At 71.1% G+C, this 57,428-nt stretch carries 52 protein-coding genes (2 of these 52 cut by a window edge); 26 read left to right on the forward strand and 26 right to left on the reverse strand.

The annotated features are described in order from the left end of the window. The 4 genes in view from NE234_RS18535 to NE234_RS18550 are tightly spaced (at most 50 nt apart) and all read left to right on the forward strand, a layout consistent with a single transcriptional unit that may run on beyond the window. Positions 1-966, forward strand: partial view of a hypothetical protein gene (locus NE234_RS18535; protein ID WP_252781599.1) — the 3' portion only. 87 nt of this gene lie to the left of the window's left edge; 966 of the gene's 1,053 nt are visible here — the last part of the coding sequence; its start codon lies beyond the left edge, outside the window; it ends in the stop codon at positions 964-966. A 50-nt stretch (positions 967-1,016) separates the two neighbouring features. Further along, a complete protein-coding gene (locus NE234_RS18540; protein ID WP_252781601.1) occupies positions 1,017-2,465 on the forward strand; it encodes an aldehyde dehydrogenase family protein in 1,449 nt (482 codons plus the stop codon). Positions 2,466-2,473: 8 nt separating this feature from the next. After that, positions 2,474-3,499: a threonine aldolase family protein gene (locus NE234_RS18545; protein WP_252781602.1), complete on the forward strand. Its 1,026-nt coding sequence runs from the start codon at positions 2,474-2,476 to the stop codon at positions 3,497-3,499. Further along, positions 3,496-4,251 (forward strand): phytanoyl-CoA dioxygenase family protein, encoded by a 756-nt coding sequence (locus tag NE234_RS18550; RefSeq protein ID WP_252781604.1) that lies wholly within the window; start codon positions 3,496-3,498, stop codon positions 4,249-4,251. Before NE234_RS18545 ends, NE234_RS18550 begins: the two co-directional genes overlap by 4 nt. A 37-nt stretch (positions 4,252-4,288) precedes the next feature. Here NE234_RS18550 and NE234_RS18555 read toward each other — a convergent pair whose 3' ends face one another. The 4 genes from NE234_RS18555 to NE234_RS18570 all read right to left on the reverse strand — a co-directional run bounded on the left by NE234_RS18555 (position 4,289) and on the right by NE234_RS18570 (position 7,714). Continuing rightward, complete coding sequence (locus tag NE234_RS18555) at positions 4,289-5,605, reverse strand: MFS transporter (RefSeq protein WP_252781606.1); 1,317 nt, start codon at positions 5,603-5,605, stop codon at positions 4,289-4,291. 114 nt (positions 5,606-5,719) lie between these two features. Then, positions 5,720-6,388, reverse strand: coding sequence for a sulfotransferase family protein (locus tag NE234_RS18560; RefSeq protein ID WP_252781607.1), 669 nt, complete (start codon positions 6,386-6,388; stop codon positions 5,720-5,722). A 31-nt stretch (positions 6,389-6,419) separates the two neighbouring features. Further along, positions 6,420-6,854 carry a carboxymuconolactone decarboxylase family protein gene (locus NE234_RS18565; protein WP_252781608.1) on the reverse strand — a complete coding sequence of 145 codons (435 nt, stop codon included), beginning with the start codon at positions 6,852-6,854 and terminating at the stop codon, positions 6,420-6,422. Between the two features lie 23 nt (positions 6,855-6,877). After that, positions 6,878-7,714, reverse strand: coding sequence for a helix-turn-helix domain-containing protein (locus NE234_RS18570; protein ID WP_252781610.1), 837 nt, complete (start codon positions 7,712-7,714; stop codon positions 6,878-6,880). 172 nt (positions 7,715-7,886) lie between these two features. Here NE234_RS18570 and NE234_RS18575 point away from each other — a divergent pair, with 172 nt between their 5' ends. After that, positions 7,887-9,473, forward strand: coding sequence for an acyl-CoA carboxylase subunit beta (locus NE234_RS18575; RefSeq protein WP_454923398.1), 1,587 nt, complete (start codon positions 7,887-7,889; stop codon positions 9,471-9,473). Positions 9,474-9,523: 50 nt separating this feature from the next. Here the strand turns inward: NE234_RS18575 and NE234_RS18580 are convergent, their stop codons facing one another. The 5 genes from NE234_RS18580 to NE234_RS18600 are packed head-to-tail and all read right to left on the reverse strand — an operon-like array spanning position 9,524 to position 14,450. Further along, positions 9,524-11,275 carry an ABC transporter ATP-binding protein gene (locus tag NE234_RS18580; protein WP_305886701.1) on the reverse strand — a complete coding sequence of 584 codons (1,752 nt, stop codon included), beginning with the start codon at positions 11,273-11,275 and terminating at the stop codon, positions 9,524-9,526. Between the two features lie 48 nt (positions 11,276-11,323). Further along, on the reverse strand, positions 11,324-11,593 hold the full coding sequence (locus NE234_RS18585) for an acyl carrier protein (protein ID WP_252781614.1): 270 nt from the start codon (positions 11,591-11,593) through the stop codon (positions 11,324-11,326). A gap of 24 nt (positions 11,594-11,617) precedes the next feature. Continuing rightward, on the reverse strand, positions 11,618-12,835 hold the full coding sequence (locus NE234_RS18590; protein ID WP_252781615.1) for a ketosynthase chain-length factor: 1,218 nt from the start codon (positions 12,833-12,835) through the stop codon (positions 11,618-11,620). Next, positions 12,832-14,103, reverse strand: a complete 1,272-nt coding sequence (locus NE234_RS18595; protein WP_252781617.1) for a beta-ketoacyl-[acyl-carrier-protein] synthase family protein — start codon at positions 14,101-14,103, stop codon at positions 12,832-12,834. The genes NE234_RS18590 and NE234_RS18595 overlap by 4 nt, the downstream gene beginning before the upstream one ends. Further along, complete coding sequence (locus NE234_RS18600) at positions 14,100-14,450, reverse strand: TcmI family type II polyketide cyclase (protein ID WP_308206903.1); 351 nt, start codon at positions 14,448-14,450, stop codon at positions 14,100-14,102. The genes NE234_RS18595 and NE234_RS18600 overlap by 4 nt, the downstream gene beginning before the upstream one ends. Positions 14,451-14,854: 404 nt before the next feature. On the opposite strand from NE234_RS18600, the gene NE234_RS18605 reads away from it, so the two are divergent. After that, positions 14,855-15,304, forward strand: coding sequence for a helix-turn-helix transcriptional regulator (locus NE234_RS18605; protein ID WP_252781620.1), 450 nt, complete (start codon positions 14,855-14,857; stop codon positions 15,302-15,304). A gap of 46 nt (positions 15,305-15,350) precedes the next feature. On the opposite strand, the gene NE234_RS18610 is transcribed toward NE234_RS18605, so the two are convergent. After that, on the reverse strand, positions 15,351-16,127 hold the full coding sequence (locus NE234_RS18610) for an alpha/beta fold hydrolase (RefSeq protein WP_252781622.1): 777 nt from the start codon (positions 16,125-16,127) through the stop codon (positions 15,351-15,353). A 586-nt stretch (positions 16,128-16,713) separates the two neighbouring features. Between NE234_RS18610 and NE234_RS18615 the strand changes: the two genes are divergently transcribed. Next, positions 16,714-17,511, forward strand: coding sequence for an AfsR/SARP family transcriptional regulator (locus tag NE234_RS18615; RefSeq protein WP_252781623.1), 798 nt, complete (start codon positions 16,714-16,716; stop codon positions 17,509-17,511). A gap of 271 nt (positions 17,512-17,782) precedes the next feature. On the opposite strand, the gene NE234_RS18620 is transcribed toward NE234_RS18615, so the two are convergent. Both NE234_RS18620 and purB read right to left on the reverse strand, forming a co-directional pair. Further along, positions 17,783-18,184: a GNAT family N-acetyltransferase gene (locus NE234_RS18620; RefSeq protein ID WP_252781625.1), complete on the reverse strand. Its 402-nt coding sequence runs from the start codon at positions 18,182-18,184 to the stop codon at positions 17,783-17,785. After that, positions 18,168-19,454, reverse strand: a complete 1,287-nt coding sequence (purB, locus tag NE234_RS18625) for an adenylosuccinate lyase (protein WP_252781626.1) — start codon at positions 19,452-19,454, stop codon at positions 18,168-18,170. Before purB ends, NE234_RS18620 begins: the two co-directional genes overlap by 17 nt. 352 nt (positions 19,455-19,806) lie before the next feature. Here purB and NE234_RS18630 point away from each other — a divergent pair, with 352 nt between their 5' ends. The 5 genes from NE234_RS18630 to NE234_RS18650 all read left to right on the forward strand — a co-directional run bounded on the left by NE234_RS18630 (position 19,807) and on the right by NE234_RS18650 (position 25,855). Further along, positions 19,807-21,120 carry an amidase gene (locus NE234_RS18630; RefSeq protein WP_252781627.1) on the forward strand — a complete coding sequence of 438 codons (1,314 nt, stop codon included), beginning with the start codon at positions 19,807-19,809 and terminating at the stop codon, positions 21,118-21,120. A 2-nt stretch (positions 21,121-21,122) separates the two neighbouring features. Then, positions 21,123-22,619: a type I glutamate--ammonia ligase gene (locus tag NE234_RS18635; RefSeq protein ID WP_252781628.1), complete on the forward strand. Its 1,497-nt coding sequence runs from the start codon at positions 21,123-21,125 to the stop codon at positions 22,617-22,619. 43 nt (positions 22,620-22,662) lie between these two features. After that, positions 22,663-23,457, forward strand: a complete 795-nt coding sequence (locus NE234_RS18640) for a DUF3050 domain-containing protein (protein WP_252781629.1) — start codon at positions 22,663-22,665, stop codon at positions 23,455-23,457. An 80-nt stretch (positions 23,458-23,537) separates the two neighbouring features. After that, on the forward strand, positions 23,538-23,876 hold the full coding sequence (locus tag NE234_RS18645) for a 4Fe-4S dicluster-binding protein (protein WP_252781630.1): 339 nt from the start codon (positions 23,538-23,540) through the stop codon (positions 23,874-23,876). Beyond that, on the forward strand, positions 23,873-25,855 hold the full coding sequence (locus NE234_RS18650) for a hypothetical protein (protein ID WP_252781631.1): 1,983 nt from the start codon (positions 23,873-23,875) through the stop codon (positions 25,853-25,855). The genes NE234_RS18645 and NE234_RS18650 overlap by 4 nt, the downstream gene beginning before the upstream one ends. A gap of 152 nt (positions 25,856-26,007) precedes the next feature. On the opposite strand, the gene NE234_RS18655 is transcribed toward NE234_RS18650, so the two are convergent. The 6 genes from NE234_RS18655 to NE234_RS18680 are packed head-to-tail and all read right to left on the reverse strand — an operon-like array spanning position 26,008 to position 33,363. Next, the gene (locus tag NE234_RS18655) at positions 26,008-26,748 is read right to left on the reverse strand and encodes a hypothetical protein (RefSeq protein ID WP_252781633.1); all 741 of its coding nucleotides are present in this window, start codon (positions 26,746-26,748) and stop codon (positions 26,008-26,010) included. 29 nt (positions 26,749-26,777) lie between these two features. Next, positions 26,778-28,304, reverse strand: coding sequence for an FAD-dependent monooxygenase (locus NE234_RS18660; RefSeq protein ID WP_252781634.1), 1,527 nt, complete (start codon positions 28,302-28,304; stop codon positions 26,778-26,780). Continuing rightward, entirely contained in the window at positions 28,291-29,778 is a 1,488-nt protein-coding gene (locus NE234_RS18665) for an FAD-dependent monooxygenase (RefSeq protein ID WP_252781636.1), read from the reverse strand. The genes NE234_RS18660 and NE234_RS18665 overlap by 14 nt, the downstream gene beginning before the upstream one ends. Continuing rightward, positions 29,775-30,734: an aromatase/cyclase gene (locus NE234_RS18670; protein WP_252781637.1), complete on the reverse strand. Its 960-nt coding sequence runs from the start codon at positions 30,732-30,734 to the stop codon at positions 29,775-29,777. Before NE234_RS18670 ends, NE234_RS18665 begins: the two co-directional genes overlap by 4 nt. Before the next feature lie 29 nt (positions 30,735-30,763). Continuing rightward, positions 30,764-32,278, reverse strand: coding sequence for an FAD-dependent monooxygenase (locus NE234_RS18675; RefSeq protein ID WP_252781638.1), 1,515 nt, complete (start codon positions 32,276-32,278; stop codon positions 30,764-30,766). A gap of 56 nt (positions 32,279-32,334) precedes the next feature. Beyond that, a complete protein-coding gene (locus NE234_RS18680) occupies positions 32,335-33,363 on the reverse strand; it encodes an acetylserotonin O-methyltransferase (protein WP_252781639.1) in 1,029 nt (342 codons plus the stop codon). Positions 33,364-33,572: 209 nt separating this feature from the next. Between NE234_RS18680 and fabG the strand changes: the two genes are divergently transcribed. Continuing rightward, on the forward strand, positions 33,573-34,358 hold the full coding sequence (gene fabG, locus NE234_RS18685; protein WP_252781640.1) for a 3-oxoacyl-ACP reductase FabG: 786 nt from the start codon (positions 33,573-33,575) through the stop codon (positions 34,356-34,358). 214 nt (positions 34,359-34,572) lie between these two features. Here the strand turns inward: fabG and NE234_RS18690 are convergent, their stop codons facing one another. Together NE234_RS18690 and NE234_RS18695 are read right to left on the reverse strand one after the other, a co-directional pair. Continuing rightward, a complete protein-coding gene (locus tag NE234_RS18690) occupies positions 34,573-35,451 on the reverse strand; it encodes an NmrA/HSCARG family protein (protein WP_252781642.1) in 879 nt (292 codons plus the stop codon). Positions 35,452-35,498: 47 nt separating this feature from the next. Then, complete coding sequence (locus tag NE234_RS18695; RefSeq protein WP_252781644.1) at positions 35,499-36,227, reverse strand: SDR family oxidoreductase; 729 nt, start codon at positions 36,225-36,227, stop codon at positions 35,499-35,501. Positions 36,228-36,727: 500 nt separating this feature from the next. Here NE234_RS18695 and NE234_RS18700 point away from each other — a divergent pair, with 500 nt between their 5' ends. From NE234_RS18700 to hemG, 4 genes are all read left to right on the forward strand, one after another. Further along, on the forward strand, positions 36,728-38,233 hold the full coding sequence (locus NE234_RS18700; protein ID WP_252781645.1) for an FAD-dependent monooxygenase: 1,506 nt from the start codon (positions 36,728-36,730) through the stop codon (positions 38,231-38,233). A 31-nt stretch (positions 38,234-38,264) separates the two neighbouring features. Beyond that, positions 38,265-39,743 (forward strand): FAD-dependent monooxygenase, encoded by a 1,479-nt coding sequence (locus NE234_RS18705; RefSeq protein WP_252781647.1) that lies wholly within the window; start codon positions 38,265-38,267, stop codon positions 39,741-39,743. A gap of 80 nt (positions 39,744-39,823) precedes the next feature. Further along, positions 39,824-40,927 (forward strand): ParB/RepB/Spo0J family partition protein, encoded by a 1,104-nt coding sequence (locus tag NE234_RS18710; RefSeq protein ID WP_252781648.1) that lies wholly within the window; start codon positions 39,824-39,826, stop codon positions 40,925-40,927. A 183-nt stretch (positions 40,928-41,110) separates the two neighbouring features. Further along, complete coding sequence (gene hemG, locus NE234_RS18715; protein WP_252781650.1) at positions 41,111-42,580, forward strand: protoporphyrinogen oxidase; 1,470 nt, start codon at positions 41,111-41,113, stop codon at positions 42,578-42,580. Positions 42,581-42,843: 263 nt separating this feature from the next. Here hemG and NE234_RS18720 read toward each other — a convergent pair whose 3' ends face one another. Further along, entirely contained in the window at positions 42,844-44,631 is a 1,788-nt protein-coding gene (locus NE234_RS18720) for an FAD-dependent monooxygenase (RefSeq protein ID WP_252781651.1), read from the reverse strand. Positions 44,632-44,846: 215 nt separating this feature from the next. Further along, complete coding sequence (locus NE234_RS18725) at positions 44,847-45,236, reverse strand: VOC family protein (RefSeq protein WP_252781653.1); 390 nt, start codon at positions 45,234-45,236, stop codon at positions 44,847-44,849. Between the two features lie 152 nt (positions 45,237-45,388). Here NE234_RS18725 and NE234_RS18730 point away from each other — a divergent pair, with 152 nt between their 5' ends. Next, on the forward strand, positions 45,389-46,294 hold the full coding sequence (locus NE234_RS18730) for a sigma-70 family RNA polymerase sigma factor (protein ID WP_252781654.1): 906 nt from the start codon (positions 45,389-45,391) through the stop codon (positions 46,292-46,294). 126 nt (positions 46,295-46,420) lie between these two features. On the opposite strand, the gene NE234_RS18735 is transcribed toward NE234_RS18730, so the two are convergent. After that, positions 46,421-46,624, reverse strand: a complete 204-nt coding sequence (locus NE234_RS18735) for a hypothetical protein (RefSeq protein WP_252781656.1) — start codon at positions 46,622-46,624, stop codon at positions 46,421-46,423. 66 nt (positions 46,625-46,690) lie between these two features. On the opposite strand from NE234_RS18735, the gene rfbB reads away from it, so the two are divergent. Next, positions 46,691-47,680 (forward strand): dTDP-glucose 4,6-dehydratase, encoded by a 990-nt coding sequence (gene rfbB / locus NE234_RS18740; protein ID WP_252781658.1) that lies wholly within the window; start codon positions 46,691-46,693, stop codon positions 47,678-47,680. A 127-nt stretch (positions 47,681-47,807) separates the two neighbouring features. On the opposite strand, the gene NE234_RS45955 is transcribed toward rfbB, so the two are convergent. Then, complete coding sequence (locus NE234_RS45955; protein WP_406567022.1) at positions 47,808-48,020, reverse strand: zinc ribbon domain-containing protein; 213 nt, start codon at positions 48,018-48,020, stop codon at positions 47,808-47,810. A gap of 12 nt (positions 48,021-48,032) precedes the next feature. On the opposite strand from NE234_RS45955, the gene NE234_RS18745 reads away from it, so the two are divergent. The 7 genes from NE234_RS18745 (at position 48,033) to NE234_RS18775 (ending at position 55,542) form a co-directional block, all read left to right on the forward strand. Beyond that, positions 48,033-48,848 carry a gamma-glutamyl-gamma-aminobutyrate hydrolase family protein gene (locus NE234_RS18745; RefSeq protein WP_305886702.1) on the forward strand — a complete coding sequence of 272 codons (816 nt, stop codon included), beginning with the start codon at positions 48,033-48,035 and terminating at the stop codon, positions 48,846-48,848. Between the two features lie 177 nt (positions 48,849-49,025). Next, positions 49,026-49,895, forward strand: coding sequence for a glucose-1-phosphate thymidylyltransferase RfbA (gene rfbA / locus NE234_RS18750; protein WP_252781724.1), 870 nt, complete (start codon positions 49,026-49,028; stop codon positions 49,893-49,895). A 47-nt stretch (positions 49,896-49,942) separates the two neighbouring features. Then, complete coding sequence (locus NE234_RS18755; protein ID WP_252781661.1) at positions 49,943-51,097, forward strand: nucleotide disphospho-sugar-binding domain-containing protein; 1,155 nt, start codon at positions 49,943-49,945, stop codon at positions 51,095-51,097. 88 nt (positions 51,098-51,185) lie between these two features. Further along, complete coding sequence (locus NE234_RS18760; RefSeq protein ID WP_252781662.1) at positions 51,186-52,103, forward strand: putative sugar O-methyltransferase; 918 nt, start codon at positions 51,186-51,188, stop codon at positions 52,101-52,103. A 15-nt stretch (positions 52,104-52,118) separates the two neighbouring features. Further along, on the forward strand, positions 52,119-53,105 hold the full coding sequence (locus NE234_RS18765; protein WP_252781664.1) for a methyltransferase: 987 nt from the start codon (positions 52,119-52,121) through the stop codon (positions 53,103-53,105). 143 nt (positions 53,106-53,248) lie between these two features. Further along, positions 53,249-54,463 (forward strand): dTDP-4-dehydro-6-deoxyglucose aminotransferase, encoded by a 1,215-nt coding sequence (locus tag NE234_RS18770; protein WP_252781665.1) that lies wholly within the window; start codon positions 53,249-53,251, stop codon positions 54,461-54,463. 26 nt (positions 54,464-54,489) lie between these two features. After that, positions 54,490-55,542 (forward strand): nucleotide disphospho-sugar-binding domain-containing protein, encoded by a 1,053-nt coding sequence (locus NE234_RS18775; protein ID WP_252781667.1) that lies wholly within the window; start codon positions 54,490-54,492, stop codon positions 55,540-55,542. A 77-nt stretch (positions 55,543-55,619) separates the two neighbouring features. Here NE234_RS18775 and NE234_RS18780 read toward each other — a convergent pair whose 3' ends face one another. Together NE234_RS18780 and NE234_RS18785 are read right to left on the reverse strand one after the other, a co-directional pair. Continuing rightward, positions 55,620-56,600: a Gfo/Idh/MocA family protein gene (locus tag NE234_RS18780; protein WP_252781669.1), complete on the reverse strand. Its 981-nt coding sequence runs from the start codon at positions 56,598-56,600 to the stop codon at positions 55,620-55,622. 13 nt (positions 56,601-56,613) lie between these two features. Further along, positions 56,614-57,428 carry the 3' portion of an NDP-hexose 2,3-dehydratase family protein gene (locus NE234_RS18785; protein ID WP_252781670.1) on the reverse strand. Its footprint extends 592 nt past the window's final position, so 815 of the gene's 1,407 nt are visible here — the last part of the coding sequence; the start codon falls outside the window, past its right edge; it ends in the stop codon at positions 56,614-56,616.

Raw genomic sequence — 57,428 nt, forward strand, 5'->3', positions numbered from 1 at the left:
AACTTCGTCGTGTGGACCCCCGAACGCCTGCCGGCCGGGTGCGAGCTGCTGACGGGCACCCTCCGCAGGGAGGCTCCGCCGGGCCGGCTCGAGGAGCACCTCTCGGGTCACACTCCGTGGAGCGACAACAACCCCGCCGCCTACCGGTTCGAGATCGCCGGGGACGGCCGGCGGCTGCGGGTCAAGGAGTTCCTGTACGACTGGGCCTTCCCCGCCCTCGACCACCCCTGCCTCTGGGAGAGCCGTACCCACGCGGCCCCGGTCGACGATCGCCACGTGGTGTGGTTCGGCACGGACTACATGAAGAACGCCGCCGCCTCGGCCCGGCTCGACCGTACGACGGTGGAGCTGTCCGTACTGTCGGGGACGTTCGCCGAGGAGGAGATCCTCGACCTCTACCGGGCGATGCGGCCGGCCGACCCCGCGGTCGCCGACGCGTTCGCCGCGACACCGTTCGCCGCGCTGAGCTACTGGGCGCGCCGCGCGGACGCCGCCGCCGTCAACGTCCCGGTGGGGCTGTGGACCTTCCGCCGCCGGCGCTCGCACGAGAGCCGGTGGTCGACCGGCGCGGAGGCCGAACGCCTCGTCGCGGAGCTGGGCCTGCCGCCCGCGCTGGGCGGGCTGGACCTGGACAGCGCCGCCCGGTTCGTCGACGACCAGGGCCGCGAGGACGTCGAGGCCGTCTACTCGGGCCGCCCGGAGCGGGGCCGTGAGCTGCGCGTGATCGCCCAGAAGCGCGGCCGGGGCAGCCTGCGGGTCCCGGCCGAGCCCGAGGACCAGCCCGGTGAGCGGAGCACCGTCCGCGTCGGCGGCGTCGACGTCCAGCTCGGCTGGATCGACGAGCGGTACGGCCCCTTCCAGGCCGTGTACGCCCGCGGCGACGTCGAGGCGACCCTCCTCAGCAGCACCGGGGTCGGCCTGGACCGCGCCTGGTTCCTCGACGCGCTCGCCGCGGCGATGCCCTGACGTCCCCGAGGCGAGAAGTCCCGATCCGCTCTACCCGGAGGTGAGACAGGATGACCCCGCGTCCCGGCCTGCTGGACCGGATCGGCGGTGTGGCCGTACGCGGCCGGATCGAGAAGGCGCGGGGACCGTCCCGGGTGCTGTACGACCCGTCGTACGGCACGCCGATCGCCGAGTTCGCCGAGGCGTCCGCCGATGAGGTCGCCGCGGCCGTCGCCGAGGCGGTGCGGGCGTTCCCGGCCTGGGCCGGATGCCATCCGCGGGACCGGCAGGACGTGCTGCTCGCGCTCGCGGACCAGGTCGACCGGGCCACGGACGAGCTCACCGAGCTGGAGGCGCTGAACTCCGGCAAGCCGCTCGCCCAGGCCCGCGGCGAGATGACCTTCGCCGTCCGCACCCTGCGGTATTTCGCCGGCACCCCGATGCGGCCCACCGGCGAGCTCAACCCGTCGGCCGGGGGCACGCTCGCCTACACCGACCGCACCCCGCTCGGAGTCTGCGCGGCGATCGCGCCGTCGAACTACCCGCTGCTCCTGTCGGTCTGGAAGCTCGCCGCCGCGCTGGCGTACGGCAACGCCGTCATCCTGAAACCGGCGGAGGAGACGCCGCTGTCGGCGCTGCGCTTCGCGGAGCTCGCGCACGACGCCGGCCTGCCGCCGGGCGTCCTGGCCGTCGTGACGGGCGGCCCGGAGACGGGGCGGCTGCTGTGCCGGCACCCCGACGTGGCGGCGGTCTCCTTCACCGGGTCCACCGCCGCGGGCCGCGACGTCGCGGCCCTGTGCGCCGAGGGCATCAAACCCGTCTCGCTGGAGCTCGGCGGGGTGAGCCCGTTCGTGGTGCTCGCCGACGCGGACCTGGACGCGGCCGCGGCGGCGCTGGTCGAGGGGTTCACCGGCAACACGGGCCAGATGTGCGTGGCCGCCGGGCGGCTCATCGTCGAGAGCCCGGTGCGCGAGGCGTTCGTCGAGCGGGTGGCCCGGGCCGCGGCGGCCAGGCGGATCGGCCCGGCCTTCGACCCCGGCACCGAGCTGGGGCCGCTGGTCAGCGCGGAGGCACGGGACCACTGGACGCGGCAGGTCGACCGGGCGCTGACGGCCGGCGCGCGCGTCGTCGAACCACGCGGCGCCGAGCCGTCCGGCGGCGGCTACTACGTCGCTCCCGTCGTCCTGGACGGGGTGCGCCCGGACATGCCGATCGCCCGGGAGGAGGTCTTCGGGCCGGTGCTCCCGGTCATCGACGCCCCCTCGGCGGACGAGGCGCTCCGGCTCGCCGCCGACACCCGGTTCGGTCTCGCCGCGTCCCTGTGGACCCGCGACCTCCACCAGGCGCACCGCGCCGCCGGAGCCCTCCGCGCCGGGATGGTGTGGATCAACACCTACGGTGACACCGAGGAGCACATCAGCGTGGGCGGCATCGGCCTGTCCGGCTACGGCAGAGAGCTCGGCGAGCACGCGCGGGAGCAGTACACCGCCACCCGGGCCGTCTTCATGGCGCACGGCTAGGCGGCGGCGTGCACGTCATCGACCTGCGCAGTGACACGAGGACGAGGCCGGACTCCCGGATGCGCGCCGCGATGGCGCGGGCGGAGGTCGGCGACGACAGCTTCGGCGACGATCCGACCGTCACGGAGCTGGAGGAACGCGTCGCCGACCTGCTCGGCGCCAAGGCGGCGCTGTTCACCGCCGGAGGGACCATGAGCAACCTGCTCGCGGTCCTCACCGGCGCCGGCGCCGGCGGAGGGTCGGTCGTGGCCGGAGCGCAGTCGCACCTGCTCCACCACGAGAACGACGGCGCGCGCGTGCTCGCCCGCGCGCGGATTCATACCGTGCCGGACCCGCACGGCGAGCTCGACGAGGACGCCGTGACCGCCGCGCTGGCCGAGGGGGCCCGCCCGTCCCTCCTCTGGCTCGAGAACACCAGCAACCGGTACGGCGGGAACGCCCTCGACGAGGCGTCCCTGCGCCGGCAGGCCGCTCCGGCCCGGAACGCCGGAGCCGCGGTGCACCTCGACGGCGCCCGCCTGGCCAACGCCGCGGTCGCCCTCGGCCGCAGCCCCGCGGAGCTGGCCGCCGTCGCCGACACCGTGTCGTTCTCGCTGTGCAAGGGGCTCGGCGCGCCGGCCGGATCCCTGCTGTGCGGCCCGGCCGAGCTGATCCAGGAGGCGCGTTACTTCCGCCGGATGATCGGCGGAACGCTCCATCAGGCCGGGGTGCTGGCGGCCGCCGGCCTGGTCGCGCTGGATCGTCTCCCCGACCTGGCCGAGGACCACCGCCGGGCCGCCGCGCTGCGGGCGGCGCTGGCCGGCATCGCGGGCGTCGAGCCGTCCGCCATCCCCCGGCCGACGAACATGGCGTTGTTCCGGGTCCCCGGCGTCCCCGCCGAGAAGGCGCTCGAACGGCTGGCCGGCGCCGGGGTCCTGGGGCTGCCCATCACCGCCGACCTCGTACGGCTGGTGGTGCACCGCGAGCACTCCGACACCGACATCGAGCGGGCCGCCGAGCGGATCGCCGCGGTCTTTCCCGGAGGGAAGAGATGAACCCGATCGACGAACTGCGGACCGAAGGCTACGTCGTCCTGGAGGGGCTGGCGGACGCGGCCGGCCTCGACCGGTTGCGGGCCGTCGTCGCCAGCCTGGAGGCGGCGGCCGCCGAGATGACGCGATCCACCGACGACTTCGTGCTGGAGGCCGAGGGGGTCGGCGGCTGGGTGGCGTGGCAGCAGGGGACCGCCGCGGTGCCCGGCACCCTGCGGTCGGTCAGCCGGGTCCACGTCCACCGGCCCGAGCTCGTCCGGATCGCCACGGACCTGGGCCTGCCGGGCAAGCACGTGGAACCCGCGGTGGGAACGCCGGTGGAGCTCATCAACACCTTCCTCTGGGCGAAACCGGCGCGGGTGGGCTCGGAGAAGCCGTGGCACCAGGACATGGCCTTCGCCCCCGACGGGTTCACCGAGCGGCACGGCAACGTCGTCACCGTGTGGGTGGCGATCGACCCCGCGACACGGGAGAACGGCTGCCTGGAGTTCTACCCCGGCTCGCACCGCGGCGGGCTCCTCCCCCACGTCGGCGACGAGGAGCGCACCGGCGACGGGCCGCGCCTGGAACGCCCGGTCGAGCCGCACATCGACGCGGCCGCGCTACCGGGCTCCACGCCCGTGCGGGTGCCGCTGGCCCCGGGCTCGGCGGTGATGTTCGACGGCCGGATCGTGCACCGGTCGGCCCCCAACAGCGCGGGGACCCCCCGGCGGGCCATCAGCTTCGTCTACGCGCTCCCGCGCGACGGCGACTGAATCCCGCAGGACGGGAGCCGGGCAGCACTCCCGGCGGTCACTCCGGGGTGACGGCGGTGACGTGCCCGTCGTAGGGGGCCGGGTCGTCCTGAAGCCCGCCGCTCCGGGCGCGGCCGCCGAGCCGCGCCAGCAGGACGCAGGCCGCGCCCAGGACGGCGAGCCCGACCGTCGAGAGGCCGGAGAGCAGCAGGGTGCCCCCCGAACCCAGGTCGGCCACCAGCCGCCCGCCCAGCGCCGCGCCGAGCGGGGTCGCCGAGACCAGGATGGCGCTGCGGAACGCGCTCAGGCTCACCAGCTCGTCCGGGGGCGCCTCCCGCTGCAACAGGGTGACCGACAGCGGGCCGTACGGGGCGTAGATCAGCCCGCCGAGGGCGAAGCCCGCGATCCCCGCCGCGAGGGTGCCGAACGTCGCCAGCGGGAGCATCGCCAGGCCCCAGCCGGCGACGATGGCTAGTGTCGCCGGCCACAGCGGCAGGCGGCGCAGCGCTCCGGTGATCACCGCGCCGGTCACCGCTCCGGCCCCGAACGCGCCCCAGATCCAGCCGAGCATCGTCGGGTCCCCGCCCAGATGGTCGGCGACGAACACCGGGACCGCCACCTCGACCGGCCCGTAGAGCAGGTAGAACAGGTAGCTGAGCGCCAGCAGGCCCACCAGCGCGGGACGGTGGGCGAAGGTCCGTACGGTCCGGCGCAGCGGGATCGGCGGCCGCCGGCCCACCGTGCCCCGCACCCGCACGCGTACGACCGTCAGGGTCATGAAGGCGTAGCTGATCGCGTCGCACAGCAGCACGGCGGCGGGGCCGAGCACCGACGCCACGGCGCCCGCGAGGGGCGGGCCCGCGATGTAGGAGAACTGCTCCTGGCCGGCGATCATCGAGTTGCCCGCCAGGCGGCTCTCCGGCGGCAGGCACTCGGCGACGAAGGTCTGCCGCCCGGCGATGCCCCAGGCGTGCAGCAGCGAGGACGACGCGAGCAGGACGATGTAGGTGGTGGCGTCCAGCAGCCCCGCCCAGTGCAGCACCGGGATCAGTGTGAAGACGACCCCGCGCAGCACCGAGTCCAAGAGGATGAGGCTGCGGGCGTCGCGCGAGCTCAGCCGGCGTCCCAGCGCGATCGACCCGATCGCCCCCGGCAGCGAGTAGGCCGCGACGGCGAGCCCGGTCACCGTGGCCCGGTCGGCGGGCGCGGCGAGCCGGATGGCCAGCCAGGCGACGCCCAGCAGGCTCATCCCGTCGCCGATGAAGGAGACCAGGAAGCCGGGCTGCATCCGGCGGAAGTCGCGGTCGGCCAGGCAGCGGGCGTAGCCCTCGGGCACCAGCCGGCGGAGGCGCCCGCCACGCCCGCTCAACGTCATCGGCTGGTGGCCTCCGCCTCGCTCACCGCGCAGCGGAACCCGATCTCCGGGCTCCTGATCACCAGGAGCCTACCGGCTCGGCCGACGGCGGTCGGCGGCGTCGGGTGGAACGAATCAGCGTCCGGCCGCCGCGGGGCCCGCCACGCCGAAACCCTGACGGAGGAAGTTCCGCATGGAAGCGGAGTCGTTGGCATGCGGGAATTCCTCGGAGGGCACATCGACCCCCAGATAGGCGCACAGCGGCTCCCAGCCCTGCTTCACGTCGTACACCAGGAGATTGTCCGCGCCGACACTGCGAATCACCTCCTGGTTGTGCCGGTGGAATACCTCGATCGCGTGCTCCTTGTCGGAGAACCGTCCGTCGAAGAGGCCGCTCCAGGTCATGGTGTTGGTCACGCGGTACGTCCGCGCCTGCCGGGAACCGGCCGGCGGGGGGTTCTCCTCGCTCTTCAGAGCGAATTGGAAGAGCGTGTCGTAGGTGCTCCGATACCAGCGCTCGGCGTCGCGGACCGTGAGGATCATCTTGGCCTCGGGGAACGCCTCCATGAGCTGCCGGTAGTAGATGGCGCTGGGCCCGTCCACCGCGGAGGTGTAGCCGTCGAAGACGGCTTTCCAATCGGGAAGCCGCCCGTCGCAGACGATCTTCTCCCACTGCCCGAGACGCTCTTCGCTGCCCACGATGTCGAACATGTGGTAACACGGCCCGTATCCGAGCCGTTCCAGCGCCACCTTCAGCGAGGTCGTACCCGTCCTGCCCAGCCCCGCGTTGATGAGCTTCAACAAGGCGATGCCCCTTTCTCCGTCCCGTCTTCCCTCAACTCAGGTCGCCCGGCACCTCGCGGGTGGCGACGTTGATGCGGTTCCAGAGATTCACCAGGCCGATCTGTATGACCACCGCGCCGAGTTCCTGCTCGGTGTAGTGGCGGGCGGCCTCCAGCCAGACCTCGTCCGGCACGGGGTCCTCCGCCCGGTCGCTGATGCGGGTGAGCACCTCCGACAGCGCCAGCGCGGCGCGCTCGGCGTCGCCGAAGCAGGAGGCCTCCCGCCACTCGGCCGCCTTGAGCAGGCGTTCGTCCGCCTCCCCTTCCGCGAGACGGATGGGACGGCCGTTGATCTGGCTCACGCGCAGGCGGATGAGGTCGAGCGTTCGCTGCGGCAGGCCGACCTTGCCGATGACCTTGGTGAGTTCGAGAAGGGGCGGCAAGGCGTCGGGCACGACCAGCGACGGGTTGGTCATCCGTGGTGACATGGGCTTCCTCCCGGAAGACGTGTTCAACTGACGGAATGGCGCAGATGAAATCCGGCGGCCCGGTGGTGGCCGGCCGAGACCGGGCGTGGGGTGATGGCGGGGCACCCGGCGACCGCCGCGAGGGGAGGCGGAGGCTCGAGGTCGGGCAGCGCGAGCAGGACGGGCGGGTCGGCGGGCCGGCCGCGGCGCAGCCGCACCGCGGCGCTCGTGACGCTGTCCGCGGTCACCGTCACCGCGTCGCGACCGCCGACGAGCGTGGTCCGGTCGTCCCACGGGTCGGGGCCGACGCCGTCGGCGACTCCGACCGCGTGCACGAACCAGGTGCCTTCGGGCACGTCCGGCAGGTGGTAGCAGGACGGACGGCCGCTGGGTACGTCGACGATGACGGCGGCGGCCGACGGATGCTGGACGATCGGCGTCCGGAAGGCTCCCACGTACACGCGCGCGTTCCCGTGGCCCTCCGGCAGGCTGATCGTCCCCGCGACCGCGCCGACGCCGGTGCGCGGATCCGGCTGCGGGCCGGGCAGTTCGAATCCCCCGCCCCGCGACAGACGGCGGAACCGGCCGGGAGAGACGCCGACACTGGCGGTGAAATAGTTCGTGAACGAACCCAGGCTGTTGTATCCGACCGCCGAGGATATGTCAGTTATGCTCATTGAGGTGTTCAGCAACAGCCGCTTGGCCTGGTGGATGCGGATGGCCGCGAGGAACCGGCAGGGAGTGATTCCGATCGTGTCCCTGAAAAGGCGGGCGAAGTAGAAGCGGCTGAGCAGAGCGCTCTCCGCGATCTCCGTGAGTGACAGCGGCTCACTGTAGCGCTCCCAAATACACTCGATCGCCCTTTCGATTGCGCTGTCCATATTCACCTCACTGCATTCCGTACCGGCCATCAGAATGGCCCGCGTGCGTCGCGGTCAGGTCGAGCAGCGCTCGCGTCGTGCCCGGAAGGCAAGCTACGAGATGGATGCGTCGGGCGATCGGCGCACGCTAAGAGATCGCCGAATCCCCGCCGTAGGAGAAGAACGCATGACCATGAGCGAACAGCCTTCCGATCCGGTGCCGGAATCCGCGCGGCACGCGGCGACGACCAGGGACCACGTCCGCCGCCTGCTGGAGATCCGCGAGCGGGCGATCAAAGGGGATGAGCTGGCCACCGAGCGCCAGCACGCAAAAGGGAAACTGACCGCGAGACAACGGCTCGAGCACCTGCTCGACAGCGGTTCCTTCACCGAACTCGACCTGTTCCGGCGGCGGACGGCCGGCGCGGGACCCGCGGGACCGTTCACCGACGGGGTCGTCGCCGGCGCCGGCACCGTACACGGCCGCCGGGTCTTCGCCTACGCCCAGGACTTCCGCGTCTTCGGCGGCTCACTCGGCGAGGAGCACGCCGCGAAGATCCACAAGGTCATGGATCTGGCCATCGCCGCCGGAGCCCCGCTCATCGCGCTGAACGACAGCGGCGGCGCGCGCATCCAGGAGGGCGTCACCGCGCTGGCCGGTTACGGCGGGATCTTCCGCCGCAACGTCCGCGCCTCCGGCGTGATCCCTCAGATCAGCATCGTGCTGGGACCGTGCGCCGGCGGCGCGGCGTACTCACCGGCGCTCACCGACTTCACCTTCATGGTCCGCGAGACCTCGCACATGTTCATCACCGGACCGGACGTCATCAAGACCGTGACGGGCGAGTCGGTCACCCACGAGGAACTGGGCGGCGCACAGGTGCACGCGGCCACCTCCGGCGTCGCGACCTTCGTCTACGACGACGAGGCGGCCTGCCTGGACGACGTCCGCTACCTCCTGTCGCTGCTGCCGTCCAACAGCCACGACCTCTCCCCCCTCTGCGAGACCGGCGACCCGCCGGACCGGCGATGCCCCCGGCTCGCCGACATCGTGCCGGCGAACCCGAAGATCCCCTACGACATCCGCGAGGTGATCACGGAGATCGCGGACGACGGCGAGTTCATGGAGGTCCACGAGCACTGGGCCCAGAACCTCGTCTGCGCGCTGGCGCGCCTCGGCGGCCGGACGGTCGGCATCCTGGCCAACCAGCCGGTCGTCCGCGCGGGGGTCCTCGACATCGACGCCTCCCAGAAGGGCGCCCGGTTCGTGCAGATGTGCGACGCGTTCAGCATCCCGCTGGTCACGCTCGTCGACGTGCCCGGCTTCCTGCCCGGCGTGGACCAGGAGCATCAGGGGATCATCAGGCACGGGGCCAAGCTGCTGTACGCGTACTGCAACGCCACCGTCCCGCGGGTGCAGGTGATCCTCCGCAAGGCCTACGGCGGTGCGTACATCGTGATGGACTCGCGGTCCATCGGAGCGGACCTGTCCTTCGCCTGGCCGATCAACGAGATCGCCGTGATGGGCGCCGAAGCCGCCGTCGGAGTGATCTACCGCAAGGAGCTGGCCGCCGCCGACGACCCCGAGGTGCTCAGGTCGCAGCTCATCACCGAGTACACCGAAGAACTCATGCACCCGTACTACTCGCCGGAGAGAGGCCTGGTCGACGACGTGATCGACCCCGCGGACACGCGGGTCATGGTCATCCGGGCGCTCGACCTGCTCAGCGAGAAGCGGCCGGACCTGATGCCGCGCAAGCACGGGAATCCCCCCGCGTGACGCGCTCCCCGGCCTGGAGGCCGGGGAGCCGGTCCACGTCGTGTCAGGGGTCAGGCCGTCCGCCGGGCGGCTTCGACCAGGTCGGCGTCGCGGTTGACCAGCGCCGCGTACCGGCCGCCGAGGGCGAGCAGCTCGTCATGGGTGCCGCGTTCGGCGATCTCGCCGCGCTCCAGCACGATGATCTCGTCGGCGTGCCGGATCGTGGACAGCCGGTGCGCGATCGTGATCGTGGTACGGCCGGCGCTCGCCGCGTCGATCGCCTCCTGCACGGCCCGCTCGGTCTGCGTGTCGAGGGCGCTGGTCGCCTCGTCCAGCACGAGGATGGGCGGGTCGCGCAGGACCGCGCGAGCGATCGCCAGGCGCTGCTTCTCCCCGCCGGAGAACCGGTAGCCGCGCTCCCCGACGACCGTGTCGTAGCCGTCGGGCAGGGACATCAGGTGGTCGTGGATCTGGGCGACCTTCGCGGCCGCGAACAGCTCCTCATCGGTCGCGTCGGGCTTGGCGAACCGCAGGTTCTCGGCCACCGAGGCGTGGAACAGGTAGGTCTCCTGGGAGACCAGGCCGATCGCGGCGGCGAGCGCGCCGAAGGACATGTCCCGTACGTCCGTGCCGTCGATCGTCACGTGGCCGGACGACACGTCGTACAGCCGTGGGATGAGGTAGCTGAGGGTGGTCTTGCCGGACCCGGTCTCGCCGACGATGGCGAGGCTGTGCCCGGCGGGGACGGTTACGTCGATGCCGCTCAGCGCGGGCCGTTCCGCGCCGGCGTAGACGAACCGGACGTCCTGCAGGCGCACGTCCCCGCGCAGGGGGACGGGATCCCTGGGGTGGTCCGGCTCGGCGATGTCGACGGGCAGGTCGAGGTACTCGAAGATGCGGCCGAACAGCTCGAGCGAGCTCTGGATCTCCACCCCGACGCTCAGGAGCTGGACCGCCGGCCGGAACAGCTGCTGCTGCAGGGTGGTGAACGCGACCAGCGTGCCGAGGGAGATCGCCATGTCGTCGCCGCGGCCGGTCAGCCCGGTCACCCAGTAGATCACCGCGGGCATCGAGGCCAGCACGATGTTGATCATCGACTGGCTCCAGCGGCCCGCCATGCTGGAGCGGACCTCCAGATCGGCGACCTTGCCGGACTCGTCGGCGAAGGTGCCGGTCAGCGATCGGGACCGGCCCATGCTGTGGCCGAGCAGGATGCCGCTCACCGACAGCGACTCCTGCACGATCGAGGCGATCGTGGCGAGTTGCCGCTGCCGGTCACGGGTGATGCGACGGCGTTCGGCGCCGATGCGGCGGCTGATCCAAAGGAAGATCGGCATGATCACCATCGACGCGATCGTGAGGCGCCAGTCGAGGACGACCATGGCGATGAGCGTGGCGACCGCGGTGGTCAGGTTGGACACCAGCGTCGTCGCGGTGGTCGTGACCGTGGCCTGCATGCCGCCGATGTCGTTCGCGATGCGCGACTGCACCTCGCCGGTGCGGGTCCGGGTGAAGAAGGCCAGCGACATGCGCTGCAGGTGCGAGTAGACCGCGGTGCGCAGGTCGTGCATGACCAGCTGGCCGACCTTGGTGGACACGTAGGTCTGCCAGACGCTGAATGCGCTGTTGGCGACCGCGACGACGATCATGCCGAGCGCGAGCAGGGTCAGCAGGCCCGTCCGCCCCCGGGGCAGGGCCACGTCCATGATCTCGCGGATCATGAACGGGTTGACGAGGGAGACGAGCGATGAGGCGCCGACGAAGATGGCGACGGACAGCAGGCTCCACCGGTACGGGCGGAACAGCCGGAAGATGCGCCGCATCGGCACACGGGGGTCGGCGGTAGTCGATTCGGCGGTAGTCACAGGACCCTACGAGGCTTCCTGTACGGTGAGCTGCGCGTTGACGGCCTCGATCAGGGCTCGCGGGGTGGGCGCGTCGAACAGCGTCGAGTCGTCCAGCGTGATGCCGAACTCCCGCTCGATCCGGCTACCGGTCTCGAGCAGCGCCAGGGACTCATAGCCGAGCTCGATGAACTCGGTGTCCATGGTGCCGGCGTCGACGTCGGCACCGTCGCTCTCGCCGGCGGCCTCGTGGAGGATGCGCTTGAGGTCCTGAACGGTGAATTCACCGGATGCCATGCTCGTTCCCTTCGTTCGGTCCGTTCAGTCGGTGGATCGCAGGACGACGGCCGAGTTGAAGCCGCCGTGCCCTCGCGCCAGGACGACGGCCGCGTTCACGGACGCCCGCCGCGGCAACGTCGTCACCAGGTCGAGGTCGTACTCCGGAGAGAGGGTGACGTTCGTCGTCGGCGGGATCACTCCCGTCCGCATGGCCAGGAAGGCGGCGGCGACGTCCAGCGGAGCGGCGCCCGATCCGAGTCGTCCCGTCATGGTCTTCGGCGCCGTGACCGGGACCCCGCGGCGGCCGAAGACCTCGGTGATCGCCGTGGCCTCGACGCGATCGAGCTCCGGGACGGCGGCCGCGTCGGCGAAGACGACGTCGATCTCCCCAGGCGACAGGCCCGCGTCGTCGAGCGCGATCTCGATCGCCTTCCGCAGCGCCGGCTCCCGCCCGCTGCCCGGCCTCGGGTCGAACGTGGACCCGTAGCCGCGGATCTCGCCGTAGACGCGGGTCACGCCGCGCCGGCGCGCGGCCTCGGCGTCCTCGATGATCAAGAGCGCGCCGCCCTCGCCCGGCACGTGCCCGGCCGCGTCGGCGTCGAAGGGGAGGTAGGCCCGGTCCGGCTGCTCGCTGGTGCTCAGCCTTCCGCCGGCGAGCTGCGCCACCCATCCCCACGGGCAGATCGACGCGTCGACACCGCCGGAGAGGATCAGGTCGCTGCCCTTGCGGATCAGCCGGCGCGCCTGCGCGATGGCGTCCAGCCCGCCCGCCTGGTCGCTGACGAGCACGCCGCTGGGGCCGCGCATGCCGTTCCGGATCGAGATCTGGCCGGTGTTGACGGCGTAGAACCAGGCGAAGGACTGGTACGCGCTGACGTACTGGCCGCCCTTGCTCCAGAGGTTCTGCAGCTCTCCCTGGCCGAACTCGAAGCCGCCACAGGAGCTGGCGGTCACCACGCCCATCCCGAACTCGGGCAGGTCCCCCGTGCTCACCCCGGCGTCGGCGAGCGCGTGATCCGCGCCCACCAGGGCGAGCTGGGTCATCCGGTCCGTCTGCGGGATGAGCCTGCTCGGGAGGTGCTCCTCCGCGCTGAACCCGGACACCTCGCCGGCGAGTCGCGCCGGATATCGCTGGGGGTCGAAGCGTGTGATGCGGCCGATGCCGCTCTTACCGCCGCAGGTGGCGGTCCAGTAGTCCTCCGCGCCGAATCCGTTGGGAGAGACGACGCCGATCCCGGTCACGACGGCCCGCGAGGTCATGCCAGGTTCCTCTCGGGACGGGTCAGGACCATCGCGCTCTGGAAACCCCCGAAACCGCTGCCCACGGTCAGGACCGTGTCGGTTCGCCAGTCGCGCGCGGTCAGCGGCACGTAGTCCAGGTCGCACTCGGGGTCAGGCACGTGCAGATTGGCTGTAGGGGGCACCACGTTGTTCTCCATGGCCAGGACCGAGGCGGCGATCTCGATCGAGCCGATCGCGCCGAGCGAGTGGCCGACCATCGACTTGATCGAACTGACGGGCGTACGGCGGGCGTGCTCACCGAGGCTGCGCTTGAAGGCGGCCGTCTCGTGCCGGTCGTTCTGCTTGGTGCCCGAGCCGTGCGCGTTGATGTAGTCGACGTCCTCCGGGTTCGTCCGCGCCTCGTCCAGTGCCGCGCGGATCGCCTCTGCCATCTCCCTGCCGTCGGGACGCAACCCGGTCATGTGGAAGGCGTTGCACCGGGAGGCGTATCCGGCGATCTCGGCGTACAGGTGGGCGCCACGGCGACGCGCGGACTCCAGCTCCTCCAGGACGAACATCGCGGCGCCCTCACCGAGCACGAAGCCGTTGCGGGTGCGGTCGAAGGGCCGCGAGGCGTGCTCGGGATCGTCGTTGCGCGGCGTGGTCGCCTTGATCGCGTCGAAGCACGCCACGGTGATCGGTGAGATCGGCGCGTCCGTGGCACCGGCGATCATCACGTCGGCCGAGCCGTCGCGGATCAGCTCGACGGCGTAGCCGACCGAGTCCAGCCCCGAGGTGCAGCCGGTGGAGACCACGGTGGCCGGCCCCTCGGTACCGGCCGACCAGGCGACCTCGGCCGCGAAGGAGCTCGGCACGAAGTAGTCGTACAAGTGCGGGACGGCGTACTCATGGTCGACGAGGTCGAGCCGGCCGCCGTCGCTGACCACGCGGTACTCCCGGTCCAGGCCCATGGTGGCGCCCACGGCGCTGCCGACGGTCACGCCGGCGCGATGAGGCGCGACGTCGTTCAGGTCCAGGCCGCTGTCGGCCATGGCCTCCCTCGCCGCGACGACGGCGAACTGCGCCGCCCGGTCCATGCGGCGTATCTCCTGCGGTCCGAGACCGTGCTCCCAGGGGTCGAAGTCCGCCTCGGCGGCGACCTGGGAACGGAACGGCGAGGGATCGAAGAAGGTGATCCCCCTGGTCGACGTCCGGCCTTCGCTGAGGAGGCTCCAGAAGTTCTTGACCCCGATGCCTCCCGGCGCCAGTACCCCGATTCCGGTGATGACCACTCGCCTGCCGGTCACGCGGACTCCCAGCTGTAGAACCTCTTCGCCATGGCGTCCGCCGGCGATCGCCAGGTCGCCGGGTCGTAGGGGTCGATGAAGGGCTTGAGGTCCGCGCTGATCCGAATGAAGCGCGGATCGGTCTTCGCCTCCTCGATGAGCTCCCCGCCGTTCTCGCCGTCGAAGTCCTGGAGGTGGAAGTACAGGCCGTGGAACGAGAAGAGCTGACGTCGCCGTGTGCCCATGCGATGGGGCATGTCGGTCTCGTCGAAAGCTCGGAAGAGCTCGGCCACCTCGGCGCTCGAACGAGGGTCCATCCTGGCCACGATCAAATTGCTGTGCATTGTAGTGCCACCTCGGTCATTCATGGCAGCAACGTGCGCGTACGCCGGGGAAGAGCGCTCCCATTCCGGATGTCAGGGTCAGACCCCTTGTCGCAGGGTTCGCGCGCCCCCGGCACACTCCGCCGTCACCTGTCCTAGGACGGGGAACCAGCCATCGCCACTTTGCGCCGCGGCTCTCAAGAGAGAGCCGAGAAAGCGTCGAAGCTCGCTGGAGACCCGGTTCTCGGCGAGCCTCGGCACAGCGGTGGACGATCACCGGCAGGAAGAATGGCACCGGGCGTTCCGGGGAAGATTTGAGAAATGCCCGGATTAGGGGCTCGCCGGCCGTAGGCGAGCGGCCCGGGATGATGCCGAGCGAACCCGCCCAAGCCGACACGAGACCTCAGCGGTGCTGGGAAACGTCGGTGGCCCGTGGGACGATTTCACGTGTGACCAGCAGACCCGACTACGCGCAGCACCTGCGCGACCTCGCACGCCTGCGCCGTGTCCGCGACCGGATCGACCGGGAGTACGCACAGCCGCTGGACGTCGAGGCCCTCGCCCGCGGTGTGAACATGTCGGCCGGGCACCTCAGCCGCCAGTTCCGCGCCGCCTACGGCGAGTCGCCGTACTCCTACCTGATGACCCGGCGCATCGAGCGTGCGATGGCGCTGCTGCGCCGGGGGGACCTGAGCGTCACCGAGGTCTGCTTCGCGGTCGGCTGCTCGTCACTGGGCACGTTCAGCACCCGTTTCACCGAGCTGGTCGGCATGCCGCCCAGCACCTACCGGCGGCAGGCGACGGGCGCGACGGCCGGCATCCCGGCGTGCGTGGCGCAGCAGGTGACCAGGCCGATCAGAAACCGGGAGGCGCGGGTCACCGAGCCGCAACCGGCGTGACCAGCGGGGCCGCACGTGGTGTCGCGGCCCGTGGACCGGCTCCGTCTCAGGTGGTGGCGAACCCCACCAGGACCCGGGCGAGCATCTCCGTCTCGATCCGGTGCCACGAACCGGGCAGTTCCAGCCCCCAGCCGTTGGGCAACGCGGCCGCGGTCGCCCGCGCCGCCGCACGCAGCCAGTCGCCCGTGCCGTCGCTGTTGAGGACCAGCGCCGGCGTCCGGAGAGCGGCGAGACGCTCGGCCGGCACCTGGAAGTCGCCGCAGATCTCCGTGTCGTAGGGGAGGGTGTGGGCGTTCGCCTCGTTCGTCGCCCACAGCGGGCCCTGCCGCCAGTCGGCGATCATCTCGGGCGGGAGCCCCAGGAGTTCGGCGAGGAAGTACTCCGCGGCCTCGCCGCGCTCTCCGCCCGCCAGCAGGCCCCGAAGGCGCTCCATGAAGTCGGCCGGGGGCTTCGGATAACCCTCGACCCGGTAATACGGCTCGTGCAGCGCCAGTTTGGTGATCGGTATGCCGGCCATCGCCGCTTCGAGCGCGAGGTTCGCCCCAATGGATCCGGCGAACACCACCGCCTGGCCGCCGGCCTCATCGATGACGGCTTCGAGGTCCTCGATCTCCCGGTCGACGGCGTAGGCGGGGGAATCACCGCTCTCCCCCCGGCCGCGGCGGTCGTAGACGTACGTCGTGCAGTGCGGCGCCAGCTCCGGAACCAGGGAATCGAAGATCGTGTGATCGCGGAAAGCGCCGTTGAGAAGCACGATCGGCGGGCCGTCGCCGGCCTTCTCATAAGCGATCGTCGTGCCGTCGCGCGAAACGACCTTGTTCATGACGCTCCCCTCACACCGAATGGATGCATTGGCGTCGTCAATTTCGAGCATGCCGGTTGACGGCCGGTCGAGAATCGGTAACAACCATCGGAGGTTTGGCGAGCGTGTTGACTTCTGCGCAGCGAGTAGTCGCGGCACTAAAAGCCCAACGAACCGAGACATTATCAGCCGAGCCGACTCGACAGCAAGACGCGGAAGTCGCCCCCAAGGCCACCCTTGATCATTAACGCGCGGGCCGTTGCGGCAGAGCGTTCCCGCAGGTGGGGGCACTCATATGCACAGGTGAGGCCACTCGACGGGCACGGCGAAACCATCCGGTAAGTGCTCTTGATCACGGCCGGCTCCGCCCCAAGAGCCCGTACACAACCCAAACACGGAAATCAACACGCGACCCAGGTGACAAAACTATGACTTTGCCCGGCAGAGTCCCCGGATTAGTCTCTTATGCCCCACCTGAAGTCCTGGATGCGTCGTTAAGCCACCCCTTTTCGCTATGTGACATTCTCACTGGAAATTTGAGCCGCCCTAGAGGCATGCTCAGCGGGACAGAGATCCGCCTGTTACACGAGGGGTATGAGGAGACGGCATGAACCGGGATCCCAGGCCGCTGAGCATCGGACTGCTCGGCCCCCTGTCCCTGCGCCTGAACCAGACGCCGGTGAGGACCAGCGCGCCCAAGCAACGCCAGGTCCTGGCGGTGCTCGCGCTGAATGTGGGCCGGGTCGTCACAGTACCGACGCTCATCGAGGAACTCTGGGCAGACTCCCCGCCGCGTAGTTACGCAACGACGTTGCAGACTTACATCTTGCAACTGCGCAACGCGCTCGCCGCCGCGAATTCCGGCAACCCGGACGCACGGCAGATGCTCAGCACCCGCCACAACGGTTATCTGCTTGAGGAAGACGCATGTCGAACGGACGTCGAAGTGTTCGACCGGCATGTACGTGCCGGTCGCGTGGCCGCCGAGGAGGGTGATCATCGCCTCGCGTCCGAGGAGTTCAATCGCGCACTGCAGCTGTGGCGGGGCCCTGCTCTGGTGGACGTGCGCATGGGTCGTGTCCTGGAGATCGAGGCGGCGTCGCTGGAGGAGTGCCGGCTCGGCGCGCTCGAGCGGCGCATCGAAGCCGATCTGGCCCTGGGCCGGCACGCCGACCTGCTCGGCGAGCTGACGCTCGTCACGGCCAGGAACCCGATGAACGAGAACCTCTGCGCGTTCTTGATGACCGCTCTGTACCGCGCGGGGCACGTGGGGCGCTCACTGCAGGCCTTCCACCGCCTCCGCTCCGTCCTGAACCGCGAGCTGGGCGTCGAGCCCTGCGCGAGACTGCAGCGCCTGCAGGCGGCCATCCTGTCGGGGGATCCCGCGCTGGTGCTCCAGGGCTGATGTGATCAGGGCCGGGCGCCGAGCCCGGCCGGACGGGCCCACGGACCTCCCGTCGCCACGGCGTCGACCGAGATCGGCGAACGGCGGGAACTCCGTGGGCCTTCTGCCGTCCGCGGTCCGAACGCGCTCTGAGCCGGGCCGTCCGAGCGCCGGCGTGTCACCGGCGAACGCGCGAGCGGCGCGCGGCGCCACCTGGGCCGGATCGAACCGGCGGGCCAGGCGGCACCGCGCGCCGCTGCGCATTCGAGCACCCGGGCGGAGCCGTACGCCGCTAAGGGTTCAGCACCCACGCGGAGTGGTGCTGGGTGAAGCCGATGTGCGGGTAGTAGTCCGTCGCCGCGGGCGCCGACAGCAGCACGATCTTGGCCTGCGGCGCCTCTTTACGGGTCGCGTCGATGAGGGCTCTTCCGATGCCGGACCGCTGGTGCTCACGGGCGACCGCTATGTCGGAGAGATAGGTCACATAGGAGAAGTCCGAGACGCTCCGCGCGATGCCCACGAGCTCGCCGTCGACGCGGCAGGTCACGACCAGGTTGGCGGTCCGCACCATCGCCGCCATGCGTTCGGTGTCCGCGATCGGCCGGCGTTCGCCCAGCCCCGATGACCGGTAGACCTCGAGCACGTCGTTCAGGTCCAGATCGGCGCCGTTCTCGCGCTTAATGTCCCAGGTCACGCAGGGCTTCCAATCGCTCGAAGATGACGTCGTGGTGCGTGAGGAAACGCTCCGGCCGCAGCGGGCCGACGTCGATTCCCTCGGCCTCGAGAAGAGTACCGAGATCCCCGTCGCCGGAGATCGCGCCGTTCGCGGCGGCCTGGATCGCCCGGTAGGCGCGTTCCCGCTCCGTGCCGCCCTCCAGGAGGTCGGCCAGCACCGCCGAGCTGTACGCCAGGCCGTTGGTCTGGTCGATCGCGGCGCGCATCCGCTCCGGGAAGACCTCGAGACCCGCCACCAGGTCCGCGGCCGCGGTCGTCTGGTAGTGCGCGACGATCAGTGCGTCCGCCATGGCGACCCGCTCGACGGACGAGTGGGACAGGTCCCGCTCGTGCCAGAGCGCCACGTTCTCCAGCATCGTTCCCGCGTACCCGCGCAGCAGCCGGGCCAGCCCGCAGAGGCGCTCGCTGGTCGTCGGGTTGCGCTTGTGCGGCATGGCGCTCGACCCCTGGTAGGCGGCCGTCCGGCTCTCCTCCACCTCGCGGATCTCACTGCGCGACAGCAGCCGCACCTCGGTGGCGATCTGCTCGATGCAGGCGCCGAGCGTCGCCACCGCCTGCAGGAGCTGGGCGTGCCGGTCGCGGGCCACGACCTGGCTCGGCGCGGGCTCGACGGCGAGGCCGAGTTCGGCGCACACGTACTTCTCGACGAAGGGGTCGATCAGCGCGTACGTACCGACGGAGCCGGAGATCGTGCCCACCGCGACCTCCGCGCGGGCGGCCTCCAGCCGGCGTACGGATCGGTCGATCGCGAAGGCGAACCCGGCGAGTTTGTGGCCGAACGTCGTGGGCTCCGCGTGCATCCCGTGCGTACGCCCGATGCAGACCGTGTCCCAGTGCTTCACGGCCTTGTCCACCAGCACGCCGCGAAGCCGGGCCGCCGTCTGCAGGAGGAGGTCGCACGCGCGGGCGAGGGTGTGCCCCAGCGCCGTGTCCACCAGGTCATAGCTCGTCATGCCGAGGTGCACCCACCGCGCGGAGTCGTCGGGGATGCCCTCGCAGAAGGCGGCCAGGAAGGAGAGGATCTCGTGGTCGCGCTGGCGCTCGTGCTCGGCCACCCGCGCCGCGGACGGCGCCGGGGCGCGCCGGATGTCGGCCAGCGCGCTCTCGGGGACCCGGCCGAGCAGCGCCTGCGCCTGAGACGCCAGGACCTCCACCTTGGTCCAGGTGGCATAGCGGGCCTGGTCGGACCAGAGCTCCGCCATTTCGGGCAGCGAATAACGGGGAATCATGATCGCAGTCCCTTCAAAATCATAACTGCCGAGCGCAGGATACAAATGCGGGCGGCGAGGTGTATAGCAGACCTCCGCCGAAACGCCTCCGATTTCTCCGTGCGTGCTGTCGTTCGACTGCCGATTCTCCCCAGTTGAACGCGCTGAGCCCGACGACTTCCGGATTTACTTATCCGAGCTTGCCGCACCCGGCCCGTTTCTCCGCGTTCGCGACTTGCACCGCATTCCACCGGCGTCATGTAGTTGGGCTGTGTCAGTCTTCACCGCAACGGTAAATAAGCAGCCGATCTGCCGCAGCATTCGCGAAACACGGCAGGCGTTCCTCCAAGGTCGTTCCACGGTCGCCGAGCACGTGCGATCCGTGCTCACCGCCATCCGCGAGACCGACGCGGAACTCGGCGCCTACGTCGCGGTCGCGGACGATCGCGCGCTTCGGGAGGCGGAGGCGGCCGACCGGCTCGTCGCCGGCCTCGGCGCGGACGCCTTCCGCGACCGGCCCCTCCTCGGGGTCACGCTCTCGGTGAAGGACCTCATCCAGACGCGGGACCTCCCCACCAGGAGAGGGTCGCTCCTGCCGAACCGCCGCGCCGCCGCGGACGCGCCCGCCGTGGCCCGTCTCCGGGCGGCGGGCGCGATCGTCGTGGGGAAGACGGCGACGTCGGAGCACGGGTGGAGCGCGAGCACCGTCAGCAGGGTCGCCGGCCCGACCCGTAATCCCTGGGCGCGCGACCGGTCCGCCGGAGGCTCGAGCGGCGGTTCCGCCGCCGCGGTGGCGGCGGGACTGTGCACGGCGTCGCTCGGCACCGACGGAGCGGGGTCGATCCGTATCCCCGCGGCGTTCTGCGGCGTCATCGGGTTCAAGCCGTCCTTCGGCCGGATCCCGTACGTGCCACCCTGCGCGGAGCGGCTCTCGCACGTCGGGCCGCTCGCGCGGAGCGTGGCCGACGTCGCCGAGCTCACGTCCGTGCTGACCGGGCCGGACCCCCGCGACCCGGACTCGCTGACCGGCCCGCCCGCGCCCAGGACACGGCCCGCCCCGCTGCGGATCGGCTGGATCGAGTTCCCGCGGACGTCCGACGAGGTGCGCAGGGTGACCGAGGACGTCCTGCCCGCGCTGACCGGGCTGGGGCACCGCGTCGACCGCATCGACGTCCCGTTCCCCGACCCGTACGCCGCCCTGGTGGACGTCCTCGCCGCGACCGAGGCGAGCGGCACGGCGCCCGAGGACGAAGAGTGGTGCGACGAGGGCAGGCTCGCGGTCGTACGGTACGGGCGCTCCCTCGGCGGCGCCGCCGTCATGCGCGCCGAGGAGACGCGGTTGGCGCTGCGGGCCGGGCTGGCCGCGGTGATGGAGGACTACGACCTCCTGGCGATGGCGACCGTTCCGGCCGAGCCGTTCGCCGCCGGCGCGATCGCCCCGTCCTGGGCCGCCGACCCGGAGGACCTGCTCTGGCTCGCGTGGTCGCCCGCCACCTATCCGTTCAACATCACCGGCCAGCCGGCCCTGTCCCTTCCCGCCGGCCTCACGGCCCACGGGCTCCCGGTCGGGCTGCAGCTCGTCGGCCGGGTCGGCGATGACGACCTGGTCCTCTCGGCCGCCGGACGCATCGAGGCGGAGCTCGCTCTCACGATGGTGCCTCCCGCCGGGCACCCGAAAGGGGAATGAACATGATCTCCAGGCCATGGTCCCGGTACGGCGACGAGAGCGGCGTGGGGCGCCCCTCGTTCGTGGCCGAGTTCGGGCTCTGGGACGACCGGCAGGCCGCCGCGGCCGAGCAGGTCGAGGTGGAGCTGGACGAGGTCGATCTCGTACGGGTCGTGTTCTGCGACCCGCACGGACTGGCCCGGTCCAAGACGGTGCCCGCGAACGTCTTCCGCACGGTGCTGCGCAACGGCATGGACTTCAGTGCCGGGCCGTTCCTCTTCGACACCGGCCACGCCGTCGCCGTCGACTTCCTCGCCGACTCCGGCGTGGGGGTCGGCGAGCTGCTCGGCGCGGGCGACTTCGTCCTCGTCCCGGATCCGCGCACCTTCCAGGTGCTCCCCGGGACCGAGCCGAGGACCGCGTGGGTGCTCGGGGACGAGTACCTGCGCGACGGCTCGCCGCACCCGCTCGCCTCCCGTGACGTCCTGCGCCGTGTCTGCGCCGACTACGCCAAGCGCGACCTGGCCCCGGTCATCGGCCTCGAGGTCGAGTGGTACCTCACGCGCCTGATGGGCGGACCGCCCGGTAACGCGGGGAACGGTTTCGGCCTGCAGGGACCCGCCCCGGTGGTCGAGGCGATGAACCCCGGCTACCAGTTCAACCTCGACGCCTACTACGACTCGGTGGCCGAGGTCGCCGACCCGCTGGCCGGCATGCTCATGGCGCTCGGCCTGCCGTTGCGCACGCTCGAGCACGAGTCCGGTCCCGGGCAGCTCGAGACGACCTTCGGCCCGATGCTGGCCATGGACGCGGCGGACGCGATGCTGCTGTTCCGGACCCAGGTCAAGCGGTTCTGCCGGCGCCGCGGCTTCCACGCGTCGTTCATGACGCTGCCGCGCCTGGACGGTTTCGACCCCAGTGGCTGGCACCTGCACCAGTCCGTCACGAGCACGAAGACGAACGCCAACGTGTTCGCGCCGGGCGGCGGCGCTCAGGACACCATCTCCCCCGAGGGAGAGGCCTACGTCGAGGGCCTGCTGTCCCGCGCGCGGGAGTTCTGCCTGCTGTCCGTTCCGACCGTGAACGGCTACCGGCGGCTGGCTCCGCAGTTCACGTTGTCCCCCACGTCGGTCGACTGGCGCTTCGAGGACCGCAGCGCCATGGTCCGGGTGCTCAGCGGCGACAGCTCCACGCACGTCGAGAACCGGATCGGCGAACCGTGCGCCAACCCCTACCTGACCATCGCCTCCCAGCTCTACGCGGGCCTGGAGGGGCTGACCGCCGGCACGCAGGCGAACCGCGCCGCGTATCCGGCGCTGCCGAACTCGCTGCCCGAGGCGCTGGACGCCTTCCGTGAGAGCGGCCGCGCCGAGGAACTGCTCGGAACACCGCTGAAGACCTGCCTGACGAAGCTGAAGGAGAGCGAGGCGTCGCGGTTCGGCGAATGGTGCGCGGCGCAGCGTCCTCCCGCGGACGAGGTGACCGAGTGGGAGCACCGCGAGTACTTCGGTGTCTTCTGACCGCAGATGAATCCCTGTTACCTGAAGTGAAGGAGAGAAAGTCGTGTCACGGTACGAATGGGGAGAGACGAACCCCGCCATCGAAAGGCTCAAGAACTCCATCGAGCCCGCCCGCCAGAAGGTGATCGGTCATCCGCTGTACCACCAGTTGAACACGATGGACGCGGTGGTCACCTTCATGGAGCACCACGTGTTCGCGGTATGGGACTTCATGTCGCTGCTGAAGTCCCTGCAGCGCGGTCTGACCTGTGTCGAGGTGCCCTGGGTGCCGTCCGGCCCGACCGGCAGCCGCCGGCTCATCAACGACATCGTCCTCGTCGAGGAGAGCGACGAGCTCGGGCAGGGCTTCATCAGCCACTTCGAGCTGTACGTGGAGGGCATGCGGCAGGCGGGCGCCGACACGACCCGCGTCGACGCCTTCCTCCGCCTGCTGCGCGCCGGTCGGCCGGTCCTCTCGGCGATCGGGGAGGCGGACGCGCCGAAGCCGGCCGCCGAGTTCGTGGCCAGGACGTGGGACTTCATCGAGAACGCTCCGGTGCACTGCCAGGCCGCGGCGTTCGCGTTCGGCCGCGAGGACCTCATCCCGGACATGTTCGACCAGGTCGCCGCGCTGAACGCGGAGTTCGGCGCGCTGTCGACATTCGTCGACTACCTCAGGCGGCACATCCAGGTGGACAGCGAAGAGCACACGCCGATGGCGATGCAGATGCTCGCCGACCTGTGCGGCGACGACGACGGCAAATGGGCGCAGTGCGAGGAGACCATCAACCTCGCGCTCGCGGCCAGGACGAGCCTGTGGGACGGCATTCTCGGCAGGATCCTCGAGCGCTCCCGCTGATCGGACCCGATCCCACATCCCCCGGGCCCGCACCCCCGCGGGCCCGGGGCGTCGCCAGGAAACCGAGGTGAGAGCACGACATGCCGTGGGCGAAGGAAACCCCTCCCGCAGCGAACACCGGACGCGCGGAGCGGATCGCGCACCGATCCCGAAACGAGAACTGGAAGAAGCCGCCACGTCGCATCGAGGCGTCGGAATGCATCACGTGCGACACGTGCCTGCGTAACTGCCCTCCTGAATTCGGGGCGATATTCGATCGCGGACTGGACGTCGTCATCATTCCTGAACTGTGCTCCGGCTGCCCGGTGTGCGTGATGGTCTGTCCCGTCGACTGCATTTATGTGGATGAGCAATGGACCCCGACCGAGGCCCAGATGTGGGACCACATCGAGCTGACAGCCGAAGGAGAGTCGCGATGACCTTGCCGATCGAACGGGATACCGGGCTTTCTCGTAAGGCCGCGCTGGCGAAGGCGCGGCAGAGCCGCCGGCCCAGCCGGCTCGGCCGGCGGGCCGGGACGGCGGCCGAGCCGGACTACCCGGTGGCCGAGGACGCCGGGTTCCCGGGACTGCTCAAGCGGGTCTGGCGGGAGGCGGCCGCCGCTCCGGACCTGCCCTCGGCCGTGGACACGCTGCTCACCCTCGCCGGGCACGTCCCGGCGGACATCCAGCTGCGGGCGCTGCCCGTCGCGGACGAGTGCGCGCTGAAGATCCTGTTCGGCAGGTCGTGGCGCGGGAACGGCCGGATCGCCGGTCCGGCCGCCGCTGCTGCTGAGGCCGCCGGCGACGCCGAAGTCGCCGGCGGCACCGAGGCGATCCGCGACGCCGAGGCGGCCCGCGCCATCGGGGCGGCCGGCGAGGCCGAGGCAGCGTTCCTCGGCGAGATCGGGCTCAACACGAGCGGCCGGGTCGTCCTGCGCGTTCCCTCGAAGGGACCGCTGTCCGGCGAGGAGGAACTCGTGGGCGGCGTGCTGCGCGTGCCGTGGTCCGGCCGTGACCTGGCGGACTACCAGGCCGAGCTCGCCCGCGCCACCGCGCGCTTGCGGGAATCGGTCGCCGACTGCCGCGCGTGGCTGACGGCGGCCGGTCCCGACGGCCGCCGGGACATGCTGGAGACCCTGAAGGAGGCGGCCCGCCGTACGGCGCCCTTCGTGCTGTACTCCGGGGACCGGCAGTACACCAACTTCCGTGACCGGAACACGTTGACCGGGAAGACGCTGTGGCCGGGTCACCCCGACTGCGCGCTGAGCAGCCTGGCGCCGATCCCGCTGGAGCTGTGGTCGGACAGCGACGTGCTGATGGTGGCCTGCCTCACGCTGCTGGTGCGTTCGGCGGGCTTCGCCCGGATCGAGGAGGCCAACGGGACACAGCTCACGATCGACCACGTGGCCCACCTCCTGGAGCGGACGCGCCTGGCGTACAACGGCGTGCCCGGCGGAGAGCAGGTTCCGCCCGCGGCCTCGGCCCGGGTGGCGACGCTCGGCGACCTGGCGGAGGCGGTCGCCCGGCGACGCCGGGAGATCACCTCGAAGGTCCAGCTCTACCGTGAGATCCACGGTCCGCTGATGCACAAGATCGAGCGCGTCGCCGGCGCTCCCGCCGGCGACGCGCGGCGGCTGGAGGCGGACCTCTGCGCGCGCGTACGCGACCGGCTCCCGGTCACCGGTGACACGCTCGGGGAGCTGGGCACCGCCCTCGCGGCGTCGCCCGGGTGGCTGGCGGAGCCGCACGGCGAGTTCGGGACGGGACTGGAGTCCCTGGTCTATGAGACCGTCCGCGCGGCGACCGCGACGTTCGACGCCGACTTCGCGATGAGCCGCGGGATGCGGTCGCTGACGGCGCTGGTCACGGCCCTGCGCGAGCAGGAGTGGGCGGAGATCGCCACCTGGGACCTCCCCCACTTCTTCTGCTGCGTCGTCCCCACGCCCGAGGCCCGGCGGTACTTCGCGGACTCGCCCGCGCAGCTGGCCGACGTCGCCTGGTCGATGTCCGCGCGGATGCAGTACAACTCGTGGCACTTCCTGGTCGGCAATCTGCCGAAGTCCCCGGAGATAGCCGCCCGCGACTACTTCGTCCCGCCCACGATCCCGGACATCGCGTACTACTCCGACCAGCATCACCACGGCCACGTGGCCGCCAAGGTGCGCTTCAGCATCCGCAGCCCGCAGTCGGTGGAGGTGCTGGGCCGGGCGTTCAACGGCTTCGTCGATCTGCGGCTGCTGCGCTGCGAGGGGCTGCCGTTCGACGAGCAGGACCTGCTCGCCGCGCATCGCGCCTCGGGCTTCATCGCGAAGGCCACCGGCCTCGCCGCCGCGCTGGCCGCCGAGGGCGCGGACTTCGACATCACGGCGTTCGACACGCAGTGGCACTGGGAGAAGATCGCCCGGCCCCCGCGCTGATCGAAGGTACCGGGACGAACGGACCGCGAGCCCGCCGCACCACCGTTCCCCCGACGCCCGACACCTGACGTCCGACGGCATCGACGCCCGGCCGTGGACCGCCCCGTACGGGCGGGCCCACGACCGGGCGTCGATGGGTGTGGCCGGTCCGGTCAGGCCGTCGCCGGCTGCGGTGCCGACCGGGTGTGGACGACGCGGTAGGTGTTCCAGTCGGTCGCGGTCGTCAGCGCGTTCCGCCGGTCCTGGCTCTTGCGCCGCGCGGCGGGCTGCTCGTCCTCCGCGAGCGCGCGGTACGCGTCGTAGGAGTCCTTGCCGTCCCACTGCGAGTAGACGACCACGAAGTCGTTGTCCGTACCGATGGCCGCCAGGCCGCTGCCGCCGTCGGGGCCACGGGACCGGATGCCGCGCAGCACGGTCTGCGAGCGGTAACCCGGCACGTCCACCAGCCAGTCGTGGGCCGCTCCGAGGACGCCGACCAGGTCGGTCTGGTCGCGGGGCTCGACCCCGAGGATCTCGATGACCGTGTAGTCGTCGCGGTCCGGGGAGATCTCCGTGACGTCGCCCTGCGCGGGGTGGCGCAGGCTGGACTCCACCTCCGTCTGCATCAGCCGCATGTACGTCGTGATCTGCTGGAACACCGGCACCGTATGGTGCTTGAACTCGGCGCCGTCGTACCGCGACTCCAGGTCCTGCCGACCGCGCCACTGGATGAAGTTCGCGGTCCCCGCCTTCTCATGGCCCCGGTGCACGGTGCTGGAGATCCAGCCGGGGAACGCCGCGGTGTCGACGATCGCCCGCATCTCGTTGACCAGCCGGTCCACCCGGTCCGGCGCGTCCGTCTTGAACAGGTTGAGGACCGTCAGGTACCCGTCCTCGGGATTGATGAACGGCATGTTCTCCTCGCTTCTTCCGGTTACCGTGCCTACGGCCGTGCGCCCGCCGCGGCGGGCGTCACGCCGTGGTGACCTTCCTGTGGCCGGCCGAACCAGCGGGTCAGTGCCTCCGGCAGGCCCGTCGCCCCGGCCCCGCCGGAGCCGATCCACGCGATGTAGCCGTCCGGCCGCACCAGCGCGGCCTCGATGTCCGCCAGCGCGCCGTGCGGCCGTGAGGTCGTGGTGACGACGTCGATCCGGTCCGCCCACGGCGCGGCGGCGGCGCGCACCTTCGCGTCGCTGGCCAGGTCGAGGACGACGCCGCGCCCGGCGTTCAGGAGCCGGAAGGCCCGCGCCACGCCGGACGGCCCGAAGTCGCCTGTGAGCTGGGCGTCCGGCAGCCGCCGGCCGAGCAGTGGATGGTCGCCCGCCCCGACGTCGTACCGGATGTCCAGGCCGGTGACCATGCCGACCAGCAACTCCTGGACCTCCTCATAGGCCAGCAGCTCGGTCAGGACCGCCCGCATCGGGTCCATCTCGTCGCCGCTGAGGTACAGGATCCGCTGGGCCAGCGTGTTGGCCAGGATGCGGGCTCCGACCGGGTGCCGCTCGGTGTGATAGGTGTCCAGCAGATCCGCGGGGGCGTGACCGTTGATCTCGGCGCCGAGTTTCCAGCCGAGGTTCACGGCGTCGCCAACGCCCGCGCTCATCCCCTGCGCGCCGATCGGCAGGTGGATGTGCGCGGCGTCGCCGAGAAGGAAGACCCGCCCCCGGCGGTACTCCGCCGCCTGACGGCTCGAATCGGTGGTCCAGCTCGTCCACAGCGGCGTTGCGCCGCTGATGTCCTCGCCGGTCAGCCGGTTCCACGCGGCGGCGATCTCGCCGAAGTCCGGCGCGCCGTCGCCCTGCCGCGTCCCGCCCCGCTCGTGGAGGATCACGCGGTTGATCCCCGGGCCCGTCGGCAGGACCATGACCATTCCGCCCGGTACGCGCTCGCCGGAGAACCGCGGCCGCAGGTCGCAGTCGGCCACGTCGGCGAACCACAGCTCGATGGCCGGATCGGTGCCGGGGAAGTCGACGCCGATCAGCTTGCGGACGGCGCTGCGGGCGCCGTCACAACCGGCGACGTACCGGGCGCGCAGGCGTTCGCGGCCCTCCGGCGTGACGACGTCCACCTCGACGCCGTCGTCATCGGAGGCGAGCCCGGTGACCTCGTGCTCCCGGCGGACCACGGCGCCCTGTTCGGCGGCCCACCCGGCCAGCACCCCTTCCGTGAGGGACTGGGGTTTCCCCCGCGCGCCGTAGGAGCCGCCCTCGACCACCCGGTAGTCGATGGGCAGCCCGCCGAAGTGGCCGAAGGGAATGGTCTGCAGGTCGCCGAAGCGCGGCAGCAGCCCTCGCTGGTCGAACTCCTCGATGGCGCGTGCGGAGAAACCGAGCGCACGCGACTGCCTCGTCGGCTCGGCCAGCCGTTCGAGGACGATGGTACGGGCTCCGGCCAGGCCCAGCTCGCCCGCGAGCATGAGCCCGGTGGGGCCGGCCCCCACGATGATGACGTCCGCGTCAAAGCCTTGCATCGTCCTTCCCTTCTTCCGCGCGCAGCAGCCTTCCGAGCGCCCGGTCCAGGTCCTCCTCGCCGTCGTCGGCCCAGGCGACGTAGCCGTCGGGCCGCAGGAGGAGGGTGGTGATCCCCGGGAGACGGCCCTCGTCCGCGGTCGCGCGAATCGTCGGTACGGCGAATCGGCCGAGGTCGCCGGCGGAGTCCGTGCGGCCGGCGGGATCCCCGCGGCCCGCCGGGTCCGTCAGCCGTACGAGGACGGGCTCGGTGCCCGCGGCCCGCAGCGGACCCGACTCCGTCCGCAGCCGGAGGTTCGCGACGCGCCGCCCGACCGGCCAGGCCGCGGGAGGGCCGTACCGGTCGTCGAGGTTGCCGGCGACCCTGGCCAGGTGGTCACGAACCTGCCGCAGACCGGTCAGCTCGGCGAGCACCGCGCGCAGCGGCTCGATCTCGGGGCCGCCCAGCAGCAGGAGCTCCTGCGCCGCGACGTGGTCGAGCACCCGTGCCGCGGCGGGATGCCGCTCGTCGTGGTAGCCGTCCAGCAGGTGCGGCGACGCCCAGCCGTTCACCGTGCCGGCGAGCCTCCAGCCCAGGTTGACCGCGTCCTGGAGCCCCACGTTCAGCGCCTGGCCGCCGATCGGCATGTGCCAGTGGGCGGCGTCGCCGGCGAGGAGGACCCGCCCCCGCCGGTAGGAGTCTGCCTGGCCCCTGGCGTTGTCGAAGGAGTCCAGCCAGACGGCGGTCCCGCCGGAGATGTCCTCGCCGGTGACCTTCTCCCAGAGCCGTACGACCTCGGCGAACTCCGGCGGCCCGGTGCGTTCGGCCACTCCCTGGCCGGCCGCGTGCATCATCACCCGGGTGACGCCGTCGCGGGTCGCCGCCACCGCGAATCCGGTCGCGAGCCGCTCGAACCTCCGGTCGCGGATCGCGACGCCCGTGACGTCGGCCCGCAGCAGTTCCTTCGTCGGCGCCGTGGCCGAGACCGGGAACCCGCACAGTTCGCGCACGGTGCTCTGGGCTCCGTCGCACCCCACGACGTACCGCGCCCGGATCCGGACGTGGCCCTCGGGGCCCCGTGCTCCGCAGACGACGTGGTCCGGCAGCTCGGTGATCTCGGTCAGCTCGTGCGCCCGCAACAGTGTCACGCCCAGCGCCTCGGCGCGCTCGCCGAGGACGGCCTCGGTGCGGTACTGGGGCACCTTCCAGTTGCCCGCGTAGTCGCTGTCGAGGCCGGACAGGTCGAACCCGAGCCCGCCGTAGTGCGCCCGCGGCTCGTGCGCGGCCTCGTCGAGCAGCGCGTCGAACCCGCGTTCGTGCAGGAGCTCGGCGGTCAGGGTGCTGAGCTGGCTGGCCCGCGACTCGGTCATCGGGGCGGCCAGCCGTTCGACGATGACGACCGGCACCCGGGCCCGGCCGAGCTCACAGGCGAGCAGGAGCCCGACCGGTCCCGCGCCGACGATGACGACCGGCGCGGCCGCCTCGGATCGGGTCACGACGCCGCGCGCTCGCCGCCGGAGCCCTCGGCGTAGGCCTTCGCGGCGCGCAGGGTGGTCATGCTGTTGCCGCTGAGGGCCGTACGCACGAACCGCTGCGCGGTCTCCGCGTCCGCTCCGGCGCCGAGGACCTCGGTGATGCGCTCCGTGTTGATCCGCACCGTGTGCCGCGACGTCACGGACACCCCCGCCCCGTCGCGCTCCTCGATGAGCCAGCGCCCGGTGTGCAGCGTCATCAGCGCGGGCACGACGATCTGCTTGTACACGATGCTCGTGTACGGCCGGCAGACGCGTACGGACCGCGTGGTGTGCACGGACCCGTCCTTGGTCGAGGTGTCCATCTCGAGTATCTGCAGGCCCGGCGTCTCCTCCTCCAGCGACACCCGGGCCACGTGCGGGAGGCGCTGCGACCAGAGCCGCGCCTCGTTGATGAAGTCGTAGACGTCCTTGGCGCTGCCGTCGACCGTCACCGTGTCCTCGAAGGTGATGAGCCGGTCGGGCCCGGTCAGCTCCGCACTCGTCTTGAGCGCGGTCAGCTCCGACCTGCTGTTCCGCTCGACCGCCTGGTCGATCCACTCCAGATCGGCGGGATCGTCGCTCGCCGCGAAGTAGTCGTGCAGCAGGCGCACGCGGCATTCGGACGCGGAGACGGGTTCCACGATCCACTTCCCGCCCATGCCGCCGACCGGGTACTGGGACCGCTCCTGACGGAACGAGACGCTCATCTGCTCCGGGTCGTGCTCACGCCTGGACGTCCAGGTCTTGGCGGCGCCGTTCGCGGTCGCCCAGAGCCGGATCAGCTCGGAGTTCCCGTCCCTCTCGACGCACTCGGCGTGCACGGTCGGGGGGAAGATCTCCGGCCACCTGCCGACGTCGGCGATCAGCGCGTACACCCGCTCGGCAGGAGCACTGACGTTGATCTCGTGTTCCGTGTCACGCACCGCGCTCGCAGCCACGATTCCTCTCCTCTGCATTGCCGAAACGTCTAGCGGACGGACGCCAGCGGCTCGGAGTCCCGGCTCTCCGTGGACCGCCGTGCCTCGCCGAACCAGCGCCGTAGCGCCTCGGCGAGCCGGCCCGCGCCCGGCGCCGCCCAGGCGACGTATCCGTCGGGGCGGATCAGCACCGACTCCGTCGCGGCGCCGCCCTCCTCCGGGCCCGCCGGGAAGCTCTTCACGCGGACCGTTTCGACGCGGTCGGACCATCCGGCGGCGCACCGGCCGACCTCGCCCGAGTCGTCGGCGGTGACCAGGACGCCCCGCGCCGGGTGGAGCAGCCGCGCGATCCGCTCACGCCCGCCACCGGCGAGCTCCAGCTCGCGGTCGGCCACCCGCGCGCCCAGCAGCGGATGCCCCTGGTCGCCCACGTCGTAGCGGATGTCGAACCCGCTCACCATGCCGGACAGATGCCGCGCCACCGCCGGGATCGCGACGAGCTCCGTCATGACGGCCCGCAGCGGCTCGACGGACTTGCCGCTGAGGTTGAGCGTCCCCTGGGCGCGCGTGTTCCGCAGCACCCGCTCACCCACGGGGTGCCGCTCGCCGTGGTAGGTGTCGAGCAGGCCGTCGGGCGCCCAGCCCCGGACCGTCGCGGCCAGCTTCCAGCCGAGGTTGACCGCGTCCTGCACGCCGACGCTGAGTCCCTGCCCGCCGGCCGGGAGATGGATGTGCGCGGCGTCCCCCGCCAGCAGCACGCGGCCGCGCCGGTACTCGGTGGCCTGGCGGGTGGCGTCGGTGAAGCTGCTCACCCAGCGCGCCTCCCCGCCGTGGATCGACTCGCCCGTCAGCCGCTGCCAGGCGTCCGCGACGTCGGCGAAGGTCACCTGGCGGTTCCGGTCCGGCGGCGGCGTCCCGTTCTCGCAGACGATGATGCGGTGGTAGCCCTTCTCCAGCGCCGCCGACATGACCATGCCGTTGGGCACCAGCTCACCGATCATCCGCGGCCGGATGTCACAGCCGGTGACGTCCGCCAGGTACATCTCGCGGGTCGCGTCGGAGCCGGCGAAGTCGAAGCCCACGAGCTCCCGGACGGTGCTCCGCCCGCCGTCGCAGCCCACCAGGTAGCGGGCCGAGCACGCGCCACGGCCGTCGGGACCCTCGACGACCGCGGTGACGCCGTCCCCGGTGTCCTCCACGCCCGTGACCTCGTATCCGCGGCGCAGCGACACGCCCAGTTCGAGGGCCCAGCCCTCGAGCATCTCCTCCAGCTTGTACTGGGGTACGCCGCGCACTCCGAAGTGCGAGCCCTCGAGCACCCCGTAGTCGATCGGGATGCCGCCGAAGTGGCCCTGCCGGGTGATCTCGGCGTTCTCCAGCCGCTCGAGGAGCCCGCGCTGGTCGAGGATCTCGGTCGCCCGCGCGGTGAAGCCGATGCCGCGCGACTCCCAGCTGCGCTCGGTCCGCCGCTCGAAGACGGTGACCTCCGCGCCGCCGAGACGCAGTTCGCCCGCGAGCATCAGTCCGGTCGGCCCGGCACCGACGATGATCACATCAGTATCCATGTCCTGTCCTCGGCTTCGCGTGGGGGCGTCTGGGGACCGGCGTCGCTTCCGGGACTTCAGGCGGGGACCGCCTCGATGATCGAGACCGGCGAGGTGGTGGGGACCGCTCCGACGACCTTCAGGCCCGCCTTGGCGAACAGCTCGGTGTACTCCGGCAGCGTGCGCTCCCTGGCACCCAGGAGCAGGAGGAGCCACAGGTCGATGATGTTCCCGATGTGCCGCTCGTTGTTCCCGTTCAGCACGTACTCGATGACGAGCACCTTGCCGTCGGAGGCCATCGCCTCACGCACGTTCTTCAGGACCGTGAGGCACTCGGGCTCCTGGAAGTCGTGCAGGATGTGCTTGAGCACGTAGGCGTCCGCGCCCGCCGGCAGCTTGTCGAAGAAGGTGCCGTTCTTGATCGTGACCCGCTCCCCGACGCCGGCCGCCTCGAACACCTGCGGCGCGTCCGCGGTCGAGGACTCGGAGTCGTACAGCACGCCGTGCGAGCGGGGCGCCCGCGAGAGGATCCCCGCCAGGAGGGCCCCGCGCCCGCCGACGACGTCCACGATCGTGCGGAACTGCGAGAAGTCGTACGCCGCCAGCACCGGATCCGTCTCCGGATCCGACATGCTGCGCATTCCCTGGAAGAACACGCCGGCGTACTCGGGGTTCGCCATCAGGAACTCGTACGCGCCCATGCCGCGCAGCTTCGGCATGTTGGCCTCGCCGGTGCGCACGGACTCGAGCAGGTGCCCCCAGTCCTCCCAGAGCAGGGAGTGGCCCAGCAGCATGGCGATGCCGCGCATCGAGTCCGGCGCGTCGTCGCGGAGCGCCTCGGCCATCGGCGTCAGCTCGAACCGGCCGTCCGGCCGGACCGCGAACACCGCATAGCCGGACAGCGTGCGCAGCAGCCGGCGCGTCGCCTCGGGGTCGGTTCCCACCCGCTTGGCTATTTCCTCCGCGGGCAGCGGCCCATCGCCGAGAACATCCGCGATACCGAGCTTGGCCGCGACAGAGATCGCCTGGGTTATCACCGCGCCTTGAATCAGATCGAGCAACGAGTACGCGGCGGACTGATCCCGCACCGCAGGCGACGTGGCCATGGTTTCCCTCCTGAATTCCTAGCCGCTGGTTGCCGACGATAGGTCGGCGCGTTTTCGGCCCGCAACTTCGGTTTTGCGGTGGCCCTCGTGAACGTTCAACTGAAAAAGCGCGGCAGTCGAACCTGATCGAATCAACCCGCACTCGACCGGAATTAGTGGAATCACCGCCAGACTGCTGCGACACCGTATTCATGAAAGGAGCAGGCCGAATGACGGACAACGGACAGCAGGTCGCGCTCGTCACCGGCGGGACGAGCGGCATCGGCCTGGCGGTCGCCGAGACCCTCGCGGCTCGCGGCCTCAAGGTCTTCATCTGCGCGCGGAACTCCGAAGCCGTCGAGGAGACGGTCGGCAAGCTCCGGTCGAACGGCCACCAGGCCGACGGCGTGGCCGCGGACGTCCGGCGTCCGCAGGACGTGAAACGCCTCGTGAGCACCGCCGTGGAGCGGTACGGACAGGTCGACGTCCTGGTGAACAACGCCGGCCGCAGCGGCGGCGGCGTGACGGCGGAGATCGAGGACGAGCTCTGGTACGACGTCATCGACACCAACCTGAACAGCGTCTTCCTGATGACCCGCGAGGTGCTCAGGACCGGGGGGCTGCTCGAGCGCGGCTGGGGACGGATCATCAACATCGCGTCGACCGGCGGCAAGCAGGGCGTGGTGCTCGGCGCTCCCTACTCCGCCTCCAAGCACGGCGTCGTCGGGTTCACCAAGGCGCTGGGCCTGGAACTCGCCAAGACGGGCGTCACCGTCAACGCCGTCTGCCCCGGATACGTCGAGACCCCGATGGCGCAGCGGGTGAGGCAGGGCTACGCCGCGCACCACGAGACGACCGAGGAGGCGATCCTCGAGCGCTTCCAGGCGAAGATCCCGCTCGGCCGCTACTCCACGCCCGAGGAGGTCGCGGGCCTCGTCGGTTACCTGGTCACCGACGCGGCCGCGCCCGTGACGGCCCAGGCGATCAACGTCTGCGGCGGCCTCGGGAACTACTGAGGCGCGGCGTTCCCGACGCGAACGACGGACCCCTCATCCGGATCAGCGGTCCTTCTCCGGATGAGGGGTCTTCTTCGTGGAACTCACCCGCCTGGACGCGGCGTCCCGGCGGGTTCTTCCTGTCCAGGCGGGCTCTTTGTCCAGGCGGGCTCTTCGTCCAGGCGGGTTCGTCGTGTCCAGGCGGGTTTCTCCGCGGTCGGCGCCGCGGCCGAGGTCACCGCGGCGGCTGGGCCTCCGGCGCGGTCCAGTTGTCGCGCAGCCAGGCCTCGAGGGTCGTGAGGTCCGGTCTCATGCTCCGGAGCCGGGGGAGGTCGGCGCGGTAGCCCTCGCGCTCGAACCAGTCGAACATCGTGGCCAGGTCCTCGCGAACCGCGCGGAGCCGCTCGATGGGCTGCTCCTGGTAGCGGGTCGGGATGCCGGACACCCGCTCGAAGGCCTCGGCCATCCGCGGTCCGGTCAGTTCGTCGCTGGCGATCTCGACCTGCCGGCCGAGCCAGCCGTCCGGGTCGTCGAAGGCGTCCGCGGCGAACACGCCGATGTCCCTGGTCGCGATCACCTGGACCGCGGTCTCGGGGCGCAGCCACAGGCCCAGGACGAGCTCGCCGTTCACGAGACGCGGGCCGATGTCGTGGAAGACGTCGTAGAACATCGTCGGCCGCAGGACGGTCGCCGGCAGGCCGAGCTTCTGGATGTGCTGCTCGATGTTCCACTTGCTCTCGAAGTGCGGTACGCCGGTCGAGCGCTCCGCGCCGCCGACCGAGCTGTAGACCAGGTGAGCCACCCCGGCGTGGGCCGCGGCGTCGGCCACCGCCTTGCCCTGGCGTTCCTCGGCGTCCACCCCGCCGGGCGTCCTGAAGGTCTGGACGCTGAAGACGCCGCGGACGCCTCGCATCGCCGCCCGCAACGACGCCTCGTCCTCCATGTCACCGCGCACGAGCACCGCGCCCGCGTCCGCGAGCGCCCGCGCCGCGGGCGCCTGCGGGTCACGCACCAGAGCGTGCACCGTGTGCCCACGGCGCAGCAGCTCGCGCGCCGTCGCGCCGCCCTGCCGGCCGGTACCGCCCAGCACCAGGATCGTCCCGTCGACCGCCACCGCGTTCCTCCCTGTCCATTCGCTGTCGGAATCCCGTTCTCCGGGGGCTACCACGGGACGATCCCGTCCTCCGACAGGCACGCTCCCGACGGTCCCGTGGCGTCCAGCAGCGCCAGCCGGACCGCGATCACGGCTCCCTCGGCGGGAGTCCGTTGTCCTTGATGGTGGTTGATGTCCGTGGCCACCACTCCGGGGTTGGCCGCGTTGACCTTGATCGGCGTCCCGCGCAGCTCCTTCGCGTACGCGATCGTCAGGGCGTTCAGCGCGGTCTTCGAGGACTGGTAGGCGATCATGTTGAGGCGCGCGAACGGGGAGGCCGGATCGGCGTTGAGAGCCAGCGACCCCACGTGGCTCGACATGTTCACGACACGCCCCGCCTCCGAACGGCGCAGGAGCGGCAGCATCGCGTTGGTCACGGACACCACGCCGAAGACGTTGGTCTCGTAGACCTCCCGCAGGTCGTCGGCGGTCGCCTCACTGGGAGGCCCGGTGAAGCCACCGGCGATGCCGGCGTTGTTCACCAGGACGTCCAGGCGGCCGTAGCGCCGTTCGATCTCGGTCGCGGCGTCGGACACGGTGGTCGCGTCCCGCACGTCGATCCGCAACGACACCGCGGTGATGCCGCGGGCCGCCAGTGAGTCGGCCGCGTGCTTGCCGCGCACGTCGTCCCTGGCGCCGACGAGGACGATGGTCCCCCGTGCGCCGAGCTGCCGTGCCACCTCATAGCCGATGCCCTTGTTGGCGCCCGTGATCAGCGCGATCTTCTCGACCGGCACGTCGGGACTCCCTTCCCGTCGGGGGCTCGCCTCAGCCGCGTCTCGTCTCTTCGGGGCGCGGGCCGCGCTTCGGGCGATCCGCCGCGCGCTGCCACGGGTCCGGCAGCCGGCCCGCCGCGCCGGGACGCGCCCACGTTCCGCTCCCCCATGACCGCCGCACCGTCGTTCCAGAGAAAGCGGCATGCGGGTCGCCGAGCGGCCCGCCTTCGATGACCAAATTGCCGATGCGGACGATGGCAGGCCGCATATCGATCCTTTCACTTCACGTGATCGCAGGACTCTCGCGTTCACCATGAAGGGTCGTATGTCCCGTCGGCATCTTCGATGTTGCCGCGAAAACGGCGGCGTGTTCAAAACGGCAGCGTGTTCAACCGGAGAAATCCACAGTTGAACGAACGCCCTTCCGGCCGGCACCCGCATTCCTCATATTGAAGCCGAACATGAGGGTGTGTAGTTTGACGCTGCCGATTCTCCAGATACAGCGTGCGGAAGGCCAGAACATGAGAACTGGCGTAATAGTCGTCGGCGCCGGACCGGTCGGTTTGATGCTGGCCGGGGAGCTCCACCTGGGCGGGGTGGACGTCACGGTCTACGACAGGCTGACCGCCCCGACCGGCGAATCCCGCGCCCTCGGCTTCAACAGGCGCGCGGCCGAGTCGCTGGACCAGCGCGGGCTGCTCCCTCGGCTGGGCGACTTCAGGTGGGGCCCGATGGGCCACTTCGGCGGCGTCCGTTTCGATCTCGGCATGCTGGACGAGAATCACAGCGGCGTGCTCGGCCTGTCCCAGGCCAGGACCGAGGAGATGCTGGGCGGCCGGCTGGCCGAGCTCGGGGTGCCGGTGCGGCGCGGGTACGAGGTGACCGGCCTGCGCGAGACGCCGGACGGCGTCGTGGTCGCCTTCGAGGGGCCGGACGGCCCCGGTGAGGACACCGCCGCGTACGTGGTCGGCTGCGACGGCGCGCAGAGCACCGTCCGTACGCTGGCCGGCATCGACGCTCCCGGCCGGGCTGCCACCCGGGGCATGTACACCGCGGAGATCAGCGGGATCGCGCTGCGCCCACGGCCGATCGGCGAGCGCCTTCCCGGCGGCAACATGGTGGTCTGCACCCCCCTGGGAGACGGCCGCTTCCGGATCGTGATCCACGACAGGAGCCTGCCCCCTGACCCCGACCCCGGCGCCCTGACGTTCGGCGAGGTCGCCGACGCGTGGCAGCGGCTCACCGGCGAGTCCATCCACCACGCGCAGGCCCAGTGGCTGTGGGCCTGCGGCAACGCCGCCGGGCTGGCCTCCGAATACCGGCGCGGCCGGGTCCTCTTGGCCGGTGACGCCGCGCACGCGATACCTCCGCTGGCGGCGTGGGGGCTGAGCGCGGGTCTGCAGGACGCGGTGAACCTCGGCTGGAAGCTGGCGGCGGTGATCAACGGCTGGGCGCACGACGGCCTGCTCGACACCTACCACGCCGAACGCCGGCCCATCGGACGGCAACTGATCCGGAACGCGCAGGCGGCGTCGATGCTGTACCTCGGTGACGCCGACATGGACCCGATGCGCGAGGTGATGGGCGAGCTGGTGGCGTACAAGGACGCGGCCGGCCACCTGGCCGGGATCGTGAGCGGGCTGGGCATCCGCTACGACATGGGACCCGGCGACCACCCACTGCTCGGCAAGCGCATGCCACCCGACCAGGAACTCACCCTCCCCGACGGCACCCGCACCCGCATCGCCGACCTCCTGCACACCGCACAAGGCCTCCTCATCACCACCACCGGCCAGACCGCAGAAATCACCCCGGACCGAACCGACCGCCTCCAAGTCCTCACCGCCACCTGGGCCCCAGGCCACGACCCCGGACTCGACACCGTCCTCATCCGACCCGACGGCTACATCGCCTGGACCTCCCCCGGCACCGACACCCCCCTCACCGACGCACTCGACCGCTGGTTCGGCACCGCCCGCACCACCGTCACCACCGACACCGTCACCGCGCAGCCGGCCGGCCGTTGACCGGCGGCACCGACCGAACGGGAGCGTAAGAATGGCAAGGGACGTGATAGTCGTCGGCGCGGGCCCGGTCGGGCTGATGATGGCCGGCGAGCTCCGCCTGGGCGGCGTCGATGTCGTCGTCTACGAGAAGCTGCCCTCCCCGCCACGGGAGTCGCGCGGCGCCAGTTTCACGCGGCGTACCGCCGAGTGCTTCGACCAGCGAGGGCTGCTCGGCAGGCTCGGTGAGACCGAGCCCGCCGACAGTCATTTCGGCGGTGTGCCGATCGACCTCGGCATGTTCGAGGAGAATCACTTCGGCGCCAGGGGGATCTCTCAGTTCCGCACCGAGCGGATGCTGGAGGGCTGGGCGACCGAGCTCGGGGTGCCGATCCTTCGCGGATACGAGGTGACCGGCTTCCGCGAGACGCCGGACGGCGTCGTGGTCGCCTTCGACGGGCCGGACGGCCCCGGTGAGGACACCGCCCGGTACCTGGTGGGCTGCGACGGGGGGCGGAGCACCATCCGCAGGCTGGCCGGCATCGACTTCCCCGGCCCGGAGCCCACGCGCGGGTTCTACACCGCCGACGTGACCGGGATCGAGACCCGTCGCCGGCGCATCGGCGAGAACCTGCCGGGCGGCAGCATGGTCATGGCGATGGACCTGGAGAACGGCGTCACGAGGGTCGTCGTGCACGAGAGGGGCATGGCGCCGCGGGACCGGGACTCGCTCAGCTACACCGAGCTCGCGGACGCGTGGCAGCGGCTCACCGGCGAGTCCATCCACCACGGGGAGTGCCGCTGGATCAGCTGCTTCACCGACGCCTCCCGGGTGGCCTCCGAGTACCGGCGCGGCCGGGTGTTCCTCGCCGGCGACGCCACGCACGTGCAGCCTCCGGCCATGGCGCAGGGGCTGAGCGTGGGCGTGCAGGACGCGGTGAACCTCGGCTGGAAACTGGCGGCGGTGATCAACGGCTGGGCGCACGACGGCCTGCTCGACACCTACCACGCCGAACGCCAGCCCATCGGACGGCAGCTGGCGCGCAACGCCCGCGCGGCGATCGAACTGCGGCTCACCGGCGAGGAGATGGACCCGATCCGCAGCGTGATGGGCGAACTGGTGGCGTACAAGGACGCGGCCGGCCACCTGGCCGGGATGCTGAGCGGGCTGGGCATCCGCTACGACATGGGACCCGGCGACCACCCACTGCTCGGCAAGCGCATGCCACCCGACCAGGAACTCACCCTCCCCGACGGCACCCGCACCCGCATCGCCGACCTCCTGCACACCGCACAAGGCCTCCTCATCACCACCACCGGCCAGACCGCAGAAATCACCCCGGACCGAACCGACCGCCTCCAAGTCCTCACCGCCACCTGGGCCCCAGGCCACGACCCCGGACTCGACACCGTCCTCATCCGACCCGACGGCTACATCGCCTGGACCTCCCCCGGCACCGACACCCCCCTCACCGACGCACTCGACCGCTGGTTCGGCACCGCCCGCACCACCGTCACCACCGGTCCGGCCTAGGGACGTCCACCCACGCTCGACTGCGGCTAAAGACGGCTTTGCCAGGCTCCTCGGGTGCGGCGCAGAGAGGAGCGAACGCAATGGTTCGTAACAATGGGCAGGCCGTCTTGATCGCAGGCGGCTTCGGTTCTGTCAGACCGGAGCACGACGAATCGGTAACCGACGACGGATTCGACCTAAAGAATTTCGATAAGCTACCGGCCCAGGATGTGGCGGTAAGCGCACTGTCTTCTGGATTGTACCTGCGTCAGGGCGGAATGAATGCCGCTCACGTTCAATTGCTCATCGACGCGGCGGGCTCATCGGAGCTCCCGCCCATCCTCGTTCAGGAGGACGGCTGGCGCGTCATCGACGGGCTGCACAGACTGGAGGCGGCCCGGCTTCGCGGCGACCACACCATAAAGGCGCGCTTTCTCGACTGCACGGACTCCGAGGCGCTCGTTCTCGCCATGAAGGCGAACAGTTCCCACGGGCTGCCGCTGTCGAGGGCCGACCGCGTCGCCGGGGCCAAACGGGTCCTGACCGCTCACCCCGACTGGTCCGACCGCGCCCTCGCCGACATCACCGGGCTCAGCGCGAAGACGATCGCGTCGTTGCGCAGCAGGTCGTCGGACGGGACGCGGTCGGGCGGCAAACGCCTCGGCCGCGACGGGAAGCGGCGCCCGGTGACCGCCGGCGAGGGCAGGCGCCGCGCCGCCGAGTACATCAGCGCACATCCGAACGCACCGCTCAGGCAGGTCGCCAGGGAGACCGACGTGTCGCTCGGCACGGTGCACGACGTGAGCGCCCGGCTTCGCCGCGGCGTCAGCCCGGAGCGCAACGGGCACCGGGCGGCGGAGGCGGCATCCGTGCGCCCGGTCGGCGTCGTCACCGAGACGGTCACCCCGGGGCCGGAGGCCGGCGCCACCCCGCTGCGGCGCAAGAACCACATCGACACCCCGCTCACCTGGGCCGAGGTGGCCGCCAAGGTGGCCAACGACCCGGCCATCCGATACACCGAGGGCGGTAAGGAGTTCCTCCGGTGGATGGGGTTGCACGCGACCGATCCGGACCGGTGGCGGCAATTCCTCAACGCGATTCCGGCGCACTGGCTCAGCGTCATTGCTCCGATAGCCGAGAGCATCGGCAAGGAATGGAGCCTGTTCGCCGAACGGCTCAAGAACAGGCAGGAAACGGTCCGGTAGCCACCCGAAGCGCCGTAGGGGAACGCCTGCGCGGAAGGCGTTCCCCCGCGGCCGGCCGAGCGTTCACGTGGCCGGGACCGGAATCCTGAGATCACCCGATCCGAGCCCACCCACGCTCGACCGAGATTATTGGAGCCCCATTCAGACTGCTACGGAGACCATTCTCACGAAGGAGCAGGCGGAATGGCGGACAACGGACAGGATCGGACAGACGGGGCGCCACATGTGGTCGTCGTCGGGGGCGGCATCGCGGGGCTGGCGGCGGCGTTCTACCTCAAGGACGAGCCGGTACGGGTGACGGTCCTCGAAGGAGCGTCCAGGCTCGGCGGGAAGCTGGCCGTGTCGGAGGTGGCGGGCGTCGCCGTCGACGAGGGCGCGGAGGCGCTGTACGCCCGGCGTCCGAAGACGACCGGGCTGCTGAAGGCGGCCGGGCTCGGTGATCGGATCACGTTGGCGGGCACCAAGGCGGCCGCCGTCTGGACGCGGAACGAGATACGGTCGCTGCCCGGCCGCCAGATCATGGGCGTGCCCGGCGACCTGGACGAGCTCGCCAGGACCGGCATCCTGTCCGCCGACGGGGTGGCCCGGGCACGGCAGGACTCGGATCTGCCTCCGTCCGACCGGGACGGAGACGTCTCCGTCGCCGCGTACGTCGCGGGGCGGCTCGGCCAGGAGGTCGTGGACCGTCTCGTCGACCCCTTCGTCAACGACGTCTACGCCGGCCGCGCGGAGGAGCTGTCGTTCGAGGCCACGCTGACCCCGCTGGCCGCCGCGTCCCGCAGGTACCCGTCGCTGGCCGCCGCGGCCGCCTCGGTGACGCCGCCGCCGGACCCGGCCGAGGAGAAGATGCCACCGGGCATCGCCACCCTCACCGGCGGGCTCGGCACGCTGCCCGACCACCTCGCGGAGGTCGTGCTCGCCGCCTCACCCGGAGCGGCCGTACGGACCGGGGCCACGGTCACGGAGCTCGCGCGGAGTGCGCGCGGCTGGCGGCTGACCGTGGAGTCCGCCGCCGGCCCGGAGCACATCGACGCGGACGCGGTGGTGGTCGCCGTTCCCGCCGGTCCCGCCGGCCGGCTGCTGGCCGGGGTGCCCGGGGCGACGCAGGCCGCCACCGGGCTCGCCGAGATCCCGTACGCCGACACTGCGATCATCACGCTCGCCTACCCCCGCACGGCGTTCCCCGGCGAGCTCACCGGCCGGAGGCTCAGCGGCTACCGGGTACCGGCGGTGGACGGGCGTACGGTCAGCGCGGTCACGTTCACGACCGTGAAGTGGCCGCACCTGGCGGGCGAGGTGGAGATCGTACGGTGCCAGGCGGGTCGGGTCGGCGACGAGAAGCTGCTGCAGCGTGACGACGCCGACCTCGCCGCGGTGGCGGCGTCCGAGCTCGCCGAGGCCACCGGGGTGACCGGAGGCCCGGTGGCGACCCGGGTCACGCGGTGGGACGGCTCGCTGCCGCAGTACACGGTCGGTCACCCGGACCGGGTGGCGCGGATCCGCGCCTCCGTGGCGGAGCAGCCCGGCCTCGCGGTCTGCGGCGCCGCGTACGACGGCGTCGGGGTCGGGACGTCCATCGCGACGGCGCGTAAGGCCGCCGACCAGGTCCTCGCCTTCCTGCGAAAGGACGCCGCCGCTCCTGCCGCGCGGTGAGATCGAAGACCGCCGGCGCCGGCTCCCCAGGGTCGTGGGGCCGGCGCCGGCCGACATGGACACGGGCCGGTGCGCGAGATGCGCACCGGCCCGTAGACCATCCGCCGCGTCGTCCCCGGCCGGCGACCGGCTTCGTTCCGGGCCGGCGACCGGCGTCGTTCTCCCGGACCGGCGGCCGGTTCCCTCTCCCGGTCGGTGATCGCGTTCACGCCCCGGCCGGCGACCGCCTCAGAGCACGGCCGCGGGCCGGGGGCCACGCTCGCTCAGACCGCCTGGGGAACCCGGCTGACGCTCACGCCGGGGTCCAGGACGCGGGAGACCGCGTTCGTCAGGGCTTCCACCGGATCGTCACCGACGCCCAGGCTGCGCCATGCCACGTGGTTGTCAGGACGCACGAGTACGGCGCCCTCGTCGGAGATCTGCCGGATGGCCTCCCACCCGCCGTCGACGTCGGTGAACTCGGCGCCGTCTCCGATCTGGGCCACGACGATGGGGATCGAGAACCTCTCGGCCACCTGCGCGGCCGCCTCGCACCACGGCGTTCCTCCCGGGCCGGTGAGCAGCGCGAAGTTCGTCGCGGCGCCGGTCAGGTCGTGGGTGGACAGGCGCCGGCCGCCGCGTTCGAGCCAGGCGTGGGGCAGCCGGTGGCCCGGGCGGGTCGTGGGGTGGTACACGTCCCGCATGGGCGCGCGGGCCGGCGGCCGGCTGCCGTCCGGGATGACCGCGCCCTCCTCGTAGGCGAACCCGATCTCCACGTCGAGCGCCTGGCAGCCGCCCCGGTGCGTGTGGAACATCTCCTCCGCCCGCGCCCGTACGGTCGCGCCGAGCGGCGACGGGTCGAAATGCGCAGAGATCCGCGACACCCGGCGCTCCGGCGGCACCCGCTCGCCGAAGCCGATGGCGTCGAGGAGCGCCTGGTGGTGGGTCGCCGCGGACATCGCCCAGTCGATGTTGTGCCTGCCGACGGGCCGCCGCTCCGCCTCATAGCTGTCGAGCAGACTCTCGGGCGCGCGGCCGGTGATGACCGCGGCCAGCTTCCACGCGAGGTTGTGCGCGTCCTGGATCCCGCTGTTCAGACCCAGCCCGACGGCGGGCGGCTGACGGTGCGCGGCGTCGCCGGCGAGCAGCACCCGTCCGGCCCGGTAGCGCTCGGCGAGCAGTGCCTCCACCGTCCAGTACGTCACCCGGTGCAAGGTCACGTCCAGGTCGGGCAGACCGAGGACCTCGCGGATCCTGGGAATCGCCGTCCGCTCGTCGTAGCGGGTCGGGTCGTTCGGGGAGAAGTGCAGCCCCCACTCCTCACAGCCCTTGCCCCACGTCGGCCCCATCTCGATGAGCGTGCTGGAGAGCCGCGGGTCCTCCGGGTGGAGGAGGTGGGTGAGGAGCGTTCCCTCGTGCCACCACTTCGACAGGTCGGCGGAGAAGTACACGGTCGTGGTGTGCACCAGCCCGTGCAGGCCCTGCATCTCCACGCCGAGCGCGGCGCCGAACGTGCGGCCGCCGTCGGCCGCGATGACGTACTGCGCGACGACCGTGGTGAGCTCTCCGGTCGTGAGGTCGCGGACCTCGGCGATCACGCGGTCGCCCTCGTCGGAGAAGGCGGTCAGTTCGTGGCTGAACAGGACCCGTCCGGGATTGCGCTGCTCGGCGTGGCGGCGCAGGATCGGCTCCAGCCGGAACTGCGGCAGCTTGGAGGGCAGGATGGGCCCGGCCGCCTCGTACGACTCCTGCAGCGCACCGCCGCCGAAGGCGTCCATCTCATGGATCAGCCGCGCGTCCAGCGGTCCGTCACCGGCGAGGGAGGTCTGCCAGCGGACCTTGCCGAACTTGTCCAGCGGCGCCCCCTGCTCGACCACCTCTTCGTCGAGCCCGTGCTGACGGTAGATCTCCATCGTGCGCTGATTGAGGTAGTGCGCCTTCGGGATCCTCGACGTGTCCGCGTGCCGTTCCACCAGCAGATGGCCGATTCCGTGGTCGGACAGGAAGATGGAGGCGGACAGGCCGCATCCGCCGCCGCCCACGATCAGAACCGGAACCTCGACTGTTCCCATGTTCGTCCTTCCGAAAGGTGACAACCCAGAGGTGAGCGTTGGGCGCAGCCTGACGAAGATCTCTGCAATCCCGGTCAAGGACGGGTGGACTCTGCCAGGTGGAACGCGTTCCTCGCGGAAGGTCGGCCGCAGTGCGGCGGGCGATCGGTGGCGGTCGTGAAGCTGGGGGCCGGCCGGAGAGGAAGGCGGCCGGCCCCCAGCGGTCCACGGTCAGGTCAGCTGTTGGTAGCGACCTTCCACAGGTAGCCGTCGGGGTCGGCGAAGTAGCCGAAGTACCCGCCCCACTGCGCGCTCTCCGGCTTCCGGACCACGCTGCCGCCGGCGGCCTCGGCCTTGGAGATCACCTCGTCCACCTCCGCGCGGGACTCGGCGCCGTAGTGGAACGAGACGCCGCGGAATCCGGAACCCTCCGCGGACACGCCCGCGTCCTGCGCGGCGGCGTCCCACTCGTAGAGGGCCAGCGACGAGGAGCCCTCGCCGAGGTTGAGCGAGACGAAGTTCGGGTAGTCCGTCTCGATCTCGGCGCCCAGGCCCTCGGCGTAGAACTTCTTCGCCCGGGCCATGTCCCGGACTCCGAGCATGATGACGTTCACCTTCGGTGACATCCGCTTCCTCCTTGGTATTCCGGTCCTTCACGGGCCGCCCCGGGCCCCGGCGGCACCGCGGGGCAGAGGCGTTCGGCCGGTGCGAGACTCCGTCGGCTCGCCCGTCTCACCCGTCGACTGGTATGACAGGTGCGGACGGAGGAATGTGACAGATGAGCGAGCACGACTGGCTGACACAGCGCTTCGCCGAGCACCGGAACCGTCTGACGGGCCTGGCGTACAAGATGCTCGGCTCGCGCGGTGACGCCGAGGACGCGGTGCAGGAGGCGTGGCTGCGGGTCAACCGCGCCGACGCCGACAAGGTCGAGAATCCTGCGGGGTGGCTGACCACGGTCGTCGCCCGGGTCTGCCTGAACATGCTGGAGACCCGCCGGGCCCGGCGTGAGGAGCCCGCGGGGGCGGTGCCGCCCGATCCGGCCGTGCCGCACGCGAACCCCGAGCCGGCCGGCCAGGCCGGTCCCGAGGACGAGGCGCTGCTCGCCGACTCGGTCGGCGTCGCGCTGATGGTGGTGCTGGACACGCTGACGCCCGGCGAGCGGCTCGCATTAGTCCTGCATGACGTCTTCGACGTGCCCTTTGGTGAGATCGGCGCCATCATCGACCGCTCCCCCGCGGCCGCCCGGCAACTCGCCAGCCGGGCCCGCCGCCGGGTGCAGGGAGCGGCCGCGGCGTCCAGTTCCGCGCACTCACGGAAGCGGGAGATCGTCGCCGCCTTCCTTGCCGCCTCCCGGGGCGGGGACTTCTCCGCCCTGCTCGCGCTGCTCGATCCGGGCGCCGTGCTCGTGGCCGACCCGGAGGCCGTACGGATGGGCGCCCCCGGAGAGGTCCGCGGCGCCGACGCGGTGGCCGCGATGTTCTCCGGACGGGCCGAGGCCGCCCGGCCGGCTCTGGTCGACGGCGTTCCGGCGGCCGTCTGGGCGTACCGCGGCCGGCCGAAGGTCGTCTTCAACTTCAGCATCACCGACGGGAGGATCACCCGCATCGCCATGGACGCGGAGCCCGACCTGCTCCACGACCTCGACATCGTCTTCCTGAGCGCCAACGACAAGGGGCGGTGATGAATCTCGAGCAGGACGAGATGCGAGGTCGTGTCGAGCGAGAGCGGGTCGTCCGGCCGGCCACGGTCGACGACCGCGCCGGGCCCACGTGGTGCCCGTCATCTTCGCGGTCGACGGCGACGTCTTCTACTCGCCGACGGACAAGAAGGCGCGGCCGGTCGCGGCGGCGGGCCAGCTGACGGTGATGATGTAGGCGAGCACCTCCCGTCCGGGTTCGACCCGCCTGTCCTCCCGCGCGGGAACCGGTGCCGCCCGCTCCCGTACGGCCTGCCGGGCGGGACCGGCCGGTAGGGCAAGCTCCGAGATGGACGCGCTCTGCGCTCGGCGCACGCTAGGAGGCGTGCACGGGGCATACGGGCTCGTGCTCGGCGGCCACGGCGAGGTGCGGATCAGCTCATGAGAATCCTGGTAACGGGCGGCGCCGGTTTCATCGGCTCGCACTACGTGCGGACGCTCCTCAGCGGCGGTTATCCCGGTTACGAAGACGCGCGGGTGACCGTGCTGGACAAGCTCACGTACGCGGGGAACCCGGCGAACCTCGACGCGGTGGCCGGGCGGTTCGAGTTCATGCGCGGCGACATCTGCGACGCCGACCTCCTGGCGGAGCTGCTGCCGGGTCACGACGCGGTGCTGAACTTCGCCGCCGAGACGCACGTCGACCGCTCCATCACCGGGGCGGCGGAGTTCGTCACGTCCAACGTGACCGGTGTGCAGGTACTCCTCGACGGATGCCGAGCGGCCGGAGTCCCTCGGGTCGTCCACGTGTCCACCGACGAGGTGTACGGGTCGATCGCCGCGGGTTCCTGGACCGAGGACGCGCCGCTGGACCCCAACTCGCCCTATTCGGCGGCGAAGGCGGGCGGGGACCTGCTGGCCATGGCCTACGCGCGCACACACGGGCTGAACGTGTCGATCACGCGCTGCTGCAACAACTACGGCCCCCACCAGTACCCGGAGAAGGTCATCCCGCTGTTCGTCACCAACCTGCTGGACGGCCGCCCGGTCCCGCTCTACGGGGACGGCCTCAACGTGCGCGGGTGGATCCACGTCGACGACCACTGCCGCGGCATCCAGCTGGTCCTCGAGCAGGGGCGGCCGGGCCGGGTCTACCACATCGACGGCGACACCGAGTTGTCGAATCGAGAGCTGACCGCGGCGATCCTGGCGGCCTGCGGCGCGTCTTGGGACATGGTCGTGCCGGTCACCGACCGCAAGGGCCACGATCGCCGCTACAGCCTCGACGACTCGCTGCTGCGGTCGATGGGCTACGCGCCCAGGGTGCCGTTCGCCGAGGGTCTCAAGGCCACCGTCGAGTGGTACGCGGACAACCGCGACTGGTGGGCGCCCCTGCACCGGCCCGCACCGCCCGCCCGGCCCCGCTCCTGAGACCCCGGCCGATCACCGGCCTGGGCGGCGATGCCCGGCCGGCGCACTTCCGCATGACCGACGACAACGATGAGGGTGAGCTTGACGTTCCTCCCCCGCCTGAAGGCGGGGGATTCCAACCCGATCCCTACCGGGAGGAGAGGACAGGTTGAGGTTCGCGGTTCACGGCCCCGCCCAACGGCTGGAGGGCTCCCCGCGCTGTCACCGTCCGCCCGACGGCGCTGTCTCTGATGTTCTCGGCCGCGTTCACATCCGCATGATCGACATGCCCGCAGACGCAACAACGAAAAACGAGGAGGGAAAGGCGTTTCCTCCCCGGCCTGAAGGCCGGGGTCTCCACGCCGAGAAGCCGATGAACTCAGCACCGAATGGTCCGGTGAGCACAGGGCGGTCCTCCGGGCGGCCGGTGGTCGGGATATGCGCGCGGACGGCGCCCGTCACACTCATGGGCGCCCCCCTGACCGTGAGCTTCACGCTGCAGTCGCACGTGAAGTTCCTGGCCTCCGCGGGTTGCGCTCCCCTGCTGCTTCCGCTGCTGCCCGGCGTCGAGCACCTCATCGACCGGCTCGACGGGCTGCTGGTTCCGGGTGGCCCGGACGTGGATCCGTCGCTGTACGGGGGCGCCCCGCACTCCAGGACGCGCGGAGCCGACGCGGCCGTCGACGCCGCCGAGCTCGCACTGGTCACGACGGCGCTCAGGGCCGGTCTGCCCGTCCTCGCCGTCTGCCGTGGCATGCAACTGCTCAACGTGGGTTTCGGGGGCACCCTGCACCAGCACCTGCCCGAGGTGACGGGCCATGACGGCCATTGCCCGGAGACCGAGGTCTTCACGTTCGGCAGGAACCGCCTGGACCTGACGCCGGGCAGCCGGATCGCCGAGATCCTCGGCGAGGACTCCCCCGAGGCCGCCTGCCACCACCACCAGGCGATCGACCGGATCGGCGCCGGTCTCACCGCCACGGCCTGGGCGCCGGACGGAGTCGTGGAGGCGGTGGAGGTGACCGATCACCCATTCGCGATCGGCGTGCAGTGGGAGGCCGGTCAGACCGAGGACGAGCGGCTTCACCGCGCGCTCGCCGAAGCGGCCGGACGGTTCTCCGCCCAGGCGGCCGGCCATCACCTGGTCGACGGCGGCGACCTCGTTCGACCGGCGACCTCGCGCGGTTGAACGCCGCCGGGCCCGGCCCGGCCGGAATGCGAACTCGAGTCACCACGGCACCGTCGAAGATGCCCGCAGGCCGTACGGCTGTCCACCATGTGGAGTGGACGGAAAATGGACCACCCGGTGGCGAGCACGGCCATCGATATTCGCTGTGCCGATACGGACAGGGCGAGGAGGCGGGCCGTGAAGGGAATCATCCTGGCCGGCGGCCATGGCACGCGGCTGCACCCCATTACGCTCGGCGTCTCGAAGCAATTGCTTCCGGTTTACGACAAACCAATGATCTACTACCCGCTGTCGGTTCTGATGATGGCGGGCATCACCGAAATTCAGATCATCTCGTCGCCGGAGGACCTGGAGACATTCCGGAGACTGCTGGGCGACGGCTCCTGGCTCGGCATCTCCCTGAGTTACGCCGAGCAGGACAAGCCCCGGGGAATCGCGGACGCGTTCCTGGTCTCCGCCGACCATGTCGGAGACGACTCCGTCGCCCTGGTGCTGGGCGACAACATCTTCCACGGAGCGGGGTTCGGGACCCTGCTTCACCGGGCCGCGCGAGACGTCGAGGGCTGTGTCCTCTTCGGCCACCCGGTACGGGACCCGCAGCGCTACGGGGTCGGTGAGCTGGACGAGAAGGGCAGGCTCGTCTCGATCGAGGAGAAGCCGGCCAGGCCGCGGACCAATATGGCGATCACCGGGCTCTACCTCTACGACAACCAGGTGGTGGACATCGCCAGAAGGCTGCAGCCCTCCGAACGCGGGGAGCTGGAGATCACGGATGTCAACCGGACCTATCTGGAGCGGGGCGAGGCCACGCTCATACCCCTGGGACGCGGCTTCGTCTGGCTGGACACGGGAACGCACGACGCCCTCATGGAAGCGGGCCAGTACGTCCAGGTCCTGGAGCACCGGCAGGGCGTGCGGATCGCCTGTCTCGAGGAGATCGCCTGGCGCCTGGGATACATCGACCGGGATGAGTTCTATCGCCTCGGCAGTCGCCTGGCGAAGTCCGCCTATGGCCGATACATCATGGAAGTGGCCGAATCCGGCTGAGGCAGGTCGTTGACTCCGCCGTCTCACAGAAGGCATATGAATTGCCCATGAGATTCTTGTACATCGCCACCGGCAGCCAGGCGACCGTCTATGGCGCCGCCCCTCTCGCGGCGGCCGTGCAGAATGCCGGCCATGAGATCCTCATGGCCGGCAACGAACCGTTGATGCGGTTCGCGGAGGCCATCGAAGTGCCTGCGGTCTCCGTCATGCCCGAGCCGATCCGGCACTTCATGAAGAACGGCGACTCGGGGAACGCCCCCAGTCCCTTCCGGGATCTGCGGGAGGAGGAGTCGCTCATTTTCGGCCGGGCCTTCGCCCGGATGGCCTCCGCCGAGCTGGACGCGCTGCTGGACCTGGTGGAGGCCCGGCCCCCCGATCTGGTCGTCGGCGGCTCGATGAGCTACGCGGCGGGGTTGCTCGCCTCCCGGATCAAGGTCCCCTACGTGCGCCACGCCGAGTATCTCCAGATCCCGATGGCGGAGATCGACCCGATCGCCGAGGAGGGGCTCCGGCCCGACCTGGAGCGTCTGGGGCTGGCGGCCCTGCCGGACCCCGACCTGTTCATCGACGTCTCCCCGCCCTCGCTCCGGCCCGCAGGCGCCCCGGACGCGCAGCCGATGCGCTGGATCCCGAGGAACCCCCAGCGCCGCCTCCAGCCGTGGATGTACACCCGGCCCGAAGGGCGCCCCCGGGTACTGATCACCTCGGGAACGCACTTCCGCATGCTCCCGGCCGACTCCATGCGGCACCTGGTGGACCGGCTGACCCGGACCGGAGCCGAGGTGCTGATCGCGGCCCCCGACAGGGCCGCCGAGGAGCTCGGCGGAGACCTCGGCGACGTCCGCGTCGGGTGGATCCCACTCGACGTCGTGGCCCCCACCTGCGACCTGATGGTGCACCACGCGGGCGCGGCCACCGCCATGACGGTCATGACCGCCGGGGTGCCGCAGCTGATCGTCCCGCCGAACTTCCACACGAAGGCCATCGCGCAGGCCCTGACCGACTTCGGGGCGGCTCTGACGGTGACGCCGGAGCGGGAAGGGACCGATCAGGACCTGGTGGAGGCGATGGCCGCCGGCTGCCGGGAGATCCTGTCCACTCCCGCGTACGCCCAGCGGGCGCAGGCCCTCGCCGAGGAGATCACCACGCTCCCGACCCCCGCGGAGGTCGTGCGAACGCTGGAGACGCTCGCCGCCCCATGATCCGACCGCCCCTGACCCGACCGCCCATGACGGTGCCAGCCGCCGGAAACGATTCCCGCACCGCGTCAGGTGCGACCGGGAGAGCGATATGAAGTCCCCTTATCAGGCCAGCGCGCAGTGGGAGAACATCAGCAAACGCTGGGTCACCGAAGACGTGTCGAGGAATCTGGCGCACTTCAAGTCGGGTTCTCCCAACCACAAGATCGCCATCTGGAATCCCGCGGCGAACGGGACCAGATACCTCAAGACCCTGCTCTACAACCTCGCGGCCGGTCTCGGCCCCGAGGACTGGTCCAGGCTCCGGCGGATCCGCAACCGCGAGGTAGGCGATCCGTTCAGCGTGACGATCGACGGTGAGAGCGTCTGCCTGGACTACCTGCAGGCGGTGCTCGAACTGGAGTTCATCGAGAAGGAGATCGACCTCGCGGGCGCGCGCGTCCTGGAGATCGGGGCCGGTTACGGCCGGACGTGTCACGCCATGCTCGGCAACCACGACCTCGCCTCGTACCACATCATCGACCTGCCGAACACGCTCCGCCTCTCCCGGAGCTACCTGCGCGCCACCCTGGACGACAAGCAGTTCGCCAAGGTCACGTTCATCACCGTGGACGAGATCGACGACGCGCTCGGCCCGCACCGTTTCGACCTGGCCGTCAACATCAACTCCCTCACCGAGATGCCCGTGGACACGGTGCTGAACTACCTGTCCCTGATCGATCGCCACTGCGACGCGTTCTACGTCAAGAACCCCGTCGGCAAGTACATGGACAAGAGCCTGGACGGGCACGCGCAGGGTGCGGAGGTCGTGCGCATGGCGATGGAGACCGGGCCGCTGCGGCAGGTGGTCGACATCGACGACAGCCGGGCCGTGCAGGCCGCCGTACCGGAATTCCTCGCCGCCTACCGGCCGGGCGACTCGTGGACCTGCGCCGCGGACGGCTGGGCCGTTCCCTGGACCTTCTTCTGGCAGGCCGTCTACAAGCGCCTGTCTCCCAAGGCCCGTTGACCCTGGAGGTAACGAGTGTCGGACAAAGCGGATCTTCGGGCGCTGAGCGACCTGGCGACCCCGTGGAGCGTACGTGTGGTGGTCACCCTGGGCGTCGCCGAGCACATGGCGGCGGGGATCACGAAGATCGACGAGCTGGCCCGGAAGTCGGACTGTGACGCCGAGTCGCTGGCCCGGGTCCTGCGCCACCTGGTGGACAAGGGCCTCTTCCAGGAACCCGCCAAGGGCGAGTTCACCCTCAACGAGGCGGCTCGTGGCCTCCTGGAGCCCCGGGTGCGCGGCGGTCTCGATCTCGACGGCTCGGCCGGCAGGCTCGCCGGTGCCTGGAGCGGCCTGCTCACCGCCGTGCGTACGGGCCGCCCGTCGTACGAGACGGTCTTCGGCCGCCCCTGGTGGGAGGACCTGGAGGCCAATCCCGAGATCGCGGCCAGCTATGACGCGCTCATGGGCCGGCAGGGCCGTGGCGTTCCGGATCCCGCGATCCTGGTCGACGACGACTGGGAGGACGTCCGCCACGTCGTCGACGTCGGCGGTGGGACCGGCGCGATGCTGGCCGAGATCCTGCGAGCCCACCCCGGCGTCCGCGGCACCCTCGTCGACCTCCCCCGCACGGTCGCCCGGTCCGGCGAGGTCTTCGAGTCCGCGGGAGTGGCCGACCGCGCCGCGGTCAGCGCGCAGAGCTTCCTCGACCCGCTCCCCCCGGGGGCGGACGTCTACCTGCTGGCCTCCGTGCTCCTGGACTGGCCCGACGACCAGGCGACCACGCTGCTCACCCGCTGTGCCGAGGCCGCCGCTCCGAACAACGGCCGCGTCGTCGTGGTCGGTGGCGTATCGCCTGGAGGGGCGCCCAGCAGGGGCGCCCTCCTGCTGATGGTGATGACCGGCGGCAAGACGCGCAATCTCGACCAGTTCCGCGACCTCGCGGCGAAGGCGGGTCTCACGGTCACGGCGGCCGGCGACGGACCGTCGGGCCGTTTCATCGTCGAGAGCCGGCCGACCTGACCCGTGGCCGGCCGACCTGACCCGTTCCCGCACCAGCCGCCCTCAACCGGGGTGCGAGGAGCCTTCGGAACACTCCTGTGCCGAGGGAACCCGTGTGAAACCGGTCCACGGTACCCACGATGGTTCACGATGGAGATCCGGGCATGAAGCAGCAAGTCGATGACCTCGCTCTTTTCGGCGGACCCGCGGCATTCCTGCAACCACTCTTCGTAGGCCGGCCGAGCATCGGTGACCGGTCGCGTTTCCTGGAACGAATGAACTGGGCGCTGGACAACCAGTGGCTCACCAACGGCGGCCCGCTGCTCCGGGAGTTCGAGGAGCGCGTCGCGGACCTGGCCGGCGTGCGCAACTGCGTGGCGACCTGCAACGCGACCACGGCGCTGCAGCTGATGTACCTGGCCATGGAGCTGTCCGGCGAGGTCATCATGCCCTCGATGACCTTCATCGCCACCGCGCACGCCGCCCGGATGGTCGGCCTGCGACCGGTGTTCTGCGACATCGATCCGGCCACCGGATGCATCGACCCGCGGGAGGCGGAGGCCGCGGTCACCTCCCGTACGTCCGCGGTGGTCGGCGTTCATCTGTACGGACGGCCGTGCCCCATCGACGAGCTGCAGAAGGTCACGGTCAAGCACGGCCTGAAGCTGGCCTTCGACGCGGCCCACGCGCTGGGCTGCACCTACCAGGGCCGGCGCATCGGCGGCTTCGGGACCGCCGAGGTGTTCAGCTTCCACGCCACGAAAGTGGTCAACAGCTTCGAGGGCGGCGCCATCGTCACCGACGACGACGGCCTCGCACAGCACCTCCGCTCGCTGAACGCCTTCGGCACCGGAGCCGGCGGCCGTACCGAGCGGATCGGCACCAACGCCAAGATGAGCGAGGCCGCCGCGGCGATGGGACTGACCTCGCTCGACGCGTTCGACGCGACCGTACGGCACAACCGCGCCAACCACGCGCTCTACCAGTCCGAGCTGCTGGGGGTGGAGGGCGTCTCGGTCTTCTCCTTCGACGAGGAGGAGAGCCCCAACTGCCAGTACGTCGTGGTCCAGATCGACGAGGCCGTCGCCGGCGTTCACCGTGACCTGCTGATGCAGGTGCTCAGAGCGGAGAACGTCGTCCCGCAGCGCTATTTCTCGCCCGCCTGTCACCAGGTCGAGCCGTACCGGTCGGAGTGTCCCGTCGAGCTGCCGCACACCGAGCGCATGGCGGACCAGGTGCTCGTCCTGCCGACCGGGCCCGCCGTCTCCGGAGAGGACATCCGGCGGGTCTGCGACGTCGTGCGGTGCGCGGTCACCAGGGGACGGCAGGTGACCGAACGGTTCCATCGTCGGACGGATCACGCGACCGCGTCACGCTGACGCCCCTCACGGAAAGCGTTCCTGCCATGAAAATACTGTTCACCGCCGGTGGCAGCCAGGCGACCGTCTTCTCCGTCGCCCCTCTGGCGACGGCCGCGCGGAACGCGGGACACGAGATCCTCCTGGCCGCCGAAGAGCCGCTTCTGGGAGCCGCGGCGGCCATCGCGATCCCCGCGGTTCCCACGCCCGAGCCGAGGAACACCTCCGCCCGGCTGGACGCGCTGGTGAACCTGTCGCAGGACTGGCCCCCGGATCTGGTCATCGGCGGCACGCTGAGCCATGTGGCCGGCATGCTCGCCGGTCATCTCAAGATCCCGTACGCGCGCCAGGCCTGGGAGATCGGCCCGATGCCGCCGGAGTTCGCCCGGAGGATCGCGGAGGGGATCCGGCCCGACCTGGACCGCCTCGGGCTGGCGAGCCTGCCGGACCCGAACCTGTTCGTCGATGTCTGCCCGCCCTCGCTGCGGCCCGCGGACGCCCCGGACGCGCAGCCGATGCGCTGGATCCCGAGGAACCCCCAGCGCCGCCTCGAGCCCTGGATGTACACCCGGGCGCAGGGGCGGCCCCGCGTCCTGATCACGTCGGGGACCCGCGTTCGCATGCTCTCCGGTGGCTCCACGCGGCGTCTGGTGGACCGGTTGACCCGGACCGGGGCCGAGGTGCTGATCGCGGCCTCCGAGGAGACCGCCGCGGAGCTCGGCGGGGAGCTGGGCGACGTCCGCGTCGGCTGGATCCCGCTCGACGTGGTGGCCCCCACCTGCGACCTGGCGGTGCATCACGGAGGCGGGGCGACCGCCATGACCCTCCTGAACGCCGGGGTGCCGCAGCTGTTCCTCCCCGAGAACGGCTACGCGAAGGCCATCGCGCGGGCGGTCTCCGGCTCCGGCGCCGCGCTCACGGTGCCGCTGGAGCAGGAAGGGTCCGACGAGGACCTGGTCGACGCGATCGCGGCCGGCTGCCAGGAGATCCTCTCCACCCCTTCGTACACGCAGCGGGCGCGGGCCCTCGCCGAGGAGATCGCCACGCTCCCGACCCCCGCCGAGGTCGTGCGCACGCTGGAGACGCTTACCGCCCCGTGACCGGGAACGGTACGAACCGGCGATGAGCGCGCGGGAAGCGCGCCCATCGCCGGTTCTCGTGATGTCGGCTGCCGGGCTCAGGCGGTGACGCGCACCGCGGCCGAACGGACCTGGTCGACCAGCCGGGCCTGGCGGATGATCGCCTCCGCCTGGGCGGTGTGGTCCGCGCCCTGGAGGATCGACCGGGCGAAGAACTCCAGGATGTTCTTGAACTGGTGGTCCGCGGGGAGGGTCAGCTCCTCGATCCCGTCCTGGGACTGGATGCGGATCCGGGGCTCCAGGGTCGGGGGCGGGGTGAACGCCCGGTCCAGGGTGAGCCGGGCCCGGTCGCCCCACAGGGCGTAGCGGCACCGGTAGGCGTGCTCGAAGCCGAAGGACAGCTCGGCCGTGACACCCGAAGGAGCGCACAGCAGAACGTGGCCGGCCACGTCGACGCCCCGGCTCGGGTGCAGGCGCAGCACCGAGCCGACGACGTCCAGGTCGGGGCCGAGGAAGTACGAGGCGGCGCGGATCGGGTAGACGCCCACGTCCAGCAGCGCGCCACCGCCCAGCTCGGGGTCGTACCGCACGTCGGCCGGGTCGAGGGGCGGGATGCCGAAGCTCGCCGTGAACACGCGGGGCTCGCCGATCCGGCCGTCCGCGACGAGGTCGCGGACCTTCCGGTGCTGGCCGTGGTGGAGGAACATGAAGTTCTCCATCAGCCACAGTCCGGCCTTCTCCGCCTGGTTCACGAGGTCGAGGGCGGTGGCGTGGTCGCAGGTGAGCGGCTTCTCCGAGAGCACGTGCTTGCCGGCGGCGAGCGCGCGGCTCGCCCAGTGCGCGTGCAGGCCGGTCGGCAGGGGGAGGTAGACCGCGTCGATGTCCGGCCGGTCCAGCAGCTCGTCGTACCCGCCGGCCACGCCGCAGCCGAACCGTTCGGCGACCTCGCGCGCCCTGGCCGGATCCCGGCTCGCGACGGCCGTCAGCACGACGCCCTCGGCCTCTTTCATCGCCGGCAGGACCCGGCGGAGCGCGATGCTCGCGCATCCCAGAACTCCCACGCGGACTACGGATCGCATGCGGCGGGTCCTTTCACCAGAGGCTGTGGAGGCAGGCGACGAGGCTGCGCGCCTGGACGTTGAGGTAGTGCCCGTGGCGGAGCAGGGCGCCGAGCTGACCGAGGGTCACCCAGCGGTAGTCCTGGGGGCATTCCACCGGGAAGTCGTCGTCGACCTCGATCACCATGTACCGGTTCTGGGCGTCGAAGAAGCGGCCGCCCTCCTCCGAGAGATAGGCGTCGAACCGGACGCGGGCGGGATCCGCGCCGAGCACGTGGTCGAGGTAGCGCGGTTCCGGCAGCCCGGTGTAGTTCTCCCGGATGGCCTGGAGGGTGGGCCCGAGCTCGACGTTGTCCACGAAACCGGGCTCGACGCGCGCGTGCACGAGTACGTGCATGACCCCCTCGATTTGCTTGGTGAGGAACGCGATGATGCCCCGTCCGGCCGGTGCGAGCAACGGCTGCCGCCAGGACGGCACCTCCCGGCTGCTCGCCTCGACGTCGACCGCGATCACCCGGAAGTGCTTGCCGTCCTCGCGGGCGATGTCGTGGGCCGTGCGTCTCCAGCCGGCGATCCGGTCGGCCGGGATCAGCCGCGTCGACACCTCGTGCCGGGTCTTCTCCTCGGTGAACCAGCTGAGGACGTCACCGAGGTCGTGCAGGGCGCCGGCGGAGCGGTCCAGGGACCGCGCGAGCGCGCGGCGGAACGCCTCGGGCGCGTGCCGCGACCCGCTGTCGGCCCACGGCGGGGCGAACGGCATGCAGGACAGCACCGTACGGGCGTCCATGTTGACGAGGTTGTCCGTGTGCAGCAGGTCCAGCACCTCGCGCAGCGGCAGCCAGCAGAAGT

Source organism: Actinoallomurus rhizosphaericola, assembly GCF_024055675.1.
Taxonomy (GTDB): Bacteria; Actinomycetota; Actinomycetes; order Streptosporangiales; family Streptosporangiaceae; genus Actinoallomurus; species Actinoallomurus soli.

Coding starts and splice junctions, on each gene's coding strand:
- NE234_RS18540 (WP_252781601.1), top strand. CDS start 1,017: ATGACCCCGCGTCCCGGCCTGCTGGACCGGATCGGCGGTGTGGCCGTA.
- NE234_RS18550 (WP_252781604.1), top strand. CDS start 3,496: ATGAACCCGATCGACGAACTGCGGACCGAAGGCTACGTCGTCCTGGAG.
- NE234_RS18555 (WP_252781606.1), bottom strand. CDS start 5,605: ATGACGTTGAGCGGGCGTGGCGGGCGCCTCCGCCGGCTGGTGCCCGAG.
- NE234_RS18565 (WP_252781608.1), bottom strand. CDS start 6,854: ATGTCACCACGGATGACCAACCCGTCGCTGGTCGTGCCCGACGCCTTG.
- NE234_RS18570 (WP_252781610.1), bottom strand. CDS start 7,714: ATGGACAGCGCAATCGAAAGGGCGATCGAGTGTATTTGGGAGCGCTAC.
- NE234_RS18575 (WP_454923398.1), top strand. CDS start 7,887: ATGAGCGAACAGCCTTCCGATCCGGTGCCGGAATCCGCGCGGCACGCG.
- NE234_RS18580 (WP_305886701.1), bottom strand. CDS start 11,275: ATGCGGCGCATCTTCCGGCTGTTCCGCCCGTACCGGTGGAGCCTGCTG.
- NE234_RS18585 (WP_252781614.1), bottom strand. CDS start 11,593: ATGGCATCCGGTGAATTCACCGTTCAGGACCTCAAGCGCATCCTCCAC.
- NE234_RS18590 (WP_252781615.1), bottom strand. CDS start 12,835: ATGACCTCGCGGGCCGTCGTGACCGGGATCGGCGTCGTCTCTCCCAAC.
- NE234_RS18600 (WP_308206903.1), bottom strand. CDS start 14,450: ATGAATGACCGAGGTGGCACTACAATGCACAGCAATTTGATCGTGGCC.
- NE234_RS18610 (WP_252781622.1), bottom strand. CDS start 16,127: ATGAACAAGGTCGTTTCGCGCGACGGCACGACGATCGCTTATGAGAAG.
- NE234_RS18615 (WP_252781623.1), top strand. CDS start 16,714: ATGAACCGGGATCCCAGGCCGCTGAGCATCGGACTGCTCGGCCCCCTG.
- purB (WP_252781626.1), bottom strand. CDS start 19,454: ATGATTCCCCGTTATTCGCTGCCCGAAATGGCGGAGCTCTGGTCCGAC.
- NE234_RS18635 (WP_252781628.1), top strand. CDS start 21,123: ATGATCTCCAGGCCATGGTCCCGGTACGGCGACGAGAGCGGCGTGGGG.
- NE234_RS18645 (WP_252781630.1), top strand. CDS start 23,538: ATGCCGTGGGCGAAGGAAACCCCTCCCGCAGCGAACACCGGACGCGCG.
- NE234_RS18650 (WP_252781631.1), top strand. CDS start 23,873: ATGACCTTGCCGATCGAACGGGATACCGGGCTTTCTCGTAAGGCCGCG.
- NE234_RS18655 (WP_252781633.1), bottom strand. CDS start 26,748: ATGCCGTTCATCAATCCCGAGGACGGGTACCTGACGGTCCTCAACCTG.
- NE234_RS18660 (WP_252781634.1), bottom strand. CDS start 28,304: ATGCAAGGCTTTGACGCGGACGTCATCATCGTGGGGGCCGGCCCCACC.
- NE234_RS18675 (WP_252781638.1), bottom strand. CDS start 32,278: ATGGATACTGATGTGATCATCGTCGGTGCCGGGCCGACCGGACTGATG.
- NE234_RS18680 (WP_252781639.1), bottom strand. CDS start 33,363: ATGGCCACGTCGCCTGCGGTGCGGGATCAGTCCGCCGCGTACTCGTTG.
- fabG (WP_252781640.1), top strand. CDS start 33,573: ATGACGGACAACGGACAGCAGGTCGCGCTCGTCACCGGCGGGACGAGC.
- NE234_RS18700 (WP_252781645.1), top strand. CDS start 36,728: ATGAGAACTGGCGTAATAGTCGTCGGCGCCGGACCGGTCGGTTTGATG.
- NE234_RS18705 (WP_252781647.1), top strand. CDS start 38,265: ATGGCAAGGGACGTGATAGTCGTCGGCGCGGGCCCGGTCGGGCTGATG.
- NE234_RS18710 (WP_252781648.1), top strand. CDS start 39,824: ATGGTTCGTAACAATGGGCAGGCCGTCTTGATCGCAGGCGGCTTCGGT.
- hemG (WP_252781650.1), top strand. CDS start 41,111: ATGGCGGACAACGGACAGGATCGGACAGACGGGGCGCCACATGTGGTC.
- NE234_RS18720 (WP_252781651.1), bottom strand. CDS start 44,631: ATGGGAACAGTCGAGGTTCCGGTTCTGATCGTGGGCGGCGGCGGATGC.
- NE234_RS18725 (WP_252781653.1), bottom strand. CDS start 45,236: ATGTCACCGAAGGTGAACGTCATCATGCTCGGAGTCCGGGACATGGCC.
- NE234_RS18730 (WP_252781654.1), top strand. CDS start 45,389: ATGAGCGAGCACGACTGGCTGACACAGCGCTTCGCCGAGCACCGGAAC.
- rfbB (WP_252781658.1), top strand. CDS start 46,691: ATGAGAATCCTGGTAACGGGCGGCGCCGGTTTCATCGGCTCGCACTAC.
- NE234_RS18745 (WP_305886702.1), top strand. CDS start 48,033: ATGAACTCAGCACCGAATGGTCCGGTGAGCACAGGGCGGTCCTCCGGG.
- NE234_RS18755 (WP_252781661.1), top strand. CDS start 49,943: ATGAGATTCTTGTACATCGCCACCGGCAGCCAGGCGACCGTCTATGGC.
- NE234_RS18760 (WP_252781662.1), top strand. CDS start 51,186: ATGAAGTCCCCTTATCAGGCCAGCGCGCAGTGGGAGAACATCAGCAAA.
- NE234_RS18770 (WP_252781665.1), top strand. CDS start 53,249: ATGAAGCAGCAAGTCGATGACCTCGCTCTTTTCGGCGGACCCGCGGCA.
- NE234_RS18775 (WP_252781667.1), top strand. CDS start 54,490: ATGAAAATACTGTTCACCGCCGGTGGCAGCCAGGCGACCGTCTTCTCC.
- NE234_RS18780 (WP_252781669.1), bottom strand. CDS start 56,600: ATGCGATCCGTAGTCCGCGTGGGAGTTCTGGGATGCGCGAGCATCGCG.